The organism is Streptomyces sp. DT190, from assembly GCF_049846985.1.
Lineage (GTDB): Bacteria > Actinomycetota > Actinomycetes > Streptomycetales > Streptomycetaceae > Streptomyces.
Map to the genome: position 1 here is coordinate 1 of NZ_JBNCNM010000036.1, position 55,452 is coordinate 55,452.

The 55,452-nt window shown below is 71.9% G+C and carries 55 protein-coding genes, 1 rRNA gene, 2 pseudogenes and 1 riboswitch (1 of these 59 only partly in view); of the genes and pseudogenes, 39 read left to right on the forward strand and 19 right to left on the reverse strand.

Annotated elements, in window-relative coordinates; translation table 11 throughout:
* The 11 genes from rrf to ACPXCS_RS37590 all read left to right on the forward strand — a co-directional run.
* A 5S ribosomal RNA gene (gene rrf, locus ACPXCS_RS37540) occupies positions 1-77 on the forward strand; the annotation flags it as partial.
* A gap of 109 nt (positions 78-186) precedes the next feature.
* Entirely contained in the window at positions 187-795 is a 609-nt protein-coding gene (locus ACPXCS_RS37545; RefSeq protein ID WP_351359010.1) for a CDP-alcohol phosphatidyltransferase family protein, read from the forward strand.
* A 115-nt stretch (positions 796-910) separates the two neighbouring features.
* Positions 911-3,406: a sugar phosphate nucleotidyltransferase gene (locus tag ACPXCS_RS37550; RefSeq protein WP_425951969.1), complete on the forward strand. Its 2,496-nt coding sequence runs from the start codon at positions 911-913 to the stop codon at positions 3,404-3,406.
* A 100-nt stretch (positions 3,407-3,506) separates the two neighbouring features.
* On the forward strand, positions 3,507-4,421 hold the full coding sequence (locus ACPXCS_RS37555; RefSeq protein WP_425951970.1) for a DUF881 domain-containing protein: 915 nt from the start codon (positions 3,507-3,509) through the stop codon (positions 4,419-4,421).
* A complete protein-coding gene (locus ACPXCS_RS37560; protein WP_003988855.1) occupies positions 4,418-4,750 on the forward strand; it encodes a small basic family protein in 333 nt (110 codons plus the stop codon). The genes ACPXCS_RS37555 and ACPXCS_RS37560 overlap by 4 nt, the downstream gene beginning before the upstream one ends.
* A gap of 5 nt (positions 4,751-4,755) precedes the next feature.
* Complete coding sequence (locus ACPXCS_RS37565; RefSeq protein WP_425951971.1) at positions 4,756-5,700, forward strand: DUF881 domain-containing protein; 945 nt, start codon at positions 4,756-4,758, stop codon at positions 5,698-5,700.
* Positions 5,701-5,761: 61 nt separating this feature from the next.
* Complete coding sequence (locus ACPXCS_RS37570; protein ID WP_425951972.1) at positions 5,762-6,721, forward strand: FHA domain-containing protein; 960 nt, start codon at positions 5,762-5,764, stop codon at positions 6,719-6,721.
* A gap of 51 nt (positions 6,722-6,772) precedes the next feature.
* Positions 6,773-7,510, forward strand: a complete 738-nt coding sequence (locus ACPXCS_RS37575) for a MerR family transcriptional regulator (protein ID WP_425951973.1) — start codon at positions 6,773-6,775, stop codon at positions 7,508-7,510.
* An 84-nt stretch (positions 7,511-7,594) separates the two neighbouring features.
* Positions 7,595-8,068, forward strand: coding sequence for a bifunctional nuclease family protein (locus tag ACPXCS_RS37580; protein WP_003988851.1), 474 nt, complete (start codon positions 7,595-7,597; stop codon positions 8,066-8,068).
* Positions 8,069-8,383: 315 nt separating this feature from the next.
* Positions 8,384-9,067: a MerR family transcriptional regulator gene (locus ACPXCS_RS37585; RefSeq protein WP_425951974.1), complete on the forward strand. Its 684-nt coding sequence runs from the start codon at positions 8,384-8,386 to the stop codon at positions 9,065-9,067.
* A 182-nt stretch (positions 9,068-9,249) separates the two neighbouring features.
* A complete protein-coding gene (locus tag ACPXCS_RS37590; RefSeq protein WP_425951975.1) occupies positions 9,250-10,719 on the forward strand; it encodes a DNA polymerase IV in 1,470 nt (489 codons plus the stop codon).
* Positions 10,720-10,753: 34 nt separating this feature from the next.
* Here the strand turns inward: ACPXCS_RS37590 and ACPXCS_RS37595 are convergent, their stop codons facing one another.
* Entirely contained in the window at positions 10,754-11,131 is a 378-nt protein-coding gene (locus ACPXCS_RS37595) for a PRC-barrel domain-containing protein (protein WP_425951976.1), read from the reverse strand.
* Between the two features lie 112 nt (positions 11,132-11,243).
* Positions 11,244-11,339, forward strand: a riboswitch (glycine riboswitch).
* 177 nt (positions 11,340-11,516) lie between these two features.
* Between ACPXCS_RS37595 and gcvP the strand changes: the two genes are divergently transcribed.
* From gcvP to ACPXCS_RS37625, 6 genes are all read left to right on the forward strand, one after another.
* Positions 11,517-14,402, forward strand: a complete 2,886-nt coding sequence (gene gcvP, locus ACPXCS_RS37600; protein ID WP_425951977.1) for an aminomethyl-transferring glycine dehydrogenase — start codon at positions 11,517-11,519, stop codon at positions 14,400-14,402.
* Between the two features lie 240 nt (positions 14,403-14,642).
* On the forward strand, positions 14,643-15,218 hold the full coding sequence (locus ACPXCS_RS37605; protein WP_425951978.1) for a DUF1707 SHOCT-like domain-containing protein: 576 nt from the start codon (positions 14,643-14,645) through the stop codon (positions 15,216-15,218).
* A gap of 488 nt (positions 15,219-15,706) precedes the next feature.
* On the forward strand, positions 15,707-16,999 hold the full coding sequence (locus ACPXCS_RS37610; RefSeq protein ID WP_425951979.1) for an extracellular solute-binding protein: 1,293 nt from the start codon (positions 15,707-15,709) through the stop codon (positions 16,997-16,999).
* A gap of 6 nt (positions 17,000-17,005) precedes the next feature.
* Positions 17,006-18,004, forward strand: coding sequence for a carbohydrate ABC transporter permease (locus ACPXCS_RS37615; protein ID WP_425951980.1), 999 nt, complete (start codon positions 17,006-17,008; stop codon positions 18,002-18,004).
* Positions 18,001-18,843, forward strand: a complete 843-nt coding sequence (locus ACPXCS_RS37620; RefSeq protein WP_425951981.1) for a carbohydrate ABC transporter permease — start codon at positions 18,001-18,003, stop codon at positions 18,841-18,843. Before ACPXCS_RS37615 ends, ACPXCS_RS37620 begins: the two co-directional genes overlap by 4 nt.
* 69 nt (positions 18,844-18,912) lie before the next feature.
* On the forward strand, positions 18,913-19,962 hold the full coding sequence (locus ACPXCS_RS37625; protein WP_425951982.1) for an endo-1,4-beta-xylanase: 1,050 nt from the start codon (positions 18,913-18,915) through the stop codon (positions 19,960-19,962).
* A 170-nt stretch (positions 19,963-20,132) separates the two neighbouring features.
* On the opposite strand, the gene ACPXCS_RS37630 is transcribed toward ACPXCS_RS37625, so the two are convergent.
* Positions 20,133-20,339: a DUF5999 family protein gene (locus ACPXCS_RS37630; RefSeq protein ID WP_311682272.1), complete on the reverse strand. Its 207-nt coding sequence runs from the start codon at positions 20,337-20,339 to the stop codon at positions 20,133-20,135.
* A gap of 411 nt (positions 20,340-20,750) precedes the next feature.
* Complete coding sequence (locus ACPXCS_RS37635) at positions 20,751-21,335, reverse strand: hypothetical protein (protein WP_425951983.1); 585 nt, start codon at positions 21,333-21,335, stop codon at positions 20,751-20,753.
* 549 nt (positions 21,336-21,884) lie between these two features.
* Between ACPXCS_RS37635 and ACPXCS_RS37640 the strand changes: the two genes are divergently transcribed.
* Both ACPXCS_RS37640 and ACPXCS_RS37645 read left to right on the forward strand, forming a co-directional pair.
* Positions 21,885-23,402 carry a glutamate-cysteine ligase family protein gene (locus tag ACPXCS_RS37640; protein ID WP_425951984.1) on the forward strand — a complete coding sequence of 506 codons (1,518 nt, stop codon included), beginning with the start codon at positions 21,885-21,887 and terminating at the stop codon, positions 23,400-23,402.
* A gap of 127 nt (positions 23,403-23,529) precedes the next feature.
* The gene (locus tag ACPXCS_RS37645) at positions 23,530-24,270 is read left to right on the forward strand and encodes a CPBP family intramembrane glutamic endopeptidase (protein WP_425952021.1); all 741 of its coding nucleotides are present in this window, start codon (positions 23,530-23,532) and stop codon (positions 24,268-24,270) included.
* A gap of 49 nt (positions 24,271-24,319) precedes the next feature.
* On the opposite strand, the gene ACPXCS_RS37650 is transcribed toward ACPXCS_RS37645, so the two are convergent.
* Entirely contained in the window at positions 24,320-25,138 is an 819-nt protein-coding gene (locus tag ACPXCS_RS37650; RefSeq protein WP_425951985.1) for a PhzF family phenazine biosynthesis protein, read from the reverse strand.
* A gap of 275 nt (positions 25,139-25,413) precedes the next feature.
* Here ACPXCS_RS37650 and ACPXCS_RS37655 point away from each other — a divergent pair, with 275 nt between their 5' ends.
* From ACPXCS_RS37655 to ACPXCS_RS37670, 4 genes are all read left to right on the forward strand, one after another.
* The gene (locus tag ACPXCS_RS37655; RefSeq protein ID WP_425951986.1) at positions 25,414-26,046 is read left to right on the forward strand and encodes a PadR family transcriptional regulator; all 633 of its coding nucleotides are present in this window, start codon (positions 25,414-25,416) and stop codon (positions 26,044-26,046) included.
* A gap of 270 nt (positions 26,047-26,316) precedes the next feature.
* Positions 26,317-26,865, forward strand: coding sequence for a Clp protease N-terminal domain-containing protein (locus ACPXCS_RS37660; RefSeq protein WP_425951987.1), 549 nt, complete (start codon positions 26,317-26,319; stop codon positions 26,863-26,865).
* A gap of 251 nt (positions 26,866-27,116) precedes the next feature.
* Complete coding sequence (locus ACPXCS_RS37665) at positions 27,117-28,121, forward strand: EamA family transporter (protein ID WP_425951988.1); 1,005 nt, start codon at positions 27,117-27,119, stop codon at positions 28,119-28,121.
* Positions 28,122-28,347: 226 nt separating this feature from the next.
* A complete protein-coding gene (locus tag ACPXCS_RS37670) occupies positions 28,348-29,337 on the forward strand; it encodes a DMT family transporter (RefSeq protein ID WP_425951989.1) in 990 nt (329 codons plus the stop codon).
* 26 nt (positions 29,338-29,363) lie between these two features.
* On the opposite strand, the gene ACPXCS_RS37675 is transcribed toward ACPXCS_RS37670, so the two are convergent.
* The gene (locus ACPXCS_RS37675) at positions 29,364-30,050 is read right to left on the reverse strand and encodes a pyridoxamine 5'-phosphate oxidase family protein (RefSeq protein WP_425951990.1); all 687 of its coding nucleotides are present in this window, start codon (positions 30,048-30,050) and stop codon (positions 29,364-29,366) included.
* Positions 30,051-30,085: 35 nt separating this feature from the next.
* On the opposite strand from ACPXCS_RS37675, the gene ACPXCS_RS37680 reads away from it, so the two are divergent.
* The gene (locus tag ACPXCS_RS37680; protein ID WP_425951991.1) at positions 30,086-31,417 is read left to right on the forward strand and encodes an aminotransferase class I/II-fold pyridoxal phosphate-dependent enzyme; all 1,332 of its coding nucleotides are present in this window, start codon (positions 30,086-30,088) and stop codon (positions 31,415-31,417) included.
* Here the strand turns inward: ACPXCS_RS37680 and ACPXCS_RS37685 are convergent.
* Positions 31,408-32,361 carry a DMT family transporter gene (locus tag ACPXCS_RS37685; RefSeq protein ID WP_425951992.1) on the reverse strand — a complete coding sequence of 318 codons (954 nt, stop codon included), beginning with the start codon at positions 32,359-32,361 and terminating at the stop codon, positions 31,408-31,410. The genes ACPXCS_RS37680 and ACPXCS_RS37685 overlap by 10 nt on opposite strands.
* 75 nt (positions 32,362-32,436) lie before the next feature.
* Between ACPXCS_RS37685 and ACPXCS_RS37690 the strand changes: the two genes are divergently transcribed.
* A complete protein-coding gene (locus ACPXCS_RS37690) occupies positions 32,437-33,339 on the forward strand; it encodes a LysR family transcriptional regulator (protein ID WP_425951993.1) in 903 nt (300 codons plus the stop codon).
* Between the two features lie 15 nt (positions 33,340-33,354).
* On the opposite strand, the gene ACPXCS_RS37695 is transcribed toward ACPXCS_RS37690, so the two are convergent.
* Positions 33,355-33,825 carry a pyridoxamine 5'-phosphate oxidase family protein gene (locus tag ACPXCS_RS37695; RefSeq protein ID WP_425951994.1) on the reverse strand — a complete coding sequence of 157 codons (471 nt, stop codon included), beginning with the start codon at positions 33,823-33,825 and terminating at the stop codon, positions 33,355-33,357.
* Positions 33,826-33,941: 116 nt separating this feature from the next.
* Here ACPXCS_RS37695 and ACPXCS_RS37700 point away from each other — a divergent pair.
* Positions 33,942-34,275: pseudogene (locus tag ACPXCS_RS37700) on the forward strand (cysteine hydrolase); the annotation flags it as partial.
* Here ACPXCS_RS37700 and ACPXCS_RS37705 read toward each other — a convergent pair.
* Positions 34,262-34,750 (reverse strand): Rieske (2Fe-2S) protein, encoded by a 489-nt coding sequence (locus ACPXCS_RS37705; protein WP_425951995.1) that lies wholly within the window; start codon positions 34,748-34,750, stop codon positions 34,262-34,264. The pseudogene ACPXCS_RS37700 and the gene ACPXCS_RS37705 overlap by 14 nt on opposite strands.
* Before the next feature lie 199 nt (positions 34,751-34,949).
* On the opposite strand from ACPXCS_RS37705, the gene ACPXCS_RS37710 reads away from it, so the two are divergent.
* Both ACPXCS_RS37710 and ACPXCS_RS37715 read left to right on the forward strand, forming a co-directional pair.
* Positions 34,950-35,705: a HipA family kinase gene (locus ACPXCS_RS37710; RefSeq protein WP_425951996.1), complete on the forward strand. Its 756-nt coding sequence runs from the start codon at positions 34,950-34,952 to the stop codon at positions 35,703-35,705.
* Complete coding sequence (locus tag ACPXCS_RS37715; protein ID WP_425951997.1) at positions 35,702-36,115, forward strand: DUF3037 domain-containing protein; 414 nt, start codon at positions 35,702-35,704, stop codon at positions 36,113-36,115. Before ACPXCS_RS37710 ends, ACPXCS_RS37715 begins: the two co-directional genes overlap by 4 nt.
* A gap of 23 nt (positions 36,116-36,138) precedes the next feature.
* Here the strand turns inward: ACPXCS_RS37715 and ACPXCS_RS37720 are convergent, their stop codons facing one another.
* Complete coding sequence (locus ACPXCS_RS37720) at positions 36,139-36,639, reverse strand: excalibur calcium-binding protein (protein ID WP_425951998.1); 501 nt, start codon at positions 36,637-36,639, stop codon at positions 36,139-36,141.
* 230 nt (positions 36,640-36,869) lie between these two features.
* Here ACPXCS_RS37720 and fabG point away from each other — a divergent pair, with 230 nt between their 5' ends.
* The 5 genes from fabG (at position 36,870) to ACPXCS_RS37745 (ending at position 41,563) form a co-directional block, all read left to right on the forward strand.
* Positions 36,870-37,631 carry a 3-oxoacyl-ACP reductase FabG gene (gene fabG, locus ACPXCS_RS37725; RefSeq protein WP_019327597.1) on the forward strand — a complete coding sequence of 254 codons (762 nt, stop codon included), beginning with the start codon at positions 36,870-36,872 and terminating at the stop codon, positions 37,629-37,631.
* Positions 37,632-37,643: 12 nt separating this feature from the next.
* Positions 37,644-38,402: an SDR family oxidoreductase gene (locus ACPXCS_RS37730; protein ID WP_425951999.1), complete on the forward strand. Its 759-nt coding sequence runs from the start codon at positions 37,644-37,646 to the stop codon at positions 38,400-38,402.
* A 195-nt stretch (positions 38,403-38,597) separates the two neighbouring features.
* Complete coding sequence (locus ACPXCS_RS37735) at positions 38,598-40,184, forward strand: ABC transporter substrate-binding protein (RefSeq protein WP_425952000.1); 1,587 nt, start codon at positions 38,598-38,600, stop codon at positions 40,182-40,184.
* A gap of 93 nt (positions 40,185-40,277) precedes the next feature.
* Positions 40,278-40,961, forward strand: a complete 684-nt coding sequence (locus tag ACPXCS_RS37740) for a uracil-DNA glycosylase (RefSeq protein ID WP_425952001.1) — start codon at positions 40,278-40,280, stop codon at positions 40,959-40,961.
* 110 nt (positions 40,962-41,071) lie between these two features.
* Complete coding sequence (locus ACPXCS_RS37745; protein WP_425952002.1) at positions 41,072-41,563, forward strand: hypothetical protein; 492 nt, start codon at positions 41,072-41,074, stop codon at positions 41,561-41,563.
* A 10-nt stretch (positions 41,564-41,573) separates the two neighbouring features.
* Here ACPXCS_RS37745 and ACPXCS_RS37750 read toward each other — a convergent pair whose 3' ends face one another.
* The 3 genes from ACPXCS_RS37750 to ACPXCS_RS37760 form a co-directional block, all read right to left on the reverse strand.
* Positions 41,574-42,107, reverse strand: coding sequence for a hypothetical protein (locus ACPXCS_RS37750; RefSeq protein ID WP_425952003.1), 534 nt, complete (start codon positions 42,105-42,107; stop codon positions 41,574-41,576).
* A gap of 112 nt (positions 42,108-42,219) precedes the next feature.
* Positions 42,220-42,732: a DinB family protein gene (locus ACPXCS_RS37755; RefSeq protein ID WP_425952004.1), complete on the reverse strand. Its 513-nt coding sequence runs from the start codon at positions 42,730-42,732 to the stop codon at positions 42,220-42,222.
* 43 nt (positions 42,733-42,775) lie between these two features.
* Positions 42,776-43,366, reverse strand: a complete 591-nt coding sequence (locus ACPXCS_RS37760) for a TetR/AcrR family transcriptional regulator (RefSeq protein WP_425952005.1) — start codon at positions 43,364-43,366, stop codon at positions 42,776-42,778.
* A gap of 81 nt (positions 43,367-43,447) precedes the next feature.
* Here ACPXCS_RS37760 and ACPXCS_RS37765 point away from each other — a divergent pair, with 81 nt between their 5' ends.
* Positions 43,448-44,632, forward strand: coding sequence for an FAD-dependent monooxygenase (locus tag ACPXCS_RS37765; RefSeq protein WP_425952006.1), 1,185 nt, complete (start codon positions 43,448-43,450; stop codon positions 44,630-44,632).
* A gap of 13 nt (positions 44,633-44,645) precedes the next feature.
* Positions 44,646-45,551, forward strand: coding sequence for a Gfo/Idh/MocA family protein (locus ACPXCS_RS37770; protein WP_425952007.1), 906 nt, complete (start codon positions 44,646-44,648; stop codon positions 45,549-45,551).
* Here the strand turns inward: ACPXCS_RS37770 and lnt are convergent.
* Positions 45,475-47,049, reverse strand: a complete 1,575-nt coding sequence (lnt, locus tag ACPXCS_RS37775) for an apolipoprotein N-acyltransferase (RefSeq protein ID WP_425952008.1) — start codon at positions 47,047-47,049, stop codon at positions 45,475-45,477. The two genes, ACPXCS_RS37770 and lnt, sit on opposite strands and share 77 nt — an antisense overlap.
* A 69-nt stretch (positions 47,050-47,118) precedes the next feature.
* Positions 47,119-47,356 (reverse strand): annotated as a pseudogene (locus ACPXCS_RS37780) (hypothetical protein).
* Positions 47,357-47,447: 91 nt separating this feature from the next.
* On the opposite strand from ACPXCS_RS37780, the gene ACPXCS_RS37785 reads away from it, so the two are divergent.
* Positions 47,448-48,050: a DUF4291 domain-containing protein gene (locus ACPXCS_RS37785; protein WP_425952009.1), complete on the forward strand. Its 603-nt coding sequence runs from the start codon at positions 47,448-47,450 to the stop codon at positions 48,048-48,050.
* Positions 48,051-48,118: 68 nt separating this feature from the next.
* Here the strand turns inward: ACPXCS_RS37785 and ACPXCS_RS37790 are convergent, their stop codons facing one another.
* From ACPXCS_RS37790 to ACPXCS_RS37800, 3 genes are all read right to left on the reverse strand, one after another.
* Positions 48,119-48,298: a hypothetical protein gene (locus ACPXCS_RS37790; RefSeq protein ID WP_425952010.1), complete on the reverse strand. Its 180-nt coding sequence runs from the start codon at positions 48,296-48,298 to the stop codon at positions 48,119-48,121.
* Between the two features lie 97 nt (positions 48,299-48,395).
* Complete coding sequence (locus ACPXCS_RS37795) at positions 48,396-49,271, reverse strand: undecaprenyl-diphosphate phosphatase (RefSeq protein WP_425952011.1); 876 nt, start codon at positions 49,269-49,271, stop codon at positions 48,396-48,398.
* 159 nt (positions 49,272-49,430) lie between these two features.
* Positions 49,431-49,901 carry a winged helix-turn-helix transcriptional regulator gene (locus tag ACPXCS_RS37800; RefSeq protein ID WP_425952012.1) on the reverse strand — a complete coding sequence of 157 codons (471 nt, stop codon included), beginning with the start codon at positions 49,899-49,901 and terminating at the stop codon, positions 49,431-49,433.
* Positions 49,902-49,994: 93 nt separating this feature from the next.
* Between ACPXCS_RS37800 and ACPXCS_RS37805 the strand changes: the two genes are divergently transcribed.
* Positions 49,995-51,164 (forward strand): thiolase family protein, encoded by a 1,170-nt coding sequence (locus ACPXCS_RS37805; RefSeq protein WP_425952013.1) that lies wholly within the window; start codon positions 49,995-49,997, stop codon positions 51,162-51,164.
* Positions 51,165-51,186: 22 nt separating this feature from the next.
* Here ACPXCS_RS37805 and ACPXCS_RS37810 read toward each other — a convergent pair whose 3' ends face one another.
* Complete coding sequence (locus tag ACPXCS_RS37810) at positions 51,187-51,978, reverse strand: TVP38/TMEM64 family protein (RefSeq protein ID WP_425952014.1); 792 nt, start codon at positions 51,976-51,978, stop codon at positions 51,187-51,189.
* 339 nt (positions 51,979-52,317) lie between these two features.
* Here ACPXCS_RS37810 and tuf point away from each other — a divergent pair, with 339 nt between their 5' ends.
* Both tuf and ACPXCS_RS37820 read left to right on the forward strand, forming a co-directional pair.
* Positions 52,318-53,487 (forward strand): elongation factor Tu, encoded by a 1,170-nt coding sequence (tuf, locus tag ACPXCS_RS37815; RefSeq protein ID WP_425952015.1) that lies wholly within the window; start codon positions 52,318-52,320, stop codon positions 53,485-53,487.
* Between the two features lie 86 nt (positions 53,488-53,573).
* A complete protein-coding gene (locus ACPXCS_RS37820; protein ID WP_425952016.1) occupies positions 53,574-54,419 on the forward strand; it encodes a spermidine synthase in 846 nt (281 codons plus the stop codon).
* Here ACPXCS_RS37820 and ACPXCS_RS37825 read toward each other — a convergent pair.
* Positions 54,381-55,452: the 3' portion of an MFS transporter gene (locus ACPXCS_RS37825; RefSeq protein WP_425952017.1), read on the reverse strand. 254 nt of this gene lie beyond the right edge of the window; 1,072 of the gene's 1,326 nt are visible here — the last part of the coding sequence; the start codon falls outside the window, past its right edge; the stop codon is at positions 54,381-54,383. The genes ACPXCS_RS37820 and ACPXCS_RS37825 overlap by 39 nt on opposite strands.

The following is a 55,452-nucleotide window of genomic DNA, read 5'->3' on the forward strand; positions in this document are numbered from 1 at the left end:
CGAACCCGGAAGCTAAGCCTTACAGCGCCGATGGTACTGCAGGGGGGACCCTGTGGGAGAGTAGGACGCCGCCGAACTCCTTTTACAGCTCCGGCTCTTGGGCATCACAGCCCGAGAGCCGGAGCTTTTTTGCGTTGAGGTAAGGTCAGGGGGCATCGTTGGCACGTTTCCCCAGGAGGCACCCGGGTGGAGGTTCAGGAGACTCGCGTCCAGACGGACCGTGTGCTCACCATCCCGAACATCCTCAGCATGGCGCGGCTCGTCGGCGTGCCCCTCTTCCTGTGGCTGATTCTGCGCCCTGAGTTCGGTGGGCCCAAGAGTGACGGCTGGGCCCTCCTGGTGCTCGCTCTGAGCGGCATCAGCGACTACCTGGACGGCAAGCTCGCGCGGCGCTGGAACCAGATCAGCAGCCTCGGCCGGCTCCTCGACCCTGCCGCCGACCGGCTCTACATTCTCTCGACGCTCGTCGGCCTCACATGGCGTGAGATTCTGCCCCTGTGGTTGACCGCCGTACTTCTGGCCAGGGAGCTGGTTCTGCTGGTGATGGTGGGCATCCTCCGCCGGCACGGCTATCCGCCGCCGCAGGTGAACTTCCTGGGGAAGGCCGCCACGTTCAACCTGATGTATGCCTTCCCCCTGCTCCTGCTCAGTGACGGAAGTGGTTGGATCTCGTCACTGGCTGCTATTTTCGGATGGGCGTTCGCCGGATGGGGTACAACGCTGTATTGGTGGGCAGGAGTCCTCTACGTGGTACAAGTCCGCCGCCTGGTCCGTGCGGACGCCAAGACCGATTGAACTCGCGGATTCCTCCGCCCAGCGCGGTGCGATGGCCCGTGGTCGAAAAGTGCGGGAGAATCCTCGCGGGGGAAGTCGGCTAGACCGTCGTCTCTTCGAGGAGGACGCTTCCGACATGAAGGCCGTCGTGATGGCCGGAGGCGAAGGCACGCGCCTTCGTCCCATGACCTCAAGCATGCCCAAGCCGCTCCTGCCCGTGGCCAACCGCCCGATCATGGAGCACGTTCTGCGGCTGCTCAAAAGGCATGGGCTCAACGAAACAGTTGTCACTGTCCAGTTCCTGGCCTCGCTCGTCAAGAACTACTTCGGTGACGGCGAGGAGCTCGGAATGGAGCTCACCTATGCCAATGAGGAGAAGCCACTCGGTACCGCCGGAAGCGTCAAGAACGCGGAAGAGGCGCTGAAGGACGATGCCTTCCTCGTCATCTCCGGCGACGCGCTCACCGATTTCGACCTCACCGAGCTGATCAATTTCCACAAGGAAAAGGGCGCGCTGGTCACGGTCTGTCTGACCCGTGTGCCCAATCCCTTGGAGTTCGGCATCACCATCGTCGACGAGGAAGGCAAGGTGGAGCGCTTCCTCGAGAAGCCCACCTGGGGCCAGGTCTTCTCCGACACGGTGAACACCGGTATCTACGTGATGGAGCCCGAGGTCTTCGACTACGTCGACCCCGATGTGCCCGTCGACTGGTCCGGCGATGTCTTCCCGCAGCTGATGAAGGAAGGCAAGCCCGTCTACGGCTTCATCGCCGAGGGCTACTGGGAGGACGTCGGCACGCACGAGAGCTACGTGAAGGCTCAGGCCGACGTGCTCGAGGGCAAGGTCGACGTCGACATCGACGGGTTCGAGATCTCGCCCGGCGTGTGGGTGGCCGAGGGTGCCGAGGTGCACCCGGACGCCGTTCTGCGCGGGCCCGTCTACATCGGTGACTACGCCAAGGTCGAGGCCGGCGCCGAAATCCGTGAGCACACCGTCGTGGGCTCCAACGTGGTCGTCAAGAGCGGCGCGTTCCTGCACAAGGCCGTCGTTCACGACAACGTCTACGTGGGTCCTCACAGCAATCTGCGCGGCTGCGTGGTCGGAAAGAACACCGACATCATGCGCGCGGCGCGGATCGAGGACGGGGCGGTCATCGGTGACGAGTGCCTGATCGGTGAAGAATCGATCGTGCAGGGCAATGTGAGGGTCTACCCGTTCAAGACCATCGAGGCCGGTGCCTTCGTCAACACCTCGGTGATCTGGGAGTCCAGGGGACAGGCGCACCTCTTCGGTGCCCGCGGTGTCTCCGGAATCCTGAACGTCGAGATCACGCCGGAACTCGCCGTGCGTCTCGCGGGCGCCTACGCCACGACGCTCAAGAAGGGCTCGACCGTCACCACGGCCCGCGACCACTCGCGAGGTGCCCGTGCGCTGAAGCGGGCGGTGATCTCCGCGCTGCAGGCCAGCGCCATCGACGTACGGGACCTGGAGAACGTGCCGCTGCCCGTGGCGCGGCAGCAGACCGCGCGGGGCAGTGCCGGCGGAATCATGATCCGGACGACGCCCGGGGTGCCGGACTCGGTCGACATCATGTTCTTCGACGGACAGGGCGCCGACCTGTCGCAGGGCAGCCAGCGCAAGCTGGACCGGGTGTTCGCGCGGCAGGAGTACCGGCGTGCCTTCCCCGGGGAGATCGGCGACCTGCACTTCCCCGCCAGCGTCTTCGACTCGTACACCGGGTCTCTGCTGCGGAACGTGGACACGACCGGGATCGCGGACTCCGGGCTGAAGGTCGTCGTCGACGCGTCCAACGGAAGCGCCGGTCTCGTGCTGCCGAGCCTGCTCGGGAAGCTCGGCGTCGACTCGCTGACGATCAACCCGGGCCTCGACGAATCCCGGCCGACCGAGACGGCCGACGTGCGGCGGTCGGGCATGGTGCGGCTCGGGGAGATCGTGGCGTCCTCGGGGGCCGCGTTCGGCGTGCGGTTCGACCCGGTCGGTGAGCGGCTGTCGCTCGTCGACGAGAAGGGCCGGATCATCGAGGACGACCGTGCGCTGCTGGTCATGCTGGACCTGGTCGCCGCCGAGCGGCGCAGTGGCCGGGTCGCGCTGCCGGTGACCACGACCCGGATCGCCGAGCAGGTGGCGGCGTACCACGGGACGCAGGTCGAGTGGACGACGACCTCTCCGGACGACCTCACGCGCGTGGGCGGTGAGGAAGGCACGATCTTCGGCGGTGACGGCAAGGGCGGTTTCATCGTCCCCGAGTTCAGCAGCGTGTACGACGCCACCGCGGCTTTCGTGCGGCTCATCGGCCTGGTGGCGCGCACGCAGCTCACGCTGAGCCAGATCGACGCGCGGATCCCGCGGGCGCACGTCCTGAAGCGGGACCTGGCGACCCCGTGGGCCGTCAAGGGGCTGGTGATGCGGCGGGTCGTCGAGGCGGCCGGAGACCGCTTCGTGGACACCACGGACGGTGTGCGGGTGGTGGAGACCGACGGCCGCTGGGTCATGGTGCTGCCGGACCCGGCCGAGGCCGTCACCCACCTGTGGGCCGAGGGGCCGGACGACGCCTCCGCGCAGGCCCTGCTGGACGAGTGGTCGGCGGTCGTGGACAGCGCCGGCCGGTAGAAACGGGCCTGCACGCGTGCGTGCCGGACAAGTGTCCCCAACGGGGCCTGTCCGGCACGCCGGTGGGGCCGTTCGGAGGTAGTGCCCGCGACGTGCGACGATGTGCGGCATGCCGCAGCACCCCCCCATTCGGAGCACACCCTCGCGGCCCCGGCGTCCGGATGCGTCCATGTCGTTGCTCACCAACGTCATGGACCACAGCCTCGACGACGGCTACGCCGAGGCCGCCGCCCGGAAGAAGGCCGCGGGCGACGGCGGTATGCCGAAGACCCTCCGGGCGAAGCTGGGACTCGCCGCCGGCCTGGTGCTGGCGGCCCTGGTCGTGACTGTGGGAGCCGCCCAGGCGCGGGTCGCCGCTCCCGTCGTGGCCAAGGAGCGGGAAGAGCTGATCGACCGCATCGACCAGGAGACCGAGGCGGCGGACAAGCTGGAGGACACCGTCGACGAGCTCCGCGAGGACGTCGGCGCGCGGCAGCGTGAGGCGCTGAAGCACAGCGGCGGAAGCGCCGGATCCGATCTCGTGGGCATCCTCTCGGGGTCCGTCGCGGTGCACGGTCCCGGTGTGAAGCTCGTGGTGAACGACGCCAAGGAAGCCGGTACGGGGGGTGACGGGAACCCGCGCGGCAGCTCCGGGTTCTCCGACACCGGCCGGGTGCGCGACCGGGACATGCAGCGCGTGGTCAACGGACTGTGGGAGTCGGGGGCCGAGGCGATCTCCATCAACGGGCAGCGGCTGACGGCACTGTCCGCGATCAGGGCCGCGGGAGACGCGATACTGGTCGACAACAAGCCGCTGGTGCCGCCGTACACGGTGCTCGCGGTGGGGGACGGGCAGCGGCTGAGCACGCGGTTCCAGGACAGCGCGGACGGGCTGTATCTGAACGCGCTGCAGGAGAGCTACGGCATCAGGACAGGCATCTCCGTGGAGGACGACCTCCGGCTGCCTGCCGCGCCGAGTGTGATCGTACGAACAGCTCAGCCGAGCACTGAGAAGAGCGAGAAGGGCACATCGTGATCGCCGTACTGGGCCTCGTGGTGGGAGTCGTGGCCGGGCTGTTGGTCCGGCCTGAGGTTCCGGCGGTGGTCGAGCCTTACCTGCCGATCGCCGTCGTGGCGGCTCTGGACGCAGTCTTCGGAGGTCTGCGGGCCATGCTCGACGGGATCTTCGACGACAAGGTCTTCGTGGTGTCCTTCCTGTCGAACGTGGTCGTGGCCGCGCTGATCGTCTTCCTGGGCGACAAGTTGGGCGTGGGCGCCCAGCTGTCCACCGGTGTGGTGGTCGTCCTCGGCATCCGGATCTTCTCCAACGCCGCGGCGATCCGCCGGCACGTCTTCCGGGCGTGAGGCCGATGAGCGAGCACGAGGAGAAGCGTCCCGAGGGACAGGACGCCCCGCGCGGGGAGCTGCGGGACGGGCGCGGTGACTCCGGGAACAGGCTGCGCAAGGAGCTGCCGCAGGAGGTGTCCGCACCGGTGCCCGCCGCGCGGGAGACCCCGCGGGCCGAATCCGAGCCGGATCCCGAGCCCGTGTCCGGGGGCACGCCCGTAGCGGAGGCGAGGCCGGAGCCGCGGTTGACCGGCAGGCAGCGTCTGGTGCAGGGGCTGTGGCCGCCGCGCGTCACGCGAGCCCAACTCATCGTCGCCCTGCTGCTGTTCGGTCTCGGATTCGGTCTGGCCGTGCAGGTGGCGTCCAACAGCGACAGCGACAGTGCCCTGCGCGGTGCCCGCCAGGAGGATCTGGTCCGCATCCTCGATGAACTGGACGACCGTACTCAGCGTCTTGAGGACGAGAAGCAGGGTCTCGAGAAGCAGCGGGACGAGCTGGAGAACAGCTCGGACCAGGCCGAGGAGGCCCGCAGGCAGACGATCGAGAAGGAGCGGCAACTCGGCATCCTGGCGGGCACGGTGGCCGCTCAGGGGCCCGGCATCACCATGACCATCGAGGACACGAAGGGGACGGTCGAGGCGGACATGCTGCTCGACGCGATCCAGGAGCTGCGTGCGGCGGGTGCCGAGGCGATCCAGGTGAACGGCGTACGCGTGGTCGCCGGCACGTACCTCGCTGATTCCGGCAAGGGCGTGAGCGTCGACGGGAACAAGATCAACGCGCCCTATCGTTTCAAGGTCATCGGCAAGCCGCAGGACCTCGAGCCGGCGCTCAACATCCCCGGAGGCGTGGTGCAGACTCTCGAGAAGGAACAGGCCACCGTGATCGTCGAGCGATCGACCAAGATCGTCGTGGACGCCTTGCGAGCGGCGAAGCGGCCTGACTACGCTCGGTCGTCCTCGCAGTGAACCGGGGGTGCATGGGCGACGTCCGGCAAGGGCAAGAGGTTGCGGGGGGTCGGCGCACCGAATGGGTGGTGCGTGGTGGAAACTGTCTGGTGCAGACGGACGTTGTCAGGATGTCCGGGTCGGCCAGAGTGTTCAGTCAGGGTTCGTCCTGCCCCACGGGCGGGTCTGTTTCGGTCAAGGGGAATCGCCCGTGAAGTTGTTTGCGAAGTTGTTCGGCAAGAGCGCGCGAGAAGGCAGCGACAACGCCAACGCCACCGCTCGCCATCGCGCACAGCCTGACGCGGAAGGCCAGCGGCCGCTCTTCCGCGACCAGGTCGCTGGTCCGGGTGGTGACATCTCCGGAGGTCAGGGCGCGCCGTCGGTTGACCCTGCGCAGCCCGGCGGCATAGGTTTCGGCCAACCGTCAGCCTCAGGTGCGGGTGGAGGGTTTTCCGACCCGTATGCGTCCCACGCTCCCGGTGAGCAGCCGCGGCAGGAGGATCCGATGTCGGCCCTGGTGTGTACGAGGTGCGGTAACCGCAACGCGGAGAACAGCCGCTTCTGCTCCAACTGTGGCGCCCCCCTGCGGGCCGGCGCGACTCCGGAGCGGCCGTCCGAGACGACCTCCACGATCTCCATCTCCGGTCTCGAGGCCTACGACAGCGAGACCACCGGCCAGACGCCGATGCCGACGCTGTCTCCCGAGGCCCAGGCGGCCGTGGACGCGCTCCCGCTGGGCTCGGCCCTCCTGGTCGTGCGCCGCGGGCCGAACTCGGGCAGCCGCTTCCTGCTGGACGGTGATCTGACCACGGCCGGGCGTCACCCGCAGAGCGACATCTTCCTGGACGACGTGACGGTCTCCCGGCGGCACGTGGAGTTCCGCCGCGGGCAGGACGGCTCGTTCACGGTGGCCGACGTGGGCAGCCTGAACGGCACGTACGTGAACCGCGAGCGGATCGACCAGGTCGCCCTGAACAACGGTGACGAGGTCCAGATCGGCAAGTACCGGCTGGTCTTCTACGCGAGCCAGCGGGGCTACTGACCCGGCTCGTCCGGGAAGGCCCGGCGAGGGTCCATCCGTCAGGGAAGGTCCATGCTTCGAACACCGAGCGGCGGTGCCGGACACGGCGCCGCCGCCACGGACAGTGGCCTGATGAGCATCGGCACGGTGCTGAACGTGCTGCGCGAGGAGTTCCCGGAAGTCACCATCTCCAAGATCCGTTTCCTGGAGGCGGAGGGGCTCATCGAGCCGCAGCGGACCCCCTCGGGGTACCGCAAGTTCAGCGCCCACGACGTCGAGCGCCTCGGTCACGTCCTGAGGATGCAGCGGGACCACTATCTGCCCCTGAAGGTGATCCGCGAGCATCTGGAGGCCATGGAGCGCGGTGAGGCCGTCCAGCTGCCCGTGGTGGGCCGCCAGCGTGACGGCGAACCCGTGCCCGAGGCACCCGAGGGGCCCACGGCCGCCAGGATCGGGCGTGCGGAACTGCTCGCCGCCGCCGGCATCGACGAGCGGGAGCTCAAGGAGTGGGAGTCGTACGGGCTGCTCACTCCACTGGAGGACGGGGCGTACGACGCGGAGGCGGTCACGGTGGCCTCGCTCGTCGTCGAGCTCGGACGGTTCGGGATCGAGCCGCGGCACCTGCGGGCGATGAAGGCCGCAGCCGACCGCGAGGCCGGGCTGGTGGACCAGGTGGTGGCCCCGCTCAAGCGGCACAGGAACCCGCAGACCAGGGCTCATGCGGAAGCCCGCACCAAGGAGCTGGCGGGGCTCACGGTGCGGCTGCACGCCGCGCTGGTGCAGACGGCGCTCGGGGTGCGGCTGCCCTGAGCGGCGGGCTGCGCGGGGGTCGGATCAGGCGCCCTATACCGGCCCGACTACCCAAACATCCCGAGCACGGCCTAGGGTTGCTGTGTGAACGAGCTCGATGTCGTAGGTGTCCGGGTCGAAATGCCCTCCAACCAACCGATCGTGCTGCTGCGTGAAGTGGGAGGCGACCGTTACCTTCCCATCTGGATCGGACCGGGGGAGGCGACGGCGATCGCCTTCGCCCAGCAGGGCATGGCTCCCGCGCGGCCGCTGACCCACGACCTGTTCAAGGACGTGCTGGAGGCTGTCGGCCAGGAGCTCACCGAAGTGCGCATCACGGACCTGCGCGAGGGCGTCTTCTACGCCGAGCTGGTCTTCGCCAGCGGCGTCGAGGTGAGTGCCCGCCCGTCCGACGCCATAGCGCTCGCGCTGCGCACCGGGACGCCGATCTACGGCAGCGACACGGTGCTCGACGACGCCGGTATCGCGATCCCGGACGAGCAGGAGGACGAGGTGGAGAAGTTCCGCGAGTTCCTCGACCAGATCTCCCCGGAGGACTTCGGCAGCAGCAGCCAGTGAGCCCCGGGTCCGGTGCGGAACCGGACGGCAGGGGGCATCAGCGGCCGGTGAGGCGATGGGGCGGCCCGGCGGACGATGTGGTCCGCGGCAGGGTCGCCCGACGCATGGAGACGGGTGAATTGCCCGCATGTGCCGGTGGCGAGTGAGAGCGTCACACGGTCCGCGCCGAGCGCATTCGGCTAGCCTTTCCCCGCGGTGGGGCACGGGAAACCACTCTTAGGGTGATTATCACTCGGCGTGGCGAGTGTGGCGATCGTTGACGCACCCCTGGTGACTGCCTACCGTCGAGAAGGCAGGTCAAGGACGGAGGTCGGCGTGAGAAGCAGCGGCGGCGGTACGGCTGGGGGCGGCCCCGAGCGCAGTCTCAGGGCGAGCGGTCCGTACCCTCCCCACGGCTCACGGTTCCGCCCGAGCGGGGGATACCCCCAGCCCGGTGACGCGGCCGATCACGCTCCGCAGCGACCGACGGCCGTGCCGAGCAGCGGAGGGACGACGTCCATGGCGTCCGAGCAGATCGGCTATCGCGGGCCGACGGCCTGTGCGGCCGCCGGGATCACCTACCGGCAACTGGACTACTGGGCGCGTACGGGTCTCGTCGAGCCGAGCGTGCGCCCCGCCCACGGATCCGGGTCGCAGCGGCTGTACAGCTTCCGGGATGTCGTCGTCCTGAAGATCGTCAAGCGGTTCCTGGACACCGGAGTGTCGCTGCAGAACATCCGCACGGCCGTGCAGCACCTTCGGGAACGCGGTTTTGAGGACCTGGAGCGGATGACGCTGATGAGCGACGGCGCCACCGTGTACGAGTGCACCTCGCCGGACGAGGTCCACGCCCTGCTCCAAGGAGGGCAGGGGGTCTTCGGGATCGCCGTCGGCGTGGTGTGGCGGGACGTGGAGAGCGCGCTGTCCCAGCTGCACGGGGAACGGATCGACACCGGCGAGACGCTGGTCGGGCCGAACCCCGCGGACGAGCTGGCGCGACGGCGGAACCGGGCCGTCTGAGCCGCTCCGGACACGGTGCTCCCGGTGGCCGCAAGAGGCGGGACGTTTCCGCACCCGCGCTCCAGCCCCATCTGCTGTGTCCGCCGCCGTTTCCGCGGCCGGCGATCGCCTCCGGGGAGGGGCGCAGGAGACCGGGTCGGTCGGCAGGAGCATTGTCAGTGGCGTAGGGCAGCATCGGAGATGTGAGAACCGCGCCCACGATCCTGCATCTCGACATGGATGCCTTCTTCGCTTCGGTGGAGCAGGCGTCCAAGCCGAGTCTGCGCGGGAAGGCCGTGGTCGTGGGAGGGCTCGGGCCTCGCGGTGTGGTGGCCACGGCGTCGTACGAGGCACGGGTCTTCGGGGTGCACTCGGCGATGCCCATGGGGCAGGCCAGGCGGCTGGCGCCCAACGCCGCGTATCTCGTGCCGCGCTTCGGGCTCTACAAGACGATCAGCGAACGCGTCATGGAGCTGCTGCGGGCGTTGTCGCCGCTCGTGGAGCCGTTGAGCCTGGACGAGGCGTTCGTGGACCTGGAGGCCGGTGGAGTGGCCTGGGACGAGGCGTCCGCGAGGCTGGTCGGGGCGCAGCTGCGCGCCGACATCCGCGCCGTCACGGGACTCACGGGGTCGGTCGGGCTCGCCGCCTCCAAGATGCTCGCGAAGATCGCCTCCGAGCAGGCCAAGCCCGACGGGCTGGTGGTGATCGAGCCGGGCACCGAGCGGGCCATGCTCGGGCCGATGTCGGTGCGGACCCTGCCCGGGGTCGGACCGGCGACGGGGGACCATCTGCGGCGGGCCGGGATCACCACGGTCGAGGAGATCGTGGAAGCGGGCGAGGACGAGCTGGTCCGGCTGCTGGGGAAGGCGCACGGGCACGGGCTCTACGCGATGGCCCTGGCGCGCGACGACCGGCCCGTGGTGGCGGAGCGGGAGGCGAAGTCCGTGTCCGTGGAGGACACGTACGACGTGGACATCCACGACCGGGTGCGGGTCGGGCTGGAGGTGCAGCGGCTGGCCGACCGGTGCGTACGGCGGCTGCGCGGGGCGGGTCTGTCCGGGCGGACGATCGTGCTGAAGGTGCGGCGGTACGACTTCTCGACGCTCACCCGGTCCGAGACGCTGCGGGGGCCGACGGACGATCCCGGGGTGATCGGGGAGGCGGCGGCGAGGCTGCTCGACTCGGTGGACACCACGGGTGGCGTGAGGCTGCTCGGGGTGGGGGTCAGCGGGCTCGCCGACTACACCCAGGAGGACCTGTTCGCGCAGGCCGCGGGGGAGCGGTCGGTGGCGGAGGGGGTGGCGGAGGAGCACGCCGTCGCGCGGGCCGAGGAGCAGCCGTCGCTCGCCGAGCGTCGCTGGCCCGCCGGGCACGACGTGCGGCACGCCGAGTTCGGGCACGGGTGGGTGCAGGGCAGTGGACTGGGGCGGGTCACCGTGCGCTTCGAGACGCCCGGGTCGGAGCCGGGGAGAGTGCGTACGTTCCGCGTCGACGACCCCGCGCTGGAGCCGGCGGATCCGTTGCCGCTGGTGTTACGAAGATCTGAGGGGCCCGAGGGGCCTGAGGGTCCCGCGCTCCCCGAGGAGCCTGAGGGAAGCGGGGAGCCCGAGGTGCACCGGAAGGGCTCCGTCGGGCCGGTGGGGACGTCGTCGGGAGCCGCGCCCCTCTACTAGGGGGTGGCTGTCCTGGCAGGCCTGGTCCGGCCTCTCAGGTCGTCTGTTCGTCCGAGCCCGCCAGCTTGCCGAAGGCGTGGTCCGGGAGTGGGGGAGGAGCGGCGATGTCGAGGCCGTAGTGGTGGTAGAGCTGGAGCTCCTGCTCGGGGGAGAGGTGGCGGCCCACGCCGAAGTCGGGGGCGTCCTTGATCAGGGCGCGTTCGAAAGGGATGTGGAGGGCGCCGTCGATCAGCTCGCTGGGCTCCAGGGGGACGAACGCGTCCCTGCTGAACAGGCCGGTCCGTATGGCCGCCCACTCCGGTTCGCCGGTGGCGTCGTCGAGGTAGACCTCGTCGATCGTGCCGATCCGGGCTCCGTTGCGGTCGAACGCCTTGCGGCCGATCAGGTTGCGCGGATCGATATCGGTACGCACGGGACCTCCACAGGCTCGCAATCATCCGTAAGCACTACAAAACGGCAGAATCGGGGAGGCGGCCACTCGAAGGTTCGTGCGTTGACCGCGCTGGTACGCTGGCAACGGCTGCTGACCCCGCGCGGGAGAGTCCTCCGGACATCATCGGAGGCGCCGAAGGAGCAAATCCTCCCCGGAATCTCTCAGGCACACGTACCGCACGGACGAGGTCACTCTGGAAAGAAGAGCGGGTGTCGACGGCTTCCGCTCTCACCGACGGTGAAAGCCGGAGGCCTTCGGGCGATCCGGTGAAGCTCTCAGGTTGAGATGACAGAGGGGGAGGCCGTCCGGGTACCCGCGCCGTGGTGCCCCTCGAAGGTCGTGTCAGACCAGGAGGCCTCCGCCCATGACCGCCCATCGCATTCCGCTTTCCGAGCTCGAAGAGGCAGTGCCCTTCGAGCAGCGCCACATCGGCCCCGACCACGAGGCCCAGGCCAAGATGCTCGCGCAGGTCGGCTACGGCTCACTCGACGAGCTCACGGCCGCCGCGGTCCCGGCCGTCATCAAGAGCGCCGAGGCCCTCGACCTGCCCGGTGCCCGCAGCGAGGCCGAGGTGATCGCCGAGCTGCGCTCGCTCGCCGACCGCAACCAGGTCCTCGGCTCCATGATCGGACTCGGCTATTACGGCACGTTCACGCCGCCGGTCATCATGCGCAACGTCATGGAGAACCCAGCCTGGTACACCGCGTACACGCCGTACCAGCCGGAGATCTCGCAGGGGCGTCTGGAAGCGCTGCTCAACTTCCAGACCATGGTCGCCGACCTCACCGGACTGCCGACCTCCGGTGCCTCCCTGCTCGACGAGGGCACCGCGGCGGCCGAGGCCATGGCGCTGTCGCGGCGGATGGGCAAGAACAAGAAGGGCCTGTTCCTGGTCGACGCGGACGCGCTGCCGCAGACCATCGCCGTGATCCAGACCCGGGCCGAGCCGACGGGCGTGGAGGTCGTCGTCGCCGACCTCACCGACGGCATTCCGGACGAGGTCGCCGAGCGCGAGATCAACGGCGTGCTGATCCAGTACCCGGGCGCCTCCGGAGCCGTCAGGGACATCAAGCCGGTCATCGACCGGGCGCACGAGCTGGGCGCCGTCGTCACCGTCGCCGCCGACCTGCTCGCGCTGACCCTGCTGAAGTCGCCCGGCGAGCTCGGCGCGGACATCGCGGTCGGCACGACCCAGCGCTTCGGCGTGCCGATGGGCTTCGGCGGGCCGCACGCCGGCTACATGGCGGTCCAGGAGAAGATGGCGCGCAGCCTGCCCGGGCGGCTCGTCGGCGTGTCCGTGGACGCCGACGGGAACAAGGCCTACCGGCTGGCGCTGCAGACGCGTGAGCAGCACATCCGCCGCGAGAAGGCGACCAGCAACATCTGCACCGCGCAGGTGCTGCTCGCCGTGATGGCCGGCATGTACGCCGTCTACCACGGCCCGGACGGCCTGCGGGGCATCGCCCGGCGCACCCACCGTTACGCCACGGTCCTCGCCGCCGGGCTCGCGAACGGCGGCGTCGAGGTCGTACACGGCTCCTACTTCGACACCCTGACCGTGCGCGTCGCGGGCCGGGCCGCCGAGGTCGTGGCGGCCGCGCGCGACAACGGGGTCAACCTGCGTCTCGTCGACGCCGACCACGTCTCGATCGCCTGCGACGAGACCACGAGCCGGGCCCAGCTGCGGGCCGTGTGGGCCGCCTTCGGCGTCGAGGGGGTCATCGAGGCGCTGGACGACGCCACCGAGGAAGGGCTCCCGGCCGGGCTGCTGCGCTCCGACGACTACCTGACGCACCCCGTCTTCCACCAGCACCGCTCCGAGACGGCCATGCTGCGCTACCTGCGCCGGCTGGCCGACCGGGACTACGCGCTCGACCGCGGCATGATCCCGCTGGGCTCCTGCACCATGAAGCTCAACGCGACCACCGAGATGGAGCCGGTCACCTGGCCCGAGTTCGGGCAGCTGCACCCCTTCGCCCCCGCCGAGCAGGCCCAGGGCTACCTCACGCTCATCCATGAGCTGGAGGACCGGCTCGCCGAGGTCACCGGGTACGACAAGGTCTCCCTCCAGCCGAACGCCGGGTCCCAGGGCGAGCTGGCCGGTCTGCTCGCGGTGCGCGGCTACCACCGGGCCAACGGCGACGAGCAGCGGACCGTGTGCCTGATCCCGTCCTCCGCGCACGGCACCAACGCCGCCAGCGCCGTCATGGCCGGCATGAAGGTCGTCGTCGTGAAGACCGCCGAGGACGGCGAGATCGACGTCGAGGACCTGCGGGCGAAGATCGAGCAGCACCGCGACGAACTCGCCGTGCTGATGATCACCTACCCGTCGACCCACGGCGTGTTCGAGGAGCACGTCGCCGACATCTGCGCACAGGTGCACGAGGCGGGCGGCCAGGTCTACGTCGACGGCGCCAACCTCAACGCGCTGGTCGGGCTGGCCAAGCCGGGCCACTTCGGCGGTGACGTCTCGCACCTGAACCTGCACAAGACCTTCTGCATCCCGCACGGCGGTGGCGGCCCGGGCGTCGGCCCGGTGGCGGTGCGCGAGCACCTCGCGCCGTACCTGCCGAACCACCCGCTGCAGCCCGAGGCGGGCCCGGAGACGGGCGTCGGCCCCATCTCGGCGGCGCCCTGGGGCTCGGCCGGCATCCTGCCGATCTCCTGGGCCTACGTCCGGCTCATGGGCGGCGAGGGGCTCAAGCGGGCCACGCAGGTGGCGGTGCTGAGCGCCAACTACGTCGCCAAGCGGCTCGAGCCGCACTACCCGGTGCTCTACACCGGTCCCGGCGGGCTCGTCGCGCACGAGTGCATCATCGACCTGCGGCCGCTGACCAAGGCGACCGGTGTCAGCGTCGACGACGTCGCCAAGCGGCTCATCGACTACGGCTTCCACGCGCCGACGATGTCGTTCCCGGTGGCCGGGACGCTGATGATCGAGCCGACCGAGTCGGAGGACCTGACCGAGCTGGACCGGTTCTGCGACGCGATGATCGCCATCCGCGCGGAGATCGAGAAGGTCGGTTCCGGTGAGTGGCCCGCCGAGGACAACCCGCTGCGGGGTGCCCCGCACACCGCCGGCGCCCTCGCCGGTGCGTGGGAGCACGCCTACAGCCGCGAGGAGGCCGTCTTCCCGGCCGGGGTCTCGGTCGCCGACAAGTACTGGCCGCCGGTGCGCCGTATCGACCAGGCCTACGGTGACCGGAACCTGGTCTGCTCGTGCCCGCCGCTGGACGCGTACGAGGACTGATTTCGCCGGTTCGGCGACCGGTTCGGTCACGGGAGGGGCTCCGCGTCTGCGGGGCCCCTCCCGTCTTGCGTCATGCCGTCGCGAGTGACGTTGCGGTCGCCGCTCCCGGCGCCGTGGCCGGCACGGATCGACCTCGATTGACCCGATCGGGGTATGGCCCCTCGCGTATGACGCGATATAGCGTTAGCGGCCGGGACGGGTCGGCGGGGTGCGCCGCCCGCGGAGTTCGGGGGAGTGGCTGTGGGAGAGCTCGTAGGCGGGAGTGGATCGCCCGAGGTGAGGGCGTCGCACGCGGATCGGGACCGGGCGGTGGACGTGCTGCGGGTTGCCGCGGGCGACGGACGGCTCACCCCGGAGGAGCTGGACGAGCGGCTGGAGGCCGCGCTGTCCGCCCGTACGGTGGGTGAACTGGCGCTGTTGACGGGAGATCTGTCCCGGCCGGTGGAGATGGCCGGCGCCGAGGAGGTCGCACGGATCGACCAGGTCGGGTCCGTGACCCGGCGAGGTGACGCCTGGGTGGTACCGCGGCGCCTGGAGATCCGGTCGGCCTGGGGCGAGGTGGCCCTCGACTTCACCGACGCGGTGATCACGCATGACAGTCTGCACATCGACCTGGACCTGCGCGCCGGTGCCCTCAAGCTGGTGACCCGGCCGGGGGTCGTGGTCGACACGACCGGGCTCGTGACCCATTACTCCGCGGTCAAGGAGCGCCGGGCGGCCGATGCGCCCGTCCTGCTGCGTGTGCGTATCACGGGAGAGGTCGAGTACGGGCAGATAGTGGTGCGTCCCCGGCGCCGGCGCCTCGTCGGGCACTGAGGAGCATCCACGGCGCGGCCTGTCCGGGCGCAGCGTTGCCGCCGGTCGCCGCCGCCCGCCCATGACCTCGTCAGGCGGTCCTGGAGTATTTCGGCGTGGAGTCGGGCTACCGCCGCTCGACCGACCGGTGTAAGCAGAGCGTGATGCTCCAGCCCGAGGTTGCGCAGGCCGCGGCGGCCGCGCGGCAGCCGGGACCGGCGCCGAAGCCGGTCGCCTCGCTGAAACCACCTGGTGAAGGCGTACATCGCCCCGGCGATCCGCTGAGAGCGCAGGCCCGGGTCGGCGGGGCTCGCTGCTGGGCACCCAGCGTGATCACCCGCTCCGTAAGGTTCGTCTTCCTGATCGAATGTTTCGGCAGACCCCTGAGGTCCGGATGGCAAGGGCAGATTCACTGTGTACAAGGGGTTGCCACCGTTTACCCGCTGTCTCTAGGGTGCGGCATCAACGCAGCTTTCTGGATCTCATTCGAAACTTTCGAGGAGCGCATGATGGGCGACCCGGCACTGTCCCGCCGCGGCTTCCTGGCGGCCTCCGCCGCAGCCGGTCTGGGGATGACGGCACTGACCGCATGCGGCGGGGACTCGGACGGAGGGTCGTCCGGGACGACCACGATCGAGTGGTGGAACATCTCCACCACGGAACCGACCAAGACGGTCTGGGCCGGTCTGGCGCGCAAGTTCGAGGCGCAGAACCCCAAGGTCAAGGTCAAGATCGTCCAACTCGAGAACGACGCCTACAAATCGAAGATGACGGCTCTGACCTCTTCGGGGAAGCTGCCCGACATCTTCCACACCTGGGGTGGCGGCGTGCTGCAGCAGCAGGTCGCCGCCGGGCTCGTCGAGGACCTCACGGACCGCACCAAGCCCTGGGGCGACGCCCTGCTGCCGGTGGCCCGGGAGCCGTACCTGATCGAGGACCGGGCCTACGGCATCCCGTTCGACATCGGCATGATCGGCTTCTGGTACAACAAGGCGCATTTCAAGAAGGCCGGCATCAGCGAGCCCCCGACCACCTGGAGCGGCTTCCTCGACGCCGTGCGCAAGCTCAAGTCCGCCCGGATCACACCCCTCGCCCTGGCCGGCAAGGAGAAGTGGCCCGGCATGTACTACTGGGCGTACCTGGCGATGCGCACCGCCGGTGCCGAGGCGCTGCAGAAGGCGTACGAGGACAAGGACTTCACCGGCGCGCCCTTCGTCGAGGCGGGCGAGCACCTGGAGGAGCTCGTCGGCCTGCAGCCGTTCCAGAAGGGCTTCCTCGGTGCGGCCTACTCCAGCCCCACCGGTCAGGCCGCCAGCGTCGGCAACGGCAAGGCGGCCATGGAGCTCATGGGCCAGTGGGCGCCGGTGGTCCAGGCCGACGCCGGCAAGGGTCTCGGCAAGGACCTCGGCTTCTTCCCGTTCCCGGCGGTCGAGGGCGGCCGGGGGGCCATCACCGAGGTCTTCGGCGGAGGCGGTGGACACGCCCTGCGCCGGGGTGCTCCGCAGGCGGCCGTCGACTTCCTGAAGTTCTTCGCCTCGGAGGCCACCGACCGGGAGCTCGTGAAGAAGACCGGTGTGCTGCCCGTGGTCCCGGCGGCCGAGAGCGCCATCGCCGACGCCAACATCAAGGCCGTGCAGGCCGAGCTGAAGAAGGCCACCGGCTTCCAGCTCTACCTCGACCAGGCGTACGCGCCGGCCGTCGGCCAGGAGGTCAACGACAGCGTCGCCGCGCTCATATCGGGTTCCAGGTCGCCCGAGCAGGTCGCACAGTCGATCACGAAGACCGCGAAGGAAGAGCAGTAGCCGGCGATGACCTCCACGTTCCTGCCGAGCGAGCGGACCGGCCCCGACACCGGGCCGCCGCCCCCGGCCCCCGACCGGGCCCGGGGGCGGGCCCGGCGCCGCACCCTGAACTGGCTGACCGCCACCGGCTTCCAGCTGCCCGCCCTGGTGCTGTTCATCGGGCTCGTGCTGCTGCCGATGCTGTTCGCGCTGTACGCCGCCTTCTTCCGGTGGGGTGGCTTCGGCATGCCCTCCGACTACGTCGGCGGGGAGAACTTCACCCGGCTCCTCCAGGACGAGGTGTTCCTGGGCGACCTGTGGCGCTGCCTGGTGCTGGTGGTGCTGTCGCTCGCCCTGCAGCTGCCGTTCGCGCTCGCCATGGCCGTGCTGCTCAACCAGCGGATGCGCGGCCGGGCGGTCTACCGGATGCTGTTCTTCGCCCCGTACGTCCTGTCCGAGGCGATCACCGGAATCCTGTTCGGCATGATCTTCGCCCCGGACGACGGCTTCGCCGACCAGGTACTCGGCCGGATCGGGCTGGCAGGGATCGGCGGGGAGTGGTTCGCCGACCCGTCCACGGTCATGGCGACCCTGTTCCTGGTCATGATGTGGAAGTACTTCGGCTTCCACATGATGCTCTACCTGGCCGGGCTCCAGGCGATCCCCAAGGAGCTGACCGAGGCGGCGCTCATCGACGGGGCCGGCCCCTGGCAGCGCTTCCGCAACGTGACCCTTCCCCTGCTGGCGCCGACCCTGCGCATCAGCGTGTTCCTCTCGGTCATCGGGTCGATCCAGCTCTTCGACCTGGTGTGGGTCACCACCGCGGGCGGCCCGGACCACCACTCCGAGACCATGGCCGTGACCATGTTCCAGTACGGCTTCAAGCGGTACCAGGTCGGTTACGCCAGCGCGATCAGCGTCGCCATGTTCGCCATCAGCCTCGTCTTCGCCCTCGCCTACCAGCGGTTCGTGCTGCGGCGCGACCTCGAAGGAGCCACCACCACCATGCGGGGTGACGGAAAGTGACGGTCAGTCGCAAGACCCGCGGGGGCGGCAAGCTGTGGGGCCTGCACCTCGTCCTGGTCGTCGTCGGCGCGGTCATGGGCGTGCCCCTGCTCTACGCCGCGCTCTCGGGCTTCAAGTCCACCGACGAGCTCTCCCGCAACCCGGTCGGGCTGCCCGAGTCGTGGGTGACCTCCAACTACACCGGGATCCTCGCCTCGGGCGACTTCTGGAGGCTGATCGGCAACAGCACGCTGATCGCGGTGGGCACGACCGTGCTCGTGGTCGCGGTCTCGGCGCTGTCGGCGTTCTCCTTCGCGCGGTTCGCCTTCCGCGGCCGGGAGCTGCTGTTCACGCTGTTCACCATGGGGCTGATGTTCCCGTTCGCGGTCGCGGCGCTGCCGCTGTTCCTGCTGCTGCGGTCCCTGGGGCTGCTGGACAACCCGCTCGGCGTGATCCTCCCGCAGGCGGCCTTCGGGCTGCCGATGACCATCATCATCCTGCGTGGCTTCTTCCGGCAGATACCCGGTGAGCTGGAGGAGGCGGCCACGCTCGACGGGTGCGGCCCGTTCGGCTTCTTCTGGCGGGTGCTGCTGCCCATGGCGCGGCCCGCGCTCGGCACCGTCTCGGTGCTCGCCGTCGTCACCAGCTGGAACAACTTCTTCCTGCCGCTGCTGGTGTTCACCGACGCGCAGTGGTGGACGCTGCCGATCGGCGTCCAGCAGTTCCAGGGGCAGTACTCGGCGGACTACGCCAAGGTCTTCGCCTACCTGGTCCTGGCCATGGTCCCCGCACTCGCCTTCTACTCGGTCGCCGAGCGCCAGCTCGTCGGCGGCCTCACCGCCGGCGCCACGAAGGGCTGACCGCGCCGCGGACGTACGGCTCTGCCCACCTGTCTGTCGTGAGGACTGTCTGTCGTGAGGAGTCGCACCATGCGCACCAACCGTCTGAGACTCGCCGGTGCCGTCGCCGCGTTCCTGGTCGCCGCCGGGCTCGGGGCGGGCTCGCCCGCCCAGGCGGGTGAGCACCAGCCCACCCTCGCCGAGCTGGCCCAGCGCCACGGCCGCTACTTCGGCAGCGCCACCGACAACCCCGAGCTGACCGACCAGCCGTACACGGCCCTGCTCGGCAGCGAGTTCGACCAGATCACGCCCGGCAACGGCATGAAGTGGTACGCGACCGAGCCGGAGCAGGGCGTGTTCGACTTCTCCCAGGGCGACGAGGTCGTGAACCTGGCCCGCGCCAACCGGCAGAAGGTACGCGGCCACACCCTGGTCTGGCACAGCCAGCTGCCCGGGTGGCTCACCGACCGGGAGTGGACGGCGCCGGAGCTGAAGGCCGTGCTGAAGAAGCACATCCAGACGGAGGTACGGCACTACCGGGGCAAGGTCTTCGCCTGGGACGTCGTCAACGAGGCGTTCAACGAGGACGGCACGTACCGCGAGTCGGTGTTCTACAAGACGCTGGGGCCGGGCTACATCGCCGACGCCCTGCGCTGGGCGCACGAGGCCGACCCACGGGTGAAGCTGTACCTCAACGACTACAACATCGAGGGGATCGGCCCCAAGAGCGACGCCTACCACCGGCTGGCCAAGGAACTGAAGGCCCAGCGCGTTCCGTTGCACGGCATCGGCTTCCAGGCGCATCTGGCCCTCCAGTACGGCTATCCCACGACTCTGGAGGACAACCTCCGGCGCTTCTCCCGGCTCGGCCTCGACACCAGCCTCACCGAGGTCGACGTCCGGATGCAGCTTCCGGCGACCGAGGAGAAGCTCGCCCAGCAGGCCGAGTGGTACCGGGACCTGACCGAGGCGTGCCTGGCGGTGCGCCGGTGTGTGGGCATCACCCTCTGGGACTACACCGACAAGTACTCGTGGATACCCGCGTTCTTCCCGGGTGAGGGCGCCGCCCTGCCGTGGGACGAGCAGCTGCAGCCGAAGCCGGCGTACTTCGCGCTGCGGGAGGCGCTCGGGGGGAGGTAGCAGCAGCCGGACCACGGTCCGAGGACGGGCATGTGTGCGGGCGGGAACGGGGCGTTGCCGCCGGTGACGAAGAGTGATCGGGCCCGGACACGCGTCGGGGCCGGTGCGCAGCGTCTCCTGCGTCCGGCCCCCGATGTCTGTGGGCGAGGGCTGGCCCCGCCCCGGCGCCCTCAGGCCGCCGTCATCACCTGGCTGCCCGCCAGCGGGCGGTGCGGGGCGATGATCCTGCCGTCGGGCAGGAGCTCACCGGTGTCCTCGAAGAGCAGCACGCCGTTGCACAGCAGGCTCCAGCCCTGCTCCGGGTGGTGCGCCACGAGTCGGGCGGAGTCCCGGTCGGCGGAGTCGGCGGACGGGCACGGTGTCTGGTGCTGGCACATGGGTGGGATCTTTCGCTTGGTCGTGGTGGACGATGTGGAGGAGTTCGATGAGTCGGTCGTCGCGTCTGTTCCGCGGCTAGAAGTGTCGTTCATGGCCGCCCCCCGTTGTGATAAGTCGTCGGAACCCAGTGTTGCCCCGCGGGCGTCGATCCGCAGGGATTTCGCCGCACCGCTTCTCACAGGTTCATGACGCATCACCCGCGCGGACGGTTCATCCCAACTGGGCTGTCCCTTCGGATGGTTCGTAGTGGCCGGATGGGGCTAGTCCGGTCGGGTCCGAATGTCTGTTCGGCTCCTCGGAGCCATTCGTCGCTCGTAGGAGCGAGGGGTGATCGCGAGGGCGGGAACGGACCGACCCCGCCGCCGGGACGCGGCGACGGGGTCGGGACGGGGTGGGTCCGGCGGGGCGCTTCAGGCGGGTGAGCCGAGCAGCCGCGTGGGAGTGGCCCGGTGGGTCAGCACCGGGAGGAGTTCGTCCACGCGGTGCGGACGGTGGGCCGCGATGCCGGGAGGTGCGGGCGCCAGCGGGACGAGCAGGTCGGTGGCGGCGGGATGGCCGGCGGCACCGTCCGCGGCGCTGTCCTCGTGCAGCCAGAGCGTCAGCATGTACAGGCTGGGCACCGACAGCAGGCGCGGCTGATAGGCCTGCGGCATCGTCTCCGCCTGGCGCAGGGCGCGCTCGGTGGAGGTGATGTACGGGCCTTCGAAGAAGTGCGAGAAGGCCCAGCCGTCGGGCGTCAGCATGGTCTCCGCCGCGGCCACCACCCGGTCGCCGCAGCGGATCAGGAAACGCCAGCCGGCCAGCCGGGTGGCGGACACGCCCTCGGCGGTGACCCGGTCGAGGACGTGGACGGGCAGGGGGAGCTCGGGAGTGGCGGGCCCCTGGCTGCCGAGGAGGGCGGGAGTTCGGGCTTCGCGGACCGCGGTGGGAGAGGAGAGCGCAGTGAGGACGGAACGGAGTGCGGGCGCGGGAGCCTGAGGGACATGCAGCGGCATGGTGGGTCGCCTCTCATTCAAAGGCACGGTGGCGCGAGGGCGGGGGCGGACGGCGCTGTCAGCTCACGGGGGTCAGAGAGGCAGGGACCGGGGTCGTGAACGAGAGGGGGGTGGGATCCGTCGAGCGTCGCCTCGACGGCAGGACCCATCGACCGTGGGCGCCAACCTTCTGCCTTGTTCGCGGAGTTTATACGACACGGGTTCAGACTGTGTTTCGCCTAGCCGTTTCCGGCGAGTAGAACAAGGGTACATTCGGTCGGCGATACGCGAGAATAATCCCGATTCCGGGCGGTGGTGCACGGCGATGACCTCGGTGAATGTCCGCGAACCGGTCGGCCCATTCTCGTCGGCGTTTTTCACGAGTTCGCGGTACCGAAACCTGCCCTGCGCGCCATGCCGGGTGAATGTGCCACCGGTCACAGAGGACCAGCGTAGCGGTCGTCGGGGCCGATCGGGACGTTATCGATCGCTTTCGCTGGGCATCCTCCACCTGACCGGGACCCCGGCGGCATGGATCCCGGCCCGCATCATCCGAGGAGGGACGCTTCGATGGGGGAGAAGGTCGTGGCAGGGCGGTTCGACCTGTCCGATCGCCAGCGCTACCGCGACAAGCTGCGTCAGTGTCTGACGGGCCTGGAGCGACTCCTGGCGGAGCAGCGGTTCGATCGGCCCAAGAACCTGATGGGTCTTGAGATCGAATTGAATCTGGCGGGTGCGGACGGCATGCCGAAAATGTTGAACGGGCAAGTCCTCGAACGCATCGCGAGTCGCGATTTCCAAACAGAACTCGCCATGTTCAACCTGGAAGTGAACATCCCTCCGCACCGATTGGGCGATCGCGTATTCGACCGTCTGGCGGAGGAACTCCGTACGTCACTGGCATATGCCGACCGGAAAGCCGGTGAGGTCGACGCGGGCGTCGTGATGATCGGCATTCTGCCGACCCTCGACCGGGACGACCTGGTGTCGTCGAACCTCTCCGACGTCGACCGCTACACGCTCCTGAACGACCAGATCGTGGCCGCGCGCGGTGAGGAGTTCACGCTCGACATCGACGGCGTCGAGCACCTCACCTGCACCTCGAAGTCGATCGCTCCCGAGGCCGCCTGCACCTCCGTGCAACTGCACCTGCAGGTGACGCCGGGCCGGTTCGCCGACGTGTGGAACGCGGCCCAGGCGGTCGCCGCCGCGCAGATCGCCGTGGGAGCCAACTCGCCGTTCCTGTTCGGCCGGGAGCTGTGGCGCGAGTCGCGGCCCCCGCTGTTCCAGCAGTCGACCGACACCCGCCCGCCCGAGCTGCAGGCCCAGGGCGTCCGCCCGCGCACCTGGTTCGGGGAGCGCTGGGTGGAGTCGGCGTACGACCTCTTCGAGGAGAACCTGCGCTACTACCCGGCGCTGCTGCCGATCTGTGACGACGAGGACCCGCTGGAGGTGATCGACCGGGGCGGCACCCCGACGCTCGCCGAACTCGTCCTGCACAACGGCACCATCTACCGCTGGAACCGCCCGGTGTACGACGTCGCCGACGGCGTTCCGCACCTGCGTGTGGAGAACCGCGTCCTGCCCGCCGGGCCCACCGTCATCGACGTCGTGGCCAACGCCGCCTTCTACTACGGCGTCGTCCGCGCCCTAGCCGAGGAGAGCCGGCCGGTGTGGACCCGGTTGCCCTTCGAGGCGGCCGCGGCCAACTTCGACGCGGCGTGCAAGGACGGCATCGAGGCCCGTTTCACCTGGCCCCGTCGCGGCCGGTACGGCGGCACCACCGAGGTCGACGCGGTGAACCTGGTCCGGGACGAGCTGTTGCCGCTCGCCGAGGCCGGGCTGGACGCCTGGGGTGTCGAGCCGGCCGACCGCGATCTCTACCTGGGCGTGATCGAGGAGCGCTGCCGGCGCCGGACGAACGGGGCGACCTGGCAGGCCGCGACCTTCCACAAGGCCCTCGACGCCGGCCTCGGCCGGGAGGAGGCGCTGGCCGCCACGACCCGCCGCTACCGGGAGCTGATGCACCAGGGCGATCCGGTGCACAGCTGGCCGGTGGGCCTGCCCGAGCCGGTGTCGCTGGGCTGACGCGCCTGCGGGGCGCCGGCCCGCTGCCGCCATACTGATCCGACAGGTCGGTGAAGTGGAGGCAGGTGTGCAGGCGCAGGCGAGCCCGGCGGACGGTTCCATTCCTCAGCAGGGGCTCTCGCGGCGGATGCTCCGCAACGAGACGCTGCTGGTCCTCGCGCTGTCGCTGGGCGCGAGCGGGGTCTCCGCGCTGATCAGCTTCATCGGATCGGTGACCAGGCCGGGCGGGCTGAAGGACCAGGCGGCCACGATGAACGCCTCGGCCGCGCCCGGCCGCCCCTGGCTCGACCTGGCCTGGCAGCTGTTCGGGATCACCACGGCCCTTGTGCCCGTCGCGCTCGTCGGGCACTTCCTGCTGCGGGAAAGGGCGAGTCTGCGCACCATCGGCTTCGACCGCACCCGCCCCTGGCCCGACCTCGGCCGCGGGGCCGTGATCGCCGCCGTCATCGGCAGCACCGGCATCGCCTTCTACCTGGCGGCCCGCGGTCTCGGCTTCAACCTCACCGTGGTGCCCGAGGCGCTGCCGGAGGTGTGGTGGAAGTACCCCGTGCTGATCCTCTCCGCGATCCAGAACGCCGTGCTGGAGGAAGTGATCGTCGTCGGCTATCTGCTGCGCCGCATGGGCCAGCTGGGCTGGACGCCGACGGCCGCGCTGGTCGGCAGCTCCGTCCTGCGCGGCTCCTACCACCTCTACCAGGGCATCGGCGGGTTCATCGGGAACATGGTCATGGGCGTCGTCTTCGTCCACCTCTACCGCCGCTGGGGCCGGGTCGGCCCGCTCGTGGTGGCGCACTCGCTGCTCGACATCGGGGCGTTCGTGGGCTACGGGCTGCTGGCGGGCAAGGTGGGGTGGCTGCCGACGGCGTGAGACATCGGTGAAGGGGCGTACGGCATCGTCGTACGCCCCTTCGGCGCGTTCAGGCGAGCAGTTCGCCGTCGATCACGGTGACCGCCCGTCCGGTCAGCAGGGTGCGGTCGCCGCGCAGTTCCGTGCGGACGCGGCCCGGGCGGGAGGACGCCTGGAGGCCGGTGAGGGCGGGACGGCCCAGGCGCTGGGACCAGAACGGGGCGAGCGCGGTGTGGGCGCTGCCGGTGACGGGGTCCTCGTCGATGCCGACGTTGGGGAAGAAGCAGCGGGAGACGAAGTCGTAGCCCCGGGCCGGGTCCTCGGCACGGGCCGTGGCGATGACACCCCGCTCGGAGTGCGCGCCGAGAGCCCGCGGATCGGGGCTGAGGGAGTGCACCGTCTTCTCGTCGGTCACCTCCACCAGCAGGTCCCCGACGTGCGGGCCGGTGTCGAGGACGGTGAGCGGTTCGGTGCCGAGCGCTTCGGCGAGCCCCGCGGGCGGATCGACGCGGGTGAGCGGGGCCGTCGGGAAGTCCAGGGTGACGGAGCCGTCGTCGCCCGGCGTGGCGACGAGGACGCCGCTGCGGGTGGCGAACCGCACCGGGCCCTCCTGCGCACCGGTGCTGCGCAGGACATGGGCGGTGGCCAGGGTGGCGTGGCCGCACATCGCGACCTCGGCCACCGGTGTGAACCAGCGCAGCGCCCAGTCGGCCTCGCCGCCCGGCGGGAGGGGGTGGGTGAAGGCCGTCTCGGCGTGATTGACCTGCAGGGCGACGTTCTGCAGCCAGGTGTCGTCCGGGAAGGCGTCCGCCTCCGGCAGGAGCAGGACACCGGCCGGATTGCCGGAGAAGGGGCGGTCGGTGAAGGCGTCGACGATTCGGATCCGCATGTCCGGAAGGTAGAGGCTCCGGGAGGGCCCGGGCCAAGGCCAATTCGCGAGTCCTGGACCGGTTCGGCGGGGCCGGGGCCCTCCGCTCGAGGGTGTTCCGTCCGTCGGTGTCCGGGCGGAACGGACGGCAGCCGCACCGGGCACCGCCTCGTGAGCGCCGTCCCGCTTCGCGACCCGGCCCGCCGGCGACCTCACGTGAGGTTCTTGCCCATTGAGCACTACCGATATATCGTTGAACCATCGCGACAGATCAACGATGGAATGGAGTGGTTGCGATGCGTACCCATGGTTTCGAGCACGAGCACGGCCACGGTCACGGCGGACCGCGTCACGGCCGAGGCGGTTTCGAGAGCCTGCGCGCCGCCTTCGGGCCGTTCGGTCCCGGCGGCCCCAATTGGGGAGGGCCCGGTGGTCCTGGTTTCGGCCCCGGCCCCTGGGGCGGGCGAGGGCGTGGCGGGCCGAGGGGAAGGGCACGGCGCGGTGATGTCCGGGCCTCGATCCTGGCCCTGCTGAAGGACCGGCCCATGCACGGCTACGAGATGATCCAGGAGATCGCCGAGCGCAGTGGTGGGGCGTGGAAGCCGAGCCCCGGTTCGGTGTACCCCACCCTGCAACTGCTGGAGGACGAGGGTCTGATCATCAGTGAGTCCGAAGGCGGCAAGAAGCTGTTCTCCCTCACCGAGGCGGGCCGCGCGGCTGCCGACGACGGCCCCGAGGCGCCCTGGGAGGAGGCCTCCCGCGGTGTCGATTGGGAAGCCCTCGGGGAGATCCGTCAGGCCGGCTTCGGCCTGATGGAGGCCTTCGGCCAGGTCTGGAAGACCGGCAGCAAGGAGCAGCGCGAGAAGGCGCTCGGCGTCATCAACGAGGCTCGCAAGAAGCTGTACCTGATCCTCGCCGACGAGGACTGAGGATCCCTGCGGCTGCGAGGCCGGAAGAACGCGCGACGCCCCCGGAGCACTCCGGGGGCGTTTCCGCGTCCCGGTGGGTCGGGTGGGGTCCCCGTCGTCGGGCCGTCCGGCCGGATGACCGGACCATCGACCGCGCCGGGTCCGCGACCGATACGGCCTGATCTCCTCCGTAAGGAGGAGATTCCGGCCCGCCGCGTCCACTTCCCGTGGGACGCGAAGATGCTTCCCGCCGAGGATGCCCCGGGCGCGCGGGGCTGATGGGGTAGGGATGTGCACCTCCCCATCCCCAGGCAGTCGGCCCCTGATCACGGCATCCAGCGCGCGGACAACGATGCCGGGCTCAGTGACGAGCTGGCCTCGGTGGTCGGCGGTGCCCGCCGCCGGGCCCTCAGGGACGGTGACCGGCAGGTCGACACCGCCCATCTGCTGCACTCGCTGCTGGAGTCCGACCCCGGGATCCGGGCGGCCGTCGGTGACGGACCGCAGCTCGCGCGCCTGCTCGGTTATCTCGTCCAGCGCAGCATCGGCTACGGCCTGCGCTGGCAGAGCGGCGTCGAGGACTCCGGGACCGTCGCGGTGATGAGCGGGAGCACGGGCTTCTCGCCGCTGGCCGCCGCCTCGATGGAGTACGCCCACGCACGCGCGGCCGACCGCGGGGTACCGGCACTCGGCATGGACCTGCTCGCGGCGATCGTCGCCGACCCGCAGTCCCGTGCGGTCGAGGTGCTCGAACGGGCCGGGATCGCCGCGCGCGAGGTGCTCGCCCGCGTCGACGGCCGGTCGGGCGTCGCCGAGGAGTGCGGCGAAGCCTCGCGCTGAACGGCGGCGGGGCTGTGCGGACCCGTGCGCGACCCCTCGGGCTGTCCAGGCCATGACGACCATGACGGCCTGACGGTGACGACGGCCATGACGGTGACGACGGCCATGACGGTGACGACGGCCATGACGGTGACGACGGCCATGACGGTGACGACAGCCATGAGCGCCGGTGTCAGGGCGGGTGACGCTCGCGTCCAGGCAGTGAGACAGGTGCCATAGGAGGTGACGCTCCTGTCAAGGCCTGTCATCATGTGCCGGTGCGTACGTCTGACAGCAGCCCCAGCGGGCGCGGCAAGGGAATGGGCCTCGGCCTCGCGCTCCTGTCCGCGGTCGCCTTCGGCGGATCCGGAGTCGCGGCCAAGCCGCTGATCGAAGCAGGCCTCGACCCCCTGCACGTGGTGTGGCTGAGGGTGGCCGGGGCGGCGCTGGTGATGCTGCCGCTCGCCGTGCGCCACCGCGGACTGCTGCGCCGCCGGCCCGGACTGCTCGCGGGCTTCGGGCTGCTGGCCGTCGCCGGTGTCCAGGCCTGCTACTTCGCGGCGCTCTCCCGTATCCCCGTCGGGGTGGCGCTGCTCATCGAGTACCTGGCGCCCGCCCTGGTGCTGGGCTGGGTGCGGTTCGTGCAGCGGCGGCCCGTGACGCGTGCCGCCGCGGTCGGCGTCGTACTCGCCGTCGGCGGACTCGCCTGTGTCGTCGAGGTGTGGTCGGGCCTGCGCTTCGACGCCCTGGGGCTGCTGCTCGCGCTGGGCGCCGCCTGCTGCCAGGTCGGCTACTTCGTCCTGTCCGACCAGGGCAGCGACGCCGGTGACGAGGCGCCCGACCCGCTCGGCGTCATCGCCTACGGGCTGCTCGTCGGCGCCGCCGTGCTCACCGTCGTCGCCCGGCCCTGGAACATGGACTGGTCCGTGCTGTCGGGGACCGCCCGCATGGACGGCACACCCGTGCCCGCCGTGGTCCTGCTCGCCTGGATCGTCCTCGTCGCCACGGTCGTCGCCTACGTCACCGGAGTGATCGCCGTGCGGCGGCTCTCCCCGCAGGTCGCCGGCGTCGTGGCCTGCCTCGAAGCGGTCATCGCCACGGTCCTGGCCTGGGTGCTGCTCGGCGAGCACCTGTCCGCTCCGCAGCTCGCAGGTGGGGCGATCGTGCTGGTGGGCGCGTTCATCGCACAGTCCTCCACGCCCGCGAAACCGACCGGGCAGCCGGTGGCGAGCGGCGGTCCGGAAAGGGAATTGTCCCGGCGCGGAACCAGTGCGTAAGGTGTCGATCATGCCTTCCGACGCGCTCGTTCTGCCGCCTCCGGCCGCCTGAGGCGGGCCCTCCGGAATCCGCGCCCGGCGCTCGTGCCGCCGGGCCGGACGGTGCTGCCCGCAGACGAAGTCCGCGGACCCCGCTGATCACGACCGATCCGGGGCCCTTCCCGAACTTCCGCGCACCCGTCGCCCCCAGGGCGCGGCGTGCCGTGCGCGTCTGCGGAGAGAACACGTGTCGAACACTGCCTCCGGCCTGCCCATCGGGCGAGGCCTTGTCTATCTCATGATCGCCGGTGCCGCCTGGGGCACCGCGGGCGCGGCCGCCTCCCTGGTCTACCGGGCCAGCGACCTGGGGCCCGTCGCCCTCTCGTTCTGGCGCTGCGCCGCCGGTTTCGTGCTGCTGCTCGCCGTGCGCCTGGCGCGGCCCCGCACCCCGGCCGGCGTGGCCGAGCCGCTGCGCCGCAGGGCGGGGCGGGCCGGGATCACCGGGCTCGCGCTCGCGGTGTTCCAGACGGCCTACTTCGCGGCCGTCGCCGCCACCGGCCTCGCCGTCGCCACCGTGGTGACCCTGGGCGCCGGGCCCGTGCTCATCGCGCTCGGCGCGCGGCTGACCCTGGCCGAACGCCTGGGCCGGGGCGGGACGGTCGCCGTCGCGGGCGCCCTCGCCGGGCTCGGGGTCCTCGTCCTGGGCGGCGGTGACGCGACCGTACGCCCCGCGGGTGTGCTGCTGGCGCTGCTGTCCGCGGCCGGGTACAGCGTGATGACGCTGTTCGCCCGGCGGTGGGGCCGGGGCGGCGGTGCCGACGCCTCCCGGACGACCGTCGAGGCGTTCGCCGTGACGAGCCTGTGCCTGCTGCCGTTCGCACTCGCCGAGGGGCTGGTGCCGCACACCGCCGCGCCCGTACGGCTGCTGGCCCTGCTGGTGTACGTGGCCGCCGTGCCCACCGCTCTCGCCTACGGGCTGTACTTCGCGGGCGCGGCCGTCGTCCGGTCCGCCACGGTCTCGGTGGTCATGCTGCTGGAACCGGTGAGTGCGGCGGTACTGGCCGTCGTCCTGCTCGGGGAGCGGCTGACGGTGGCGACCGTGGGCGGAACCCTGTTGCTGCTGGGGGCGGTGGCGGGACTCGCCGTGGGGGAGACGCGGACGCCCGGGGGACGGGTGGTGCTCGTCCGACGTCGGCCGCGGGCCCACACCGGCTGGTCGCGCGGTCCCCGTCCGTAGGGCGTGTCCGCGGACCCGCCCCGAGGTCACCTGCCCCGCAGGTAGTCCGGAAGCGCCGTGTCCGCGGCCAGGTCCGGGTCCGGGATCGGGGTGCCGCACGTCGTCTGCACCGGGACGACCCCGGCCCAGTGGGGGAGGGCGAGGTCCTCCGGCTCGTCGTTGACACCGCCGGTGCGGAGCTTGGCGGAGACCTCGTCGAGCTCCAGGCGGAGCACGGCGGTGGCGGCCAGCTCCTTCTTGTCGGCCGGCCGGGAGTCGGCCGAGCGGCCCGCGACCACATGGTCGACCAGGGCGTCCAGGGCCCGGCGCTTCTCCTCGGGGTCCGTCACGTCGCGGGCGACGCCGTGCACCATCACCGAGCGGTAGTTGATCGAGTGGTGGAAGGCCGAGCGGGCCAGGACCAGACCGTCGACGTGGGTGACGGTCAGGCAGACCGGCAGTCCCGGGTCGGCCTGGCCGGCCGCCCGCAGCGGACGCGATCCCGTCGAGCCGTGCACGTAGAGCACCTCGCCGACCCGGGCGTACAGCGTGGGCAGCACGACGGGCGCGCCGTCGCGGACGAAGCCGAGGTGGCAGACGTAGGCCTCGTCGAGTATCGCGTGCACCAGCTCCCTGTCGTACGAGGCGCGGTCCGCGGAGCGCGTCGGGACGGTGCGGTCGGTCGGCGTGTAGGCGGCCGCGGGCTGCGACGGCGTCCGGGTGGTCCCCTGCATGGCACTCCTTATTGCACTAGTGCATAATGGGTTTTGTGCTAGGAGAGTATCCGATCAGTGGGCGCCGCGCAGCGGACATTTCCGCGAGCGTGGAACGGGCGGTGGGCGCCGGAGAGCTGCGCCCGGGGCAACTGCTGCCGCCCATGCGGGAACTGGCGGCGCGGCTGGGGGTGAACCCCAACACGGTCGCGGCCGCGTACCGGACCCTGCGGGAGCGGGGCGTCATCGAGACCGCGGGCCGGCGCGGCAGCCGGGTGCGGCCCGCGCCGGCCACGACCGGGCGGGACCACATCCGGATCGACGTCCCCGAGGGCGTACGGGACGTGGCGAACGGCAATCCGGACCCGGCCCTGCTGCCGCCCCTCGCGGGGGCGTTCGCGGCGGCGGCCGCCGAGGGCGACCGCGCACCCGTGCTCTACGGGGCGGACCCGCTGGACCCGGAGCTGGCCCGGATCACCCGGGCCGGCTTCGACGCGGACGGGGTGCCGGACGGCCCGCTCGCCGTGGTCTCCGGCGCCCTGGACGGAGTCGAGCGCGTGCTGACGGCCCACCTCAAGCCCGGCGACACCGTCGCCGTCGAGGACCCGGGCTGGGGCCGCACCCTGGACCTCGTGCCGGCGCTCGGACTGCGGACCGTCCCCGTCGGCGTGGACGACGAGGGGCCACGCGCGGACGACGTGCGCCGGGCCCTGGAGGCCGGGGCGCGCGCCCTCCTCGTCACCGACCGGGCGCAGAACCCGACGGGCGCCGCGGTGAGCGCCGCACGCGCGCGTGCCCTGCGGTCGCTGCTCCGCGAGCACCCGGAGGTCCTGCTCGTCGAGGACGACCACGGCCACGGCATCGTCGACGTGCCCCTGCACCCGCTGGCCGGGACCACCCGGCACTGGGCGTTCGTCCGCTCCGCAGCCAAGGCCTACGGCCCCGACCTGCGCCTCGCCCTGCTCACCGGGGACGCCGTCACCGTCGACCGGGTCCGCGGCCGGCAGCGGCTCGGGCCCGGCTGGGTGAGCAGGCTGATGCAGCGGGCCCTGGTGCGGCTGTGGGCCGACGGGGCGGTGGACACGCAGGAGGTGGCGGCGGCGTACGGGCGGCGGCGGGACGCGCTGATCGGGGCGCTGGAGCGGCGCGGTGTCACGGCGCACGGGCGCAGCGGCATGAACGTGTGGGTGCCCGTGCCGGACGAGACCGGGGCGGTCGCGCGGCTGCTGCACGCCGGCTGGGCGGTCGCGCCCGGCGCCCGCTTCCGGATGAGCGCGCCGCCCGGCGTCAGGGTGACCGTCTCGACGCTCGGCGCCCGGGAGACCGAGGCCCTGGCCGACGCGATCGCCTCGGCCCTCGGCCCGGCCCCGCAGCGCGGCTACGTCTGAGGAACCGCCCGGGGCTTCGGGCGCACCTGCGTCAGCGCGGCCCCGGCCAGGACGATCACGGCCCCGACCGGAGTCGACCAGGCGAGGGACTCGCCCAGGAGGGCGACGCCCGCGGCCGTGGCGATGACGGGGATGAAGTACGTGACCATCTGGGCGGTCGTCGGGCCGACCTCGTCGACCAGGCCGTACTGCAGGAGCACCGCGAGTCCGGTGCCCAGGGCGCCCAGGGCGGCCACGGCCAGCAGCGGCACGAGGGGCAGGCTGCCGGGCAGGGTGGTGAACAGCGGGGTCACCACGGCCAGTTGCACCGTCGCGAGGAGCAGTTGCGCGCCGGTCATCGACAGGTGCGAGTGGCCGGTGCCGGCGAGGGTGCGGCGGACGTAGATCCAGCCCACCGGGTAGCTGAGGGAGGCCAGCAGGGCCAGCGCCGTGCCCGTGGCGTCCAGGCCGTGGAAGCCCTGCCACGCGCCCAGCACGGTCAGCACGCCGAGGAAGCCCAGCCCGAGCCCGGCCACCCGCACCCGGGTCGGACGGTCCTCCGACAGGGCGACCAGCGACAGCGCCATGCCCCACAGCGGCGAGGTCGCGTTGCAGATGCCCGCCAGCGTGGACGGGATGGTCAGCTCCGCGTACGCGAACAGCGAGAACGGCAGGGCGTTCAGCAGGAACGCGGCGACCGTCAGATGGCCCCAGGTGCGGGCGCCGCGCGGCAGCCGCTCGCGCCGGACCGCCAGCGCGGCGGCCAGCACCGCCGTGCCGAACACCAGACGGCCGAGCGTCACCTGGAACGGGGCGTACGCCGAGGTCCCCACCTTGATCAGGAGGAAGCTGAAGCCCCAGATCAGGGACAGGGCGGCGAAGCGCAGGCGCCAGTCGAGGCGGCGGCGGGGCGGTACGGGCGGGGCGGTGACGGCCCGGCCGGGCGAGGTGGTGACGGTGGTCATGGAGACCACGATGGGGGACAGCAACCTCGTAGCACAATCGAGATTTCGCACCCGGTATTGCGTAGTATCGCTTACATGTTGAACCTGGAGCGCCTGCGCACCCTCGACGCCCTCGCCCGCTACGGCTCGGTCAGCGGCGCGGCCGAGGCCCTGCACATCACGACGTCCGCCGTCTCCCAGCAGATGTCCAAGCTGGAGCGGGAGGTCGGCCAGCAGCTCCTCGCGAAGAACGGCAGGGGCGTGCGGCTCACCGACGCCGGCCGGCTGCTCGCCGAGCACGCGGCGCGGATCCTGTCCCAGGTGGAGCTCGCCCAGTCCGATCTGGAGGCGCAGCGCGGGCAGGTCGTCGGCGAGCTGCGCCTGGCGGCGTTCCCGACCGCCGCCCGCGGCCTGTTCCCGCAGGCGCTGTCCGCCCTGCGCGAGCGGCACCCCGGGCTGCGGCTGCGCTCCCGGGAGCTGGAACCGGAGCAGGGCATCGCCGGAGTCGTCCGCGGCGACCTGGACCTGGCCGTGGTGCTCGACTGGTACAACAAGCCGATGGCGCTGCCCGAGGGCCTGGTCAAGGCGTCGATCCTGGACGACCCGGCCGATGTCGCCCTGCCGGCGGACCACCGGCTCGCGGGGCGCGAGGAGGTGGACCTCGGCGAGTTCGCCGAGGACGAGTGGATCACCTGGGGGGACGGCGAGTTCTGCCACGAGTGGCTGATGTTCACGCTCCGCTCGAAGGGCGTCGAGCCGATCGTCGGCCACCGCGCGGCGGAGACGCACACGCAGCTGGGGCTCGTCGCCGCGGGCCTCGGGGTGTGCATCGCCCCGCTGCTGGGCCGCCACCCGGTGCCCGACGGGGTCGTGACCGTCCCGGTCAGCCAGCGGGTCCGGCGGCACGTGTACGTCGTCTGGCGCGCGGACGCCGACCGCCGCCCGTCGATCCGGGCCGCGGTCGAGGCCCTGCGGGCGGCGGGGGAGAGCGTCGGCTGAGGGACCCGCGGGGCGTTACAGGGCGGCGAGCTTGCGGAAGTCCCAGGAGACGATCTTCTCCGGGGTCAGCCGCAGCCAGGCGTGCCGGCCGTCGTGCGGCATCTCCTCCAGGCCGAAGTTCTTCCGCGCGAACAGCGTCTCGGGCACGTCGAGTTCGGCGCGCAGCTCGCCCGTGCGCGGGATCTCGCCGACGAACTCGACGGTGCCCGACAGCTCGGCCCCGCGCAGCTCGTCGTACTCCTCGCCGGTGTCGACCACGATCGCCACGCGCGGGTCGCGCCGCAGATCGGCCCACCGCTTGCTGCGCACGACCGAGTACAGCCACATCGAGGTGCCGTCCCAGGCGAACCACAGGGTGCTCACGTGCGGGGCGCCGTCGGCCGACACCGTCGCGACCCGGCAGGTGCGCTGCGTGCTGAGGAAGTCGTCCAGCTCACCCGGCGTCATCATGATCTTCCGGCCCCGGCGCTGCTGCGTGGCGGTCATGCTCCCCCTCTTCCTTCTCTCACGTCGTGTCAGAGGAGATCCTCTGACATCACGTCAGAAAAGCATGGGTTCCCTTCCGTCCGTGCGCAACGGTGGCCACGCTCGCCCGGCCGGTCGCCCGTGGCAGGGGAAAACGTGCCCTCGTGCGAAGCGCTCACGAGGCCGGCGTGCAGGTCGTCCACGCCGTCGCCGGGCGCCGCCCCGACGGCCGCGGCGCGGGCCGCAACGCCCGACTCTTCCGCGCCGCCGCACGCCTGCCCGTCCAGCAGCTGTCCGACGCCGTGAAGCGGCTGCACCGCCGTCGTCCCGGCGGACGCCATCGCGGGAGTGCCCGGCGACTGCACCCCCGCGATGATCCGCCGCACCCTCGCGTCGGTCGCCACGGTCGCGACCACGGACGAGGTGCCGGCGTGCTTCACGCGTTCGCGCGGCGGGCTCAGGCGAGCGTGATCGAGTCCCCGTCGACGGTGATCTTCATCTCGGGCAGCGGCTTGGTCGCCGGACCGCTCTTCACGCTGCCGTCGGTGATGGAGAAGTTGCTGTTGTGACAGGGGCAGTTGATGACGCCGTCGGCGATGCTCTTCACCGCGCAGCCCTGGTGGGTGCAGGTGGCCGAGAACGCCTTGAACTCGCCCGCGGTCGGCTGGGTGACGACCACCTTCCGGTCGGCGAAGACCTTGCCGCCGCCCTCGGGGATGTCCGCGGTCGACGCGAGGGCGTCGCCGCCCGCGGCGCCTCCGCTCGACGGGGTGCTGCCCGCCCCCTGGTCGCCCTGGGCGGTGCCGGAGGAGCCGGCGGAGCCGGACGAGCCGTCGTCCGAGCCTCCGCACGCGGTCAGCGCGACGGCGAGACCCGCCGCTCCGGCCGCCGCCACGACGGTACGACGGGCCGGACCCGATGCGGGCTGGAGCGATGCGCTGGTCATACTGGCAAGTCCCTTCGGGGGTTTCGATGATCTGCCGGGAGGTACGGCCCCGGCGGACCGCCTGTTCAGACGGTGCCGAAATCCTGACCCGCCCGCGGGCGGCTGTGCACCAAACCCCGCTGTCGGTTCGCTGTCGGTTTCCCGCCCGCCGCCACGGTGCCGGTGCGGGAGCCGGCCGATCGGTCAGTAACCTGGGGCGATGCTCAAGGAAGTGATCGCGACCCGCTTCATCGCGCCGCTGCGCGAGGGCGGTTCGCTGCCCGGCCTGGTCGAGGCCGACGACTTCGGCACCTACGTCCTGAAGTTCACCGGCGCGGGACAGGGCCGCAAGACGCTCGTCGCCGAGGTGGTCTGCGGGGAACTGGCGCGCCGGCTCGGGCTGCGGGTGCCGCGCCTGGTGACGATCGAGCTCGACGCCGAGCTGGGGCTGGGCGAACCCGACGAGCAGGTGCAGAGCCTGCTGAGGTCCAGCGGCGGCACCAACCTGGGCATGGACTTCCTCTCCGGCGCCCTCGGCTTCGACCCGCTGGCCTTCCGGGTGAGCCCCGAGGAGGCCGGCCGGATCGTCTGGTTCGACGCGCTCGTCAACAACGTCGACCGCTCCTGGCGCAACCCCAACCTCCTCATGCGGCAGGGCGAGCTGTGGCTCGTCGACCACGGCGCGACCGTGATCTGGCACCACAACTGGCGCGGCGCCGAGACCTCGGCGGGCCGCCCGTACGACGCCTCCGACCACGCGCTGGCGTCGTTCGGGCCGGACGTCCGCGCCGCGGCGGCCGCGCTGGCGCCGCGCGTCACGGAGGAACTCCTCGCCGAGGTCACCGCCTGCGTCCCGGACGCCTGGCTCGCGGACGAGCCCGGCTTCGACACGCCGGACGACCTCAGGCGGGCCTACGCGCACCCCCTGCTCGCCCGGGCCGCCGTCATCCACGACCGCATCCAGGGGATCCAGTGAGCGACCGGCACATCATCAAGGGCGGCCCGCGCGACCGCCAGGTCTACGAGTACGCCGTCCTGCGCGTGGTCCCGCGCGTCGAACGGGGCGAGTGCATCAACGCCGGGGTGCTGGTCTACTGCCGGGCCGCGGCCTACGTCGGGGCGCGCACCCACCTGGACGAGGCCCGCCTGCTCGCCCTCGACCCGCGGGCGGACGTGGCCGGTGTCCGGGCCGCCCTGCGCGCGGTGGAGGGGGTCTGCGCGGGCGGCACCGCGGCCGGCCAGGCCGCGGCCGACGACCCGGGCCGCCGCTTCCGCTGGCTGGTCGCGCCCCGCTCCACCGTCGTCCAGCCCGGCCCCGTCCACACGGGCCTGACCACGGATCCTGCGGCGGAGACGGAGCGGTTGCTGGACCTGCTCGTGCGGTAGCCGTCCCAGCCACGCCCGGGCCGTCAGCGCCGGCGACGGCGCCTGATCAGGTAACCGGCCATGAGCGAGGCGCCCACGGCGAACGTCAGCCCCAGGCCGACGTCCCAGTCGGTCGGCCCCGCGGCGACCGCGCCCCCGACGCCGCCGCGTACGCCTTGGGACGGGGTGGCGGCGGTGGCCCTGGTGGGAGCGGTCGTGGTGACACTGGGCGACGGGACCGGAGTGACCGAGGCCGGAGCGACCGGTGCGGCGGTCACGGAGGCGGACGGACGGGCCGGGGACGTCGGGGAGATGATCCCGCTGTCGCGGCGCGGCAGTACCTCGCAGGCGATGCCGTCGTCCGGGCCCTGGTCCTCGTCGAGCCGGTTCGGGTCGCTCGGATCCGCGTCGAACACGGCCTGTGCGTCCTCCTGGAAGGCGAAATCGCGGCAGTCCCGGTCGGGCTGGGCATGAGCGGGGGCGGACAAGGGCACGCTCGCGGCGATCGCGAACAGCGTGCCGATGACACCGGTACGACGGCGCATGGTGCGCCTCCTTTCCGGCCACGGGTGGCTCGCGCTCCGACGGTAGGGCGGCACCGTGCGCGGCAGCCTGCGGTCCTGGGCCGTTCGGGTGCCGTCGAGCGGCTCGCCGGGCAGGTCGCGCCGGGTAATGGATCACATGCCGCGCCCGGCCGTTGACACCGGGTGCCAGGGCTTCTAGCGTCACACCCACTGAAGGTACTAAGCGGTCGCTCACCTGAGGAGAACGAGTCATGTCCACCACTGAGCAGCGGGTCGCCGTCGTCACCGGTGCCGCGCGCGGCATCGGCGCCGCCACCGCCGTACGACTGGCCGCCGAGGGCCGCGCGGTCGCCGTGCTCGACCTCGACGAGGCCGCCTGCAAGGACACCGTCGAGAAGATCACCGCCGCCGGGGGCAAGGCCATCGCGGTCGGCTGCGACGTCTCGGACGAGGCGCAGGTCGAGGCGGCCGTCGCGCGGATCACCGAGGAGCTCGGCGCGCCGACGATCCTGGTCAACAACGCGGGCGTGCTGCGCGACAACCTGCTGTTCAAGATGAGCGTCTCCGACTGGGACACCGTCATGAACGTCCACCTGCGCGGCGCCTTCCTGATGTCCAAGGCGTGCCAGAAGCACATGGTCGACGCGGGCTTCGGCCGGATCGTCAACCTGTCCTCCTCCTCCGCGCTCGGCAACCGCGGCCAGGTGAACTACTCCGCCGCCAAGGCCGGTCTGCAGGGCTTCACCAAGACCCTCGCCAAGGAGCTCGGCAAGTTCGGCGTCACCGCCAACGCCGTCGCCCCCGGCTTCATCGCCACCGAGATGACCAAGGCCACCGCCGACCGCGTGGGCATGGGCTTCGAGGACTTCAAGGCCGCCGCCGCCACCCAGATCCCGGTCGCCCGGGTCGGCGAGCCCGACGACATCGCCAACGCCATCGCCTTCTTCACCGGCGAGGCGGCCGGGTTCGTCTCCGGCCAGGTGCTGTACGTGGCCGGCGGACCGCTCGACTAGGGGACCGAGAACATGACTTCCGTGGAACTCTCCGGCAAGGCCGCCCTCATCACGGGCGCCAGCCGCGGTATCGGCTACGGCATCGCCGAGGCGCTCGTGGCGCGCGGCGACCGTGTCGTCATCACCGGCCGCAACGAGGACGCCCTCAAGGAGGCCGTCGAGCGGCTCGGCACCGACCGCGCGGTGTACGTGGCCGGCAAGGCGCACGACGAGGCCCACCAGGCCGTCGCCGTCGAGCGGGCGATGGAGGCCTTCGGCCGCGTCGACTTCCTGATCAACAACGCCGGCACCAACCCGGTGTTCGGGCCGATCGCCGACCTCGACCTGAACGTCGCCCGCAAGGTCTTCGAGACCAACGTCGTCTCGGCTCTCGGCTTCGCCCAGCGGACCTGGCACGCCTGGCAGAAGGACAACGGCGGCGCCATCGTCAACATCGCCTCCGTCGCGGGCCTGTCGCCCTCGCCGTTCATCGGCGCCTACGGCGTCAGCAAGGCGGCGATGATCAACCTGACGGTGCAGCTCGCGCACGAGTTCGCGCCCGGGGTGCGGGTCAACGCGATCGCTCCGGCCGTGGTGAAGACCAAGTTCGCCCAGGCCCTGTACGAGAACCGCGAGGACGAGGCCGCGGCGGCCTACCCGCTCGGCCGGCTCGGCGTGCCCTCCGACATCGGCGGCGCGGCCGCGTTCCTGACCTCCGAGCAGTCCGACTGGGTCACCGGCCAGACGCTCGTCGTGGACGGCGGCATCTTCCTGAACGCCGGCACCGGCTGACCCGCTCGTACGCGACCGGCACGGGCGCTCCTTGACGCTGAGGGCGCCCGTGCCGACGTAAAAATGCCGCAAAAGACGATGACAACGTCGTCAAAGGTTTATTGATCAAGAAGTCCTGTTCCGGGGAGGGTCAGGGGGCGCGGCACTGCGGTATGGTCTGCCGACCCTTGGTATGGCAGATCGAGGAGCGTGCGCGTGTTCAACCGGAACCGATGCCTGCGGCGGGTGGCGGCCATCGCGTCCATATCGTCCCTGGTCGCCGGATGCGGCGTCCTGTCGTCCGACACCCCGGACGACGAGGGGCCGATCGTCGTGGGAACCACCAGTTCGCCCAGCACGCTCGATCCCGCCGCCTCCTGGGACAGCTCCTGGGAACTGTTCCGCAACATCTACCAGACGCTGCTGAGCTACCCCACCGGTGCGACCGAGCCCCAGCCGGACGCCGCCGAGAAGTGCGCGTTCAGCGACGCCTCGAACCAGGTGTACCGCTGCGACCTGCGCGAGGGCCTGAAGTTCTCCAACGGCGAGGCGCTCGACGCCCGGGCCGTGAAGCACTCGTTCGACCGGATCCGCAAGATCAACGTCAACGGCGGCCCCGCCGGTCTGCTGGGCAGCCTCGAACGGGTCCAGGCGCCCAACGAGCGCGAGGTGATCTTCCACCTCAACAAGCCCGACGCGACCTTCCCGTTCGTGCTCGCCACCCCCGCGATGTCCATCGTCTCCCCGAAGGACTACCCGGAGGACAGCCTGCGCAAGAGCGGCGACGTCGTCGGCTCGGGACCGTACACCCTCGACTCCTACGACGAGGGCGAGGAGGCGGTCCTCGTCAAGAACGAGTCCTACCAGGGCTTCGCCGAGCGCCGGAACAGCGCGGTGACCATCCGCTACTTCCAGGACTCCGGCACCATGGTCAAGGCGCTGCGGGACGAGCAGATCGACGTCACCTACCGCGGTCTGGCCGCGGGCGACGTCGTGGACCTGCAGAGCAAGACCTCCAAGGAGGAGGAGATCCAGCTCGTCGAGGGCACCGGCACCGACATCAACTACCTGGTGTTCAACCCCAAGGACGCCTGGGCGAACAAGAAGCCCGTGCGCCAGGCCATCGCCCAGGTCGTCGACCGGGCGGCGATCGCCCACAAGGTCTACAAGGACACCGTCGACCCGCTGTACTCCATGGTCCCCAAGGGGCTCACGGGCCACACGACGGGCTTCTTCGACGACTACGGCGACCCCGACGTGGCCAAGGCCCGCAAGATCCTCACCGAGGCCGGCATCACCCAGCGCGTCCCGCTCACCTTCTGGTACACGAGCGACCGCTACGGCTCCGAGACCGCCGCCGAGTTCAAGGAGCTGGAGCGCCAGCTGGAGGACTCCGGCCTGTTCTCGATCAGCCTCAAGAGCCGCCCCTGGAAGACCTATGTGACGGGTTACCAGAAGGGCGAGTACCCGGTCTTCGGACGCGGCTGGTTCCCCGACTTCCCGGACGCCGAGAACTTCATCGCGCCGTTCGTCGGCGAGCAGAACGCCCTCGGCACGCCCTACCCGGCCCCCGAGATCACCGGCGACCTGCTGCCCCGCTCGCGCCGCGAGAGCGACCGCGCGAACGTGGAGAAGGAGTTCGAGGAGGCCCAGCGGATCCTGGTGGACGACGCGCGGCTGCTGCCGCTGTGGCAGGGCCGGCAGTACGTGGCCGCCAGCCGGGACGTCTCGGGCGCGGAGCGGGCCCTGGACCCGTCGACGATCATGATGCTGTGGGAGCTGCACCGCAAGACCGCCTGGTAGGGACGCGGGCAGCGGGCGTTCCCCGGCGCGTTGTCAGTGGTCGCCTGTAGGTTCTGAGACCTGCAAGTGACCGCACATCGTGAGGACGTTGACGTGACCGACATCGCCATGCTGCCCGAGTCCTGGCGCGGGGTTCTGGGTGACGAGCTGCAGCAGCCCTGGTTCAAGGAGCTGACGGAGTTCGTCGAGGAGGAGCGGGCGAAGGGTCCCGTCCACCCGCCGCGCGAGGAGGTCTTCGCGGCGCTGGACGCCACACCGTACGACCGGGTCAAGGTCCTGATCCTCGGTCAGGACCCCTACCACGGCGAGGGCCAGGGCCACGGGCTGTGCTTCTCGGTCCGGCCCGGGGTGCGCATCCCGCCGTCCCTGCGGAACATCTACAAGGAGATGCACGAGGAGCTCGGCACCCCCATCCCGGACAACGGCTATCTGATGCCGTGGGCCCGCCAGGGGGTCCTGCTGCTCAACGCGGTGCTCACGGTCCGCGGCGGCGAGGCCAACTCGCACAAGGGCCGGGGCTGGGAGAAGTTCACCGACGCCGTGATCCGGGCCGTGGCCGAGCGCCCCGACCCGGCGGTGTTCGTCCTCTGGGGGAACTACGCGCAGAAGAAGCTGCCCCTGATCGACGAGAGCCGGCACGCGGTGATCAAGGGCGCGCACCCCTCGCCCCTGTCGGCGAAGAAGTTCTTCGGCTCGCGGCCGTTCACGCAGATCAACGCCGCGGTGGCGGCGCAGGGCCACGAGCCGATCGACTGGACGATCCCGAACCTCGGCTGAGGGCGCACCCGCGGGGGCGGACCGGGCGGTGCGCGGAGCCGCCTGAGCCGGATCGCCGTCCCCTGCGGTTAGCGTCGGGACGAACAGCCGGCGAGTGCGCGGAGGACGTCGTGGCGGAGCGGCAGGGGCAGGCGGCGCCGGACGCCGTGCTGACACGGATCGGGCAGGTCGTCATGCTGCACCACGCGGGGGACCGGGAGGAGGCCCGCCACCGTCTCCTGGCGCTGTGGGCGGAGATCGGCGAGCACGGCGACCCGCTCCACCGCTGCACCCTCGCCCACTACCTCGCCGACACGCAGGACGACCCCGCGGACGAACTGGCCTGGGACCTGCGCGCGCTGACGGCGGCGGAGGAGGCCGGGCAGGAGGCCCTCGCGGTGACCGCGTTCTACCCCTCCCTGCACCTGAACCTGGCCGACGACTACGTCAGGCTGGGCCGGTGCGACGCCGCCCGCACGCATCTGCGGTGGGCCCGGGAAGCCGCCGCCGCCCTCGCCGACGACCGCTACGGCGAGGGCGTACGGGCGGCCATCGGACGGCTTCAGGCCCGGCTGGGGGAGGGCGGCGGCGGGGCGTGGACGCCACCGCGGCAGCGGCCCTGAGGCCGGCCGGTCAACGCCCGTAGGTGTCACGGCAGATCGTCGCCTCCGGGCTGTCCGCCCGCCACCCTCCGTAGCGCCGGCCCAGCGCGCACACGTCCGAGCTGTCGGGAACCTGTTGCCGGACGTCCTGCCGCACCGACTCCGACACGTCGGGCAGGCCGGCGCCGGGCCGCTGGGGACCGCGGCGGGCCGGCTCGGGGCGGTCCGGGCGACCGGGCCGGGTACGGGCCTCCTGCCGGCCGGAGGACGGTGGCTGCTGCCGCGACACGTCCGCCGGGGGCGCCGCCGGACGGGTCGTGGCCGGGCGGGAGCCGGGTGTGGCCGGCTCCGGGTGGCGGGACGCCTCCTCGATGAGCTGCAGGGCCTCGCGGGCCGGTGCCTGCACGATCTGCGTCTCCGCCTGCCCGTCGGGCCGCGGCAGCGGTGGCCGGGACGGTGCCGCCGGGGGGCCGGGCGCGGGCGGATGCGGGACCGTCGTACAGCCGGCCAGGGCCGAGACAGCCACGGTCACCAGGAGCGTCGCTGTGGTCGTCGTTCGATGCACCCGCGCCACTCTGGTGCGTCCGGCCCGTGCCCGGGCGGCGGACAGGCGGAGGATGCCCCGCACGGGTGATGTCCCGCCCCGTACGGAGGGCGCCGGCCCGCCGGGGCTGACGTCAGTCGCCGGTGGCGCCGTCGATGCGCTCGCGGATCAGGTCGGCGTGGCCGTTGTGCCGTGCGTACTCCTCGATCATGTGGGTGTAGAGCCACCGCAGGTTGAACCGCTCGCCGGTGCGCCGGTGCCTGCCCTCGGAGATGTCGTCCAGGCCGAAGCGGGCCGCGTTGCGGCGGGCGGTCGCGATCTCCGCCTGCCAGGTGGCGAGGGCCTCCGCCCAGGTGTCCGCCTCGGTGAGGTGGATGTCGCCGTCCGGGTCCTCGTCGCTCCAGTGGATCGGCGGCGCGTCCTCGTCCGTCAGCACCCGGCGGAACCAGCTGCGCTCCACGTCCGCCATGTGCCGCACCAGGCCCATGAGGGACAGTTCGGACGGGGGTGTGGAGGCGGTCCTGAGCTGCTCGTCGCTCAGCCCCTCGCATTTCCACGCCAGGGTCTGCCGGTGGAACTCCAGCCACCCCTCCAGCATGGTGCGTTCGTCGGCGGTCGTGGCGGGCACGTGGCGTTCGGTCGTCATGGACGCATCCTGTCCCGGCGCCGCGTGGCGCACCACGGCTTTTTCAGCCCCCGAGCATCCCGTCCAGCAGCTCCCGCAGCCCGGACCGCACCTCCTCCAGGGTCGGCGCCGCGGCGCTGAACGAGCCGGCCACGCAGCTGAACATCAGCCCGTCCGCCCAGGCGATCAGCGACAGCGTGTGCCGGTCGGGGTCGGTGGAGCCCATGCCGGTGACGAGGGCGGCGAGCTGGTCGCGGAAGCGGGCGCCCGTCGCGTCGAAGAACGCCCGCAGCTCGGGGCGGCGCGTCGCCTCCAGGGCGAGTTCGTAACGGGCCAGCGTGAGGGCGCGGTGGCCGGTGAGGGCGCGGTGGGTCGCGAGGGCCAGGGCGTCCAGCAGCGCCCCGGTCCCGGCGCGGGGGTCCGGCATCTCGTGCAGCGCGAGCACGCGCGCCTCCCGGTCGGCCAGCCGCCGCACCGCCAGTTCCAGCAGGGCCTGCCGGGTCCGCGCCACGTTCGACGTGGAGCCCTGGGGGAGGCCGGCCGCCTCGTCGACCGCCCGGTGTGTCAGACCGCGCATGCCGCGTTCGGCGAGCAGGGCGAGGGCGGTGTCGGCGACGAGATCGGCGCGGGAGGAGCCGGCGGTGCGTTCGGGCATGACGGCCACGCTACCCGTTTCACTACGCCTGTAGTAACGTCGAAGGCGTACTACAGGCGTAGTGAAAGGCGAGGAGGAGCCATGGCACGGTCGAGGCGGGCCGTCGTGATCGGCGGCGGCATCGGAGGCCTGACCGCGGCGGCGGCCCTGCACGCGCGCGGCTGGCGGGTCACCGTACTGGAGCGGGCCCGCTCGCTGGAGCCGGTCGGCGCCGCGATCTCCCTGGCCCCGAACTCCCTGCGCGCCCTGGACGTCGTCGGACTCGGTGACGAGACCCGCGCGCTGGCCGCCTGGGCGGGGGACGGCGGTCTGCGCACCCCGTCCGGGCGATGGCTCGCACGCTCCTCGGCCGACGCCGCCGCCGCGCGCTACGGCGGCCCCCTCGTGCTGCTGCACCGCGCCACCCTCGTCACGAGCCTCGCCTCCCGGCTCCCGCCGGACACCGTCCGCACGGGCGTCGCCGCCGCTCTCGCCGACCCGGGCGGCCCCGGCCGACCGGCCCGGGTCGGCACGCCCGACGGTGAGCTGGAGGCCGACCTCGTGGTGGGCGCCGACGGCATCCGCTCCGCCGTGCGCGGGGCGCTCTTCCCCCGCCACCCCGGGCCCGTCTACTCCGGCATCACCACCTGGCGGGTCGTGATCCCCGTACCCGGCGTGGAGTTCGCCTCCCACGAGACCTGGGGCCGGGGCCACCTCTGGGGCACGCACCCCCTCAAGGACGGCCGGGTCTACGCCTACGGCGCCGCCGTCGCCCCGGCCGGGGGACGCGCACCGGACGACGAGCGGGCCGAACTGCTGCGCCGCTTCGGCGGCTGGCACGAGCCGATCCCGGCGGTCCTGGCCGCCGCCCGCCCCGCCGACGTGCTGCGCCACGACGTCCACCACATCGCCGAGCCCCTGCCCGCGTACCACCTGGGCCGGGTCGCCCTGGTCGGCGACGCCGCGCACGCCATGCCGCCGACCCTGGGTCAGGGCGGCAACCAGGCCATCGAGGACGCGGTCGTGCTCGCGCACCACTGCGACGACCTGGACGCCTACACCGCCGCCCGGCTGCCCCGCACGACCGCCATCGCGCGCCGGGCCGTGCGGGTCGCCCGCCTCAACCTCATGACCGGCCGCGCCGGCGTCGCCGTACGGAACACCGCCATGGCCGCCCTGTCCAAGGCCGGGCCCGCCCTGTTCCTGCGCGGCTTCGACGGCATCGCCGACTGGCGGCCGCCGCAGCAGCCGTATGCTTCGCAGCAGGCCCCGGCAGGCAACCACTGAAAGAGAGCACCAGGTGAAGGTCGGCTGCATCGGACTCGGCGACATCGCGCAGAAGGCCTACCTTCCCGTCCTCGCCTTCCAGCCCGGCGTGGAGCTGCACCTGCAGACGCGCACGCCCGCCACTCTGGACCGGGTCGCCGACGGCCTCCACATACCGCACGAGCGGCGGCACACCACCCTCGACTCCCTGCTCGCCGCCGATCTCGACGCCGCCTTCGTGCACGCGCCCACGCTCGTCCACCCGGAGATCGTGGCGCGGCTGCTCGAGGCCGGCGTCCCGACCTACGTAGACAAGCCGCTCGCCTACGAACTCGCGGACTCGCAGCGGCTGGTGGCGCTCGCCGAGGAGCGGGGCGTGAGCCTCGCCGTCGGCTTCAACCGGCGCCACGCCCCCGGCTACACGCAGTGCGCCGACCATCCGCGCGAGCTGATCCTGATGCAGAAGAACCGTGTCGGGCTGCCCGAGGACCCGCGCACGATGATCCTCGACGACTTCATCCACGTCGTCGACACCCTGCGGTTCCTGGCGCCCGGCGCGATCGACGACGTGACCGTGCGCGCCCGCGTGCGGGACGGACTGCTGCACCACGTGGTGCTCCAGCTCGCCGGGGACGGCTTCACCGCGCTGGGCGTGATGAACCGGCTCAGCGGCTCCGCCGAGGAGATCCTGGAGGTGTCCGGGCAGGACACCAAGCGGCAGGTGGTCAACCTCGCCGAGGTGGTCGACCACAAGGGGCAGCCGACCGTGCGGCGGCGCGGCGACTGGGTGCCGGTCGCCCGGCAGCGCGGGATCGAGCAGGCGGTGCTGGCGTTCCTGGACGCGGTCCGGGCCGGCCGGGTGCTCAGCGCCCGGGACGCGCTGGAGACCCATGAGCTGTGCGAACGGGTGGTACGCGCGGTTCAGGAGCGGACCGCCTGAGCCGCAGCGTCCGGCCGCCCTCGCCCGCCGCCCACGCGACGAGGAGCAGCAGGGCGGCGTGCACGGCCCAGTCGCCGTACCGGACGTAGGGCGTGGTGCCGTGCGCGAGCGGGACCTCGTAGACCTGGCTCGCGGAGGCGTCCGTGCCGAGCCGTTCCCCGACGCGCTGCCCCTGCGGGCCGTAGACCGCCGAGACGCCCGTGAGGGTCGCGTGCACCATGGGACGGCCGGTCTCGGCGGCGCGCAGCGCGGCCAGCGAGGCGTGCTGGGCCGGCGCCCAGCTCTGCTGGAACGTCGACGTCGCCGACTGCCCGATCAGCACGTCGGCGCCCTCCCGGGTGAGGTGGCGGGTCATGTCCGGGAACGCCGTCTCGAAGCAGACCATCGGCCCGGCGCGCAGCCCGTCGCCCACGTCCATCACCACCGGCTGCGTGCCGCGCCGCCGGTCCTCCCCGGCGGCCTTGCCGACCGAGGTGGCCCAGCCGAGGAGGGAGCGGGCCGGGATGTACTCGCCGAAGGGCACCAGACGCATCTTGTCGTAGCGCTGCCCGGTCAGGCCCTCCGGTCCGACGAGGACGGAGCTCTTGTAGATGCCGGGTTTGTCGGAGCGCCGGGCGTCCACGTTGACCAGGATGTCGGCGCCCGTCGCGCGGGAGAGATCCGCGAGCCGCCGCGCGAGGTCGGGCCGGTCGCCCAGGTCGAAGCCGACGCTGCTCTCGCCCCACACGATCAGGTCGACACCCCGCCCGGCGAGCCCGCGGGTGAGCTGTTCCTCGCGGTCGAAGCGGCGGTCGCCGCTGTCGGGCCCGCCGATGACGCCCGGCTGGACGACGGCGATCCGCACCTGCCCGTCGACGGCGGGGCGGGGCGCGAAGGCCCAGGCGGCGGAGGCGGCGGCGGCCGTGGCGACGAGCCCGGCCACGGCCGGCACCCGGGCCCTCCGGACCGCGACGAGCACGGCGACGGCCACGTTCAGGGCGACCAGCAGGTAGCTCAGCAGCCACACCCCGCCGACCGAGGCGAGCCGCAGCGCGGGCCCGACCTGCCACTGACTGCTGCCGAGCATGCCCCAGGGCCCGCCGAGCCCCTGCCAGGAGCGGACCAGCTCGGCCGCCAGCCAGCCCGAGGGCAGCACCAGGAGCGCCACCGCGACCCGGGTCGGCGAGGGGATCCCGCCCAGCAGGCGGCGCACCAGCCAGCCCCAGGGGGCCCACAGGGCGCCGAGCAGGGCGGCGAGGACGAACGTGAACACGTGCAGGCTCGGCAGCAGCCAGTGGTGCATGGCCAGCATGAAGCCGAAGCCGCCGCACCAGCCGTCGCGGACGGCCCGCTTCGCGGTCGGCGCGGTGCGCAGCAGCAGGAGCCAGGGGACCAGCGCCACACAGGCCCACCACCACAGCGCGGGGCCGGGGAAGGCGAGGACCGGCAGGGCGCCCGCGACCGTGGCCGCGGCCGAGCGCCGCCAGGGGGAGGCGAGCCAGTGGCCGAGCGTCTTCATAGGCGCCTCCTACCCCGCAGGTGCCTCCAGTGTGCGCCCGGCGGACGATCTAGGACAGCGGAGGCCGGATCAGTCGACCACAGGTGCCGCGTGCCGCTCGGGAAGGCGCCGCCACTTCTCCCGTACGACCACCTCGCCCAGCCGCCGGCCCTCCTCCGTGCGCAGCAGCGCGGTCCTGCTCCCAGGTCCCGAAGCGCAGGCGCCGGTCGACGATCAGGTGCTGCCGCATCGCCACCGCGTAGTCGGTGATCAGCCCGTCGACGGCCGGCCGGTCCCGCACGGCGGCGGACTCCGCACGCCGGGACATCGGCTCAGTGGTGGGCATGGCGGACGAGGGGCCAGGGGCCGTGCGCGAAATTCGGTGGCCGCCGGGGGCCGAGGCGGCGAGCCTGTCCCTCGTGAACGATCAGAACGAACCGCGATTCCGGATACGTGCCCGCCACACCGGCACCACGCTCACCGTCTACCAGGCCTACCGCCCGGAGATCGGCGGCCCGGCGGCCCGTGCGGGCCGCTTCCCGTCGTCGTGGAAGCGCGACCGCATGACCTGGGTCAAGCCGTCGTTCCTGTGGATGATGTACCGCTGCGGCTGGGGCACCAAGGAGGGCCAGGAGACGGTCCTGGCGATCGAGATCCGGCGGGAGGGCTTCCTCTGGGCGCTTCGCCACGCCTGCCTGTCCCACCATGTGCCCGCCCTGCACGGCGACCGGGCCGCCTGGCAGCGGCAGTTGAAGCGGGCGCCGGCGCGGGTGCAGTGGGATCCGGAGCGGGACCTGCGGCTGCGGCCGCTGCCGTACCGGTCGCTCCAGCTGGGGCTCGCGGGGGAGGCCGCCGCGCGGTACGCGGACGAGTGGATCGTGGGGATCGAGGACGTCACTCCGCTCGCGGCGGAGATCCGTGCGCTGGTGCGGGCCGGTGAACTCACGGCGGCCGCCGGGCTGTTGCCCGAGGAGCGGCCGTATCCGGTCGAGGACGAGGTGCTGGCGCGGCTGGGCGCCTGAAGGACGAGGAGCTGAAGGACGGGAGCCCGGCGGGCGGGAGTCCTGGGGGACGGGACGGCGAGGGCCGGTCAGGCCGCCTTGACGACGGCTCCGCGGATCGCGGCCGCCCACTCGACGACGAGCAGCTCGTACGCCGCTCGCTCCTCGGCCGACAGAGTGCCGCCCGTGCGCCGCCACAGCGCACGGATCTCCTCGTTGACCTCGGCAGCGGACCGCACGGAACCAGGGGTCACGAAATCGGGGGACATGCGGACAAGCCTAGGGCCAGCCACTGACAGCCCGCTACCGGACGGCTACCGGATCGCTATGCGCTTGGTCACGAGACGGGGGTCACAGTGCGCCGGTTCAGTGCGCCGGCTCACCCGCGTGCGGGCTGATCGCACCCGTGCTGACCAGGGCGATGATGACGATGCCGAGTGCGATGCGGTACCAGACGAACGGCATGAAGCTCTTGGTGGAGATGAACTTCATGAACCAGGCGATCACCGCGTACCCGACGCCGAAGGCGATCACCGTGGCGAAGATCGTCGGCCCCCACGAGACGTGGCCGCTCTCCGTCGCGTCCTTCAGCTCGAACAGGCCCGAGGCGAGCACCGCGGGGATGGCGAGCAGGAAGGAGTAGCGGGCCGCGGCCTCGCGCCGGTACCCCATGAACAGGCCGCCGCTGATGGTCGCGCCGGAGCGGGAGACGCCCGGGACCAGCGCCATGGCCTGGCACAGGCCGTAGATCAGGCCGTCGCGCACACCCAGGTCCTCCAGGGCCTTGCGCTGCTTGGGCGCGCGGTGCTTGCCGCCGCTCTCGTCGCGGGCCGCGAGCCGGTCGGCGACGCCCAGGACGATGCCCATGCCGATCAGCATCGTCGCGGTGATGCGCAGGTCGCGGAAGGGGCCCTCGATCTGGTCCTTCAGCGTCACGCCGAGCACGCCGATCGGGATGGAGCCGACGATCACGAGCCAGCCCATCCGCGCGTCGGGGTCGCTGCGCAGCGCCTTGTTCGTGAGGGAGCGGGTCCACGCCGAGATGATCCGCCCGATGTCCTTGCGGAAGTAGATCAGCACGGCGGCCTCGGTGCCGATCTGCGTGATCGCCGTGAAGGCCGCACCCGGGTCCTCCCAGCCCGAGAAGGCCGCCGTCAGGCGCAGGTGCGCGCTGGAGGAGACGGGGAGGAACTCGGTCAGCCCCTGGACGAGTCCGAGGATGAGTGATTCGAACCAAGACATGAGGTAGCGGAGTCCAAGTGCCGATCGTGGGACGGACGACGGGCACACCGGGCCGCCGTCGCGAGGAACGGGGGATCATGTGTGCCGAGGGGGAAGCGTAGCGCCCCCGGAAGGCCGCCCGGACACAGGGGTTTGGAAGCGGCCCGGCAGCGGTGCGGATCAGGCCGCCGTCGGGCCGGTCACCGTCCAGCCGGGAGCCTGCGGGCGGGCCGTGAGGTCCTCGTGGCGCACCTCGTCGCCGCAGGCCCGGCAGGTGACGACCGGGGCGAGGGCCCGGCCGCAGGAGTGCTCGATGACCATCGGGCGATCGCCGTCGGCCCGCAGGTGGCGGTCGCCCCACGCCATGAGGGTCATCAGCACCGGCTCCAGCTCGAGCCCGGCCCGGGTCGGCCGGTACTCGAAGCGCTGCGGGCGCTCGCTGTAGAGGTGCTTGGCGAGGATCCCGGCGTCCACGAGCCGGCGCAGCCGGGTGGCGAGGATGTCGCGCGGCGCGCCGATGTTGCGCACCAGCTGGTCGAAGCGGCCGTTGCCCAGGCACACCTCCCGCAGGACGAGCAGCGAGTACTTCTCGCCGACCAGCGCCAGGGTGTCGGCGATGGAGCAGGGGCGCGGATCTCTGCGGGCGGGCATGCGGCCCAGTCTACGAGAGGGTTGGATTTTCCAACCCTGCGGGATACCGTGAGTTCGGTTTTCCTACTCACCAGTAGCCGTGGAGGCCCGCACATGCGTGACGCAGTGATCGTCGAAGCCGTACGCACCCCGATCGGCAAGGGCAAGCCCAACGGCGCCCTCGCCCACGTCCACCCCGTGGAACTGCTCGCCCACACCCTGCGCACCCTCGTCGAGCGGTCCGGTGTCGACCCGGCGCTGATCGACGACGTCGTGGGCGGCACCGTCGACCAGGTGGGCGAGCAGGCCATGAACACCACTCGCTACGCCGTCCTGTCCGCCGGCTTCCCGGAGTCCGTGCCCGCCACCACCGTCGACCGGCAGTGCGGCTCCTCCCAGCAGGCCGTGCACTTCGCGGCGCAGGGCGTCCTCTCGGGCGCCTACGACCTCGTCGTGGCCTGCGGGGTCGAGTCGATGAGCCGGGTGCCGATGTGGTCGAACGTGCCGCCGGGCAAGGACCCCTTCGGGCCCGGGGTCGCCGCGCGCTACCCCGAGGGACTCGTCCCGCAGGGCATCAGCGCCGAGCTCATCGCGGCCAAGTGGTCGATCGGACGCGAGCAGATGGACGCCTTCGCCGTCTCCTCGCACCACAAGGCCGCCGCCGCCTGGGAAGCGGGCCTCTTCGAGGCCGAGGTGGCGCCCCTGGAGGGTGTCACGCGCGACGAGTGCGTCCGCCCGGACAGCACCCCGGAGGTCCTCGCCGGGCTCAGGCCCGCCTACCACGACCCCGGCTTCGCCGAACGGTTCCCGCAGATCGAGTGGAACGTCACGGCGGGCAACGCCAGCCCGATCAACGACGGCGCCTCGGCGGTGCTCATCACGTCGAGCGAGACCGCCGCCCGGCTCGGGCTGCGCCCGCTGGCCCGGCTGCACAGCTTCGCCGTCACCGGCTCCGACCCGCTGCTGATGCTCACGGGCGTGATCCCGGCGACCGAGAAGGTGCTGCGCCGGGCGTCGCTGAGCCTCGACGACATCGACCTGTTCGAGGTCAACGAGGCGTTCTCCAGCGTCGTCCTGGCCTGGCAGCAGGAGACCGGCGCCGCCCTCGACCGGGTCAACGTGCACGGCGGCGCCATCGCGCTCGGCCATCCGCTGGGCGCGAGCGGCACCCGGCTGACGACGACGCTGGTGCACGCGATGCGCGAACGCGGCGCCCGGTACGCGCTGCAGACCATGTGCGAGGCGGGCGGACTCGCCAACGCCATGGTGCTGGAACGGGTCTGACGCGACGGGCCGTGACGGCCCGTCAGAGACGGCGCAGCTGGTGCCGCTTGCGCCAGGCCACCACCACGCCCGCGAGCGCCGGCAGGGCGATGCAGGCCAGGGCGATCAGGAAGGCGGGGGACGTCGGCGTCGAGGCACGGGCGCCGGCGACCACGTAGGCGGCGGTGTTCGGGATGGATCCGAGCGCCGTGGCCAGCAGGAAGGGCAGCAGGCCCATGCGTGAGACGGAGGCGCAGTAGTTCGCGGCCCAGAACGGCACGCCCGGGAACAGCCGGACCGCCAGCATCGAACGGAAGCCGTGCCGGCTGAGCTGGCCGTCCGCCGCCTTGAGCCAGCGTCCCCGCAGCAGCGGCCGCAGCGCGTCCTGGCCCAGCGCCCGGCCCAGGCAGAAGGCGATCCCGGCGCCCAGCACGGTGCCCCCCAAAGCCACGCCGAGGCCGACCTGCGAACCGAACAGGGCACCCCCCGCGAGGTTCAGCAGCGGCCTCGGCACGAACGCCACGGTGCACACCCCGTACGCCACCGCGAAGACCAGCGCCGCGGCGGCACCGCTCAACTGGGGCGGCCAGCCCTGCGTCAGCAGCCGCTGTGGTTCGAACAGCAGCATCGTGCAGGCGGCGGCGGCGAGCAGGGCGACGAGCAGGGACAGCCGCGACCACGGGGAGAGCAGCACTCTCGTGCAGCGGGCGGCGAAACCGGAGGAGACGGCGGGCGAGGCGGTCGTTGCCGGGGAAGCGGCGACGGCGAGCTCCGCGGTGGTGGCCCGGGGAGAGGCCGTGGCGGTGCCCCCAGAGCGGGTGGTGGCATCGAGCATCCGGTGACACTAACCGACAAATGTGTGTGATCGCCGTATGGTTCGTCTCACGAGCGTCACAGGAACCGGTCGCACCCCTCTGCGCGGACCGGGCGAAAACCATTCGACGCGCGATGGGGCGTCGGCGATGATCGACGTCATGTTCCGGCACGCCTTCACCCTCGCAGCATCCGTGGTCACGGATGCCCCGAAGGCTGCCGTCGTCGTCCTCACGGCCGTCGCGGACGGCGCCCGAAGCTGACCCTCTCCGGCTCGTCCGGCGGACCCCGCAAGGGGAGGGTCGGGCAGGTCCCCGGGGTCCCGGTTCTTTCCCACGCCACCACGCTTCGAGGTACAGCCATGCCCAAGACGGCCTACGTCCGCACGAAACCGCATCTCAACATCGGCACCATGGGTCACGTCGACCACGGCAAGACCACCCTGACCGCCGCCATCACCAAGGTCCTCGCCGACCGGGGCACCGGCGCCTTCGTGCCGTTCGACCGGATCGACCGGGCGCCCGAGGAGGCGGCGCGCGGCATCACCATCAACATCGCGCACGTCGAGTACGAGACCGACACCCGGCACTACGCGCACGTGGACATGCCGGGCCACGCCGACTACGTCAAGAACATGGTCACCGGCGCCGCCCAGCTGGACGGGGCGATCCTGGTCGTCTCCGCGCTCGACGGGATCATGCCGCAGACCGCCGAACACGTCCTGCTCGCCCGGCAGGTGGGCGTCGACCACATCGTCGTCGCGCTCAACAAGGCCGACGCCGGCGACGAGGAGCTCACCGACCTGGTCGAGCTGGAGGTGCGCGACCTGCTCACGGCGCACGGCTACGGCGGCGACTCGGTGCCCGTCGTGCGCGTCTCCGGACTGAAGGCGCTGCAGGGCGACCCGCGGTGGACGGCGTCCATCGAGGCGCTGCTCGACGCGGTGGACACGTACGTGCCGATCCCCGAGCGGTACCTGGACGCGCCGTTCCTGCTGCCGGTGGAGAACGTGCTGACCATCACCGGGCGGGGAACCGTCGTGACCGGGGCGGTGGAGCGCGGCGTGGTGCGGGTCGGGGACCGGGTCGAGGTGCTCGGGGCCGGCGTCGAGACTGTGGTGACCGGGCTGGAGACCTTCGGCAAGCCGATGGAGGAGGCGCAGGCCGGGGACAACGTGGCGGTGCTGCTGCGGGGCGTTCCCCGGGACGCCGTCCGGCGGGGCCACGTGGTGGCCGCGCCGGGGAGCGTGGCGCCCCGGCGACGCTTCACCGCGCGGGTGTACGTGCTGTCCGCGCGGGAGGGCGGGCGCACCACGGCCGTCTCCAGCGGGTACCGGCCGCAGTTCTACATCCGGACCGCGGACGTGGTCGGGGTCGTCGACCTCGGCGAGGTCGCCGTCGCGCGGCCCGGCGACACCGTCGTCATGACCGTGGAACTGGGACGGGACGTGCCGCTGGAGGCGGGGCTCGGGTTCGCCGTCCGTGAGGGCGGGCGGACGGTGGGGGCCGGCACCGTGACCGTGGTGCATTGAGGTGCCGGGGGGCTGCCGGCCGGCGCGGGCCGGTCGCGCAGCTCCCCGCGCCCCTCGGCGGCGCCGCCCCCACGCACAATGGAGGGGTGAAGGAAGCCATCCCCGTCGCCCGGCCCGTCGACCACGGGTTCGCCAAGCTCATGCCCGACGTCGACCGGGAGCGGGCCTGGCTGCTGACCGTCGACGGGGCGCCGCAGTCCTACGTCGACCTGGACGACCCCACGCACCTGGAGTTCGAGTACGCGCGGCGGCTCGGGCACGTGCTGGACGTCGTGGCCGAGCCCGGGCGTGCGCTGGACGTGGTGCACCTCGGGGGCGGGGCGCTGACGCTGCCGCGGTACGTCGCCGTCACACGGCCGGGGTCACGGCAGCACGTCGTCGAGGCGGACCGCGGGCTGCTGGAACTGGTGACCGGACAGCTGCCGCTGCCCCCGGACGCCCGGGTCGCGCTGCACGCGGCGGACGCCCGGGCCTGGGTGCAGGACGCGGCCGCCGGGTCCGCCGACGTCGTCGTCGCCGACGTCTTCGGCGGCTCCCGGGTGCCCGCCCACCTCACCTCCGTCGCCTACGTGGAACAGGCCGCGCGGGTGCTGCGGGAGAGCGGGGTGTACCTCGCCAACCTTCCCGACGCCGCGCCCTTCCCGTTCCTGCGGTCCCAACTCGCCACGCTGGCGACCGTGTTCGAGGAGCTGGTGCTGATCGCCGAGCCGGGGGTGCTGCGGGGGCGCCGGTTCGGCAACGCCGTGCTCGTGGCCGGGCACCGGGCCGTCGACGTCGCGGCCCTGAACCGGCTCACGGCCGCCGACGCCTTCCCGGCCCGGGTCGTGCACGGGGCCGGGCTGCGCCGGTTCATCGGCGGGGCGCGGCCGGTGCGCGACGAGGACGCGGTGCCCTCACCCGAGCCCCCCGACGGGGCGTTCGGCATCGGCTGAGGGACGCTCGGCGGCGCCCTTGGCCACCGGTGTGGTGCGGCGGCGCAGGTTGCGCACGTCCGGGACGCACAGCACCGCCGCCGTGACCAGGACGACCAGCCCGGCACAGCCCCACAGCGCCGCCGTGCGGCCGAAGGCGTCCTCCGCCGGGCCGGCCGCCGCCGTCGCGAGCGGCACGAACGCCACGGAGCCGAACCAGTCGTAGGCCGTGACGCGGGAGAGCTTCGCCTCGGGGATCTCCTGGTGCAGGGCCGTCATCCAGGAGACGCCGAACACCTCCACCGTCGCGCCCGCCACGAACATCACCGCGCACAGGACGCCGAGCGGCACCGGGACGGCGAGCGCGGCCGAGGGCAGGGCCAGGGGGAAGACACAGAGGGTGCCGGCCAGGAGCAGACGGCGCGGCTTCCAGCGGGTCATCAGCAGGGCGCCGGCGACGGTGCCCGCGCCGAACGCGCCGAGGGCGAGACCCCAGGGGCCCGCTCCGCCGAGGTGGTCGCGGGCGACGAGGGGGCCGTAGACGGCGTCGGCGGCGGCGACGACCGCGTTGGCGATGGAGAACTGCACCACGATCCCCCACAGCCAGGGCCGGCCGGCGAACTCCTGCCAGCCCTCGCGCAGATCGGCCAGCAGGCCGCCGCCCGGGGCCCGGGGCGGTATGTGGCCGACGTCCAGGAAGGCGCGCAGCGCCCCGGCGACGGCGAAGGCCGCCGCATCGGCGGCCAGCACCCAGCCGGGACCCATCGCGGCGACCATGGCACCGCCCAGCGCGGCACCGCCCAGGCCCGCGCCCGACATCGCCATCCGGAACACCGCGAAGGCGCGGCCCGCCTGCTCGCCCTGGACCGAGGACATCAGCATGCCCTCGGCGGCCGGGCCGAAGAACGCCTGGCCGGTGCCGCCGAGGGCGGCCAGCAGCATCATCTGCCACAGCACCGGATCGCCGGTCAGCACGAGAGCGGCGAACACGCCCTGGGAGAGGCAGTTCAGGGCGTTGGCCGCGACCATCACGTGGTGCCGGGGCAACCGGTCG

Bases quoted from the DNA above. Each gene is read 5' to 3' on its own strand.
- ACPXCS_RS37730 (WP_425951999.1), top strand. From the start codon at position 37,644: ATGACTTCCGTGGAACTCTCCGGCAAGGCCGCCCTCATCACGGGCGCC.
- ACPXCS_RS37625 (WP_425951982.1), top strand. From the start codon at position 18,913: ATGCGCACCAACCGTCTGAGACTCGCCGGTGCCGTCGCCGCGTTCCTG.
- ACPXCS_RS37615 (WP_425951980.1), top strand. From the start codon at position 17,006: ATGACCTCCACGTTCCTGCCGAGCGAGCGGACCGGCCCCGACACCGGG.
- ACPXCS_RS37695 (WP_425951994.1), bottom strand. From the start codon at position 33,825: ATGACCGCCACGCAGCAGCGCCGGGGCCGGAAGATCATGATGACGCCG.
- ACPXCS_RS37565 (WP_425951971.1), top strand. From the start codon at position 4,756: ATGAGCGAGCACGAGGAGAAGCGTCCCGAGGGACAGGACGCCCCGCGC.
- ACPXCS_RS37555 (WP_425951970.1), top strand. From the start codon at position 3,507: ATGTGCGGCATGCCGCAGCACCCCCCCATTCGGAGCACACCCTCGCGG.
- ACPXCS_RS37635 (WP_425951983.1), bottom strand. From the start codon at position 21,335: ATGCCGCTGCATGTCCCTCAGGCTCCCGCGCCCGCACTCCGTTCCGTC.
- ACPXCS_RS37705 (WP_425951995.1), bottom strand. From the start codon at position 34,750: ATGACCAGCGCATCGCTCCAGCCCGCATCGGGTCCGGCCCGTCGTACC.
- ACPXCS_RS37710 (WP_425951996.1), top strand. From the start codon at position 34,950: ATGCTCAAGGAAGTGATCGCGACCCGCTTCATCGCGCCGCTGCGCGAG.
- ACPXCS_RS37790 (WP_425952010.1), bottom strand. From the start codon at position 48,298: ATGTCCCCCGATTTCGTGACCCCTGGTTCCGTGCGGTCCGCTGCCGAG.
- ACPXCS_RS37765 (WP_425952006.1), top strand. From the start codon at position 43,448: ATGGCACGGTCGAGGCGGGCCGTCGTGATCGGCGGCGGCATCGGAGGC.
- ACPXCS_RS37575 (WP_425951973.1), top strand. From the start codon at position 6,773: ATGCTTCGAACACCGAGCGGCGGTGCCGGACACGGCGCCGCCGCCACG.
- ACPXCS_RS37795 (WP_425952011.1), bottom strand. From the start codon at position 49,271: ATGTCTTGGTTCGAATCACTCATCCTCGGACTCGTCCAGGGGCTGACC.
- ACPXCS_RS37720 (WP_425951998.1), bottom strand. From the start codon at position 36,639: ATGCGCCGTCGTACCGGTGTCATCGGCACGCTGTTCGCGATCGCCGCG.
- ACPXCS_RS37640 (WP_425951984.1), top strand. From the start codon at position 21,885: ATGGGGGAGAAGGTCGTGGCAGGGCGGTTCGACCTGTCCGATCGCCAG.
- ACPXCS_RS37690 (WP_425951993.1), top strand. From the start codon at position 32,437: ATGTTGAACCTGGAGCGCCTGCGCACCCTCGACGCCCTCGCCCGCTAC.
- ACPXCS_RS37550 (WP_425951969.1), top strand. From the start codon at position 911: ATGAAGGCCGTCGTGATGGCCGGAGGCGAAGGCACGCGCCTTCGTCCC.
- ACPXCS_RS37645 (WP_425952021.1), top strand. From the start codon at position 23,530: ATGCTCCGCAACGAGACGCTGCTGGTCCTCGCGCTGTCGCTGGGCGCG.
- lnt (WP_425952008.1), bottom strand. From the start codon at position 47,049: ATGAAGACGCTCGGCCACTGGCTCGCCTCCCCCTGGCGGCGCTCGGCC.
- ACPXCS_RS37610 (WP_425951979.1), top strand. From the start codon at position 15,707: ATGGGCGACCCGGCACTGTCCCGCCGCGGCTTCCTGGCGGCCTCCGCC.
- ACPXCS_RS37630 (WP_311682272.1), bottom strand. From the start codon at position 20,339: ATGTGCCAGCACCAGACACCGTGCCCGTCCGCCGACTCCGCCGACCGG.
- ACPXCS_RS37650 (WP_425951985.1), bottom strand. From the start codon at position 25,138: ATGCGGATCCGAATCGTCGACGCCTTCACCGACCGCCCCTTCTCCGGC.
- ACPXCS_RS37675 (WP_425951990.1), bottom strand. From the start codon at position 30,050: ATGCAGGGGACCACCCGGACGCCGTCGCAGCCCGCGGCCGCCTACACG.
- ACPXCS_RS37755 (WP_425952004.1), bottom strand. From the start codon at position 42,732: ATGACGACCGAACGCCACGTGCCCGCCACGACCGCCGACGAACGCACC.
- ACPXCS_RS37810 (WP_425952014.1), bottom strand. From the start codon at position 51,978: ATGCTCGATGCCACCACCCGCTCTGGGGGCACCGCCACGGCCTCTCCC.
- ACPXCS_RS37685 (WP_425951992.1), bottom strand. From the start codon at position 32,361: ATGACCACCGTCACCACCTCGCCCGGCCGGGCCGTCACCGCCCCGCCC.
- ACPXCS_RS37800 (WP_425952012.1), bottom strand. From the start codon at position 49,901: ATGCCCGCCCGCAGAGATCCGCGCCCCTGCTCCATCGCCGACACCCTG.
- ACPXCS_RS37760 (WP_425952005.1), bottom strand. From the start codon at position 43,366: ATGCCCGAACGCACCGCCGGCTCCTCCCGCGCCGATCTCGTCGCCGAC.
- ACPXCS_RS37570 (WP_425951972.1), top strand. From the start codon at position 5,762: ATGGGTGGTGCGTGGTGGAAACTGTCTGGTGCAGACGGACGTTGTCAG.
- gcvP (WP_425951977.1), top strand. From the start codon at position 11,517: ATGACCGCCCATCGCATTCCGCTTTCCGAGCTCGAAGAGGCAGTGCCC.
- ACPXCS_RS37805 (WP_425952013.1), top strand. From the start codon at position 49,995: ATGCGTGACGCAGTGATCGTCGAAGCCGTACGCACCCCGATCGGCAAG.
- tuf (WP_425952015.1), top strand. From the start codon at position 52,318: ATGCCCAAGACGGCCTACGTCCGCACGAAACCGCATCTCAACATCGGC.
- fabG (WP_019327597.1), top strand. From the start codon at position 36,870: ATGTCCACCACTGAGCAGCGGGTCGCCGTCGTCACCGGTGCCGCGCGC.
- ACPXCS_RS37655 (WP_425951986.1), top strand. From the start codon at position 25,414: ATGCGTACCCATGGTTTCGAGCACGAGCACGGCCACGGTCACGGCGGA.